Origin of the sequence: Amycolatopsis sp. NPDC051106, from assembly GCF_040682775.1 — a bacterium.
Taxonomy (GTDB): Bacteria; Actinomycetota; Actinomycetes; order Mycobacteriales; family Pseudonocardiaceae; genus Amycolatopsis.
Genome location: NZ_JBFBBQ010000043.1, coordinates 1 through 55754, shown reverse-complemented (window position 1 = coordinate 55754; position 55754 = coordinate 1). Strand labels below are relative to the sequence as shown.

Sequence of the window (55754 nt, the reverse complement as noted above, 5' to 3'; positions counted from 1 at the left end):
CTGTCGCGGGTGCCGTCGACCGAGAGCCAGACCTCGCGGTTGGGGGGAATGGCGTATTCGGTCTTCACGTACAGGAACTGGTCGGGGCGCGGCGGCTTGGCCGGCTCCTTCAGGGCGGTGCTCGCCGCTTCGGTCAGCACCTTGACCGGGTCGGCGTGCGCGACGCCGACGCCGATGCCCACCTGCTCGGCCGGGGCGAGCGCCACGACCGCGGTGATCGCCGCGGCCAGGCCGATCGAGGCGCCGGCGGCCCAGAACCAGCGCCGGGACCGGTGCGGCCGGTCACCGCGCGCCGCGGCCAGCAGCCGCTCCCGGGCCGGGGTGAGGTGCTCCGCCGGCGCGAAGCCGACGGCTTCCGCGCGCTCGCGGATCAGGTCGAGTTCATCCATGACCGGAGGTCTCCTTCGCGAGGTCGAGGGCGCCGAGCTCGGCGCGGACGCGGGTGCGGGCGCGGCTGAGCCGCGATTTCACGGTGCCGACGGGGATGCCCAGCGCTTCGGCGACTTCCTGGTAGCCCAGTCCTTCCGCGGCGACGAGCAGCAGGACGTCCCGCTCGCGCGGGCGCAGCGTCGCCAGGGCCCGGTCGAGGTCGGGGCCCAGGGCTTGGGCGCTGACCTGCTCGGCGACCCGGTCGGCGTGGCCGCCGTCCACGGCCGGCGGCCCGACGGCCAGGCGGAGCTTCAGCTCCCGCACCTCCGTCCGCCACTGCCGCGAGACGAGGTTCGTGGCGATGCCGTAGAGCCACGGCCGCGCGTCCGGCCGGGCCGGGTCGAACTTCGCGCGCTTGGCGAACGCGATGAGGAAGGTGTCGGCCAGGACGTCGTCCGCCGCGGTCGGGCCCAGCCGCCGGACGAGGTAGCGGTGGATGTGCCGGGAATGGCGGTCGAAGATGACCGCGAACAGGCTCGGCTCCCGCCGCGACCGCGCGATCACGCTCGCGTCGTCGTCGGCTTCGGTGTCTTCCGGGGTCATCGCCCGCCTCTCGCTCCGCCCAGTGTCATTCCCTGTTTCTCGCCGGACCGGGAACGGGTTCCGGCGAGGGCGGTCGAAGTGACTCAGGTCACGGACGGGGTGCCTTGCCCCGTGGCGTTCACCATCTGGAACACGCGTGCGTCCGGGAATAGCTTCGCGAAGATCCGGTTGACCCCAGTCGGAGCCGGCGCGAGCCCGGACAGCACGGAGCCCACCCCATGAGATTCCAGGTTCTGGACATCCTGCCCCACCTGACCAACCCGGTGACCGGTCGCCGGGTCCGCACCGACGAGCGCTTCGCGCAGGCGCTGACCTCGGCGCGCTACGCGGAGGAGTTCGGGTTCGACGCCGTCGCGCTCGGGGAACGCCACGCCGGCCACTTCCTGAGCAGCGGCGTCACCGTGCTGCTGGGCGCGATCGCCGCGACCACGAGCCGGGTCCGGATCCAGACCGGCGTCTCGGTCCTGTCCGTCCACGACCCGCTGCGGGTGGCGGAGGACTACGCCACGGTCGACCAGCTCTCGCGCGGGCGGCTGGAGCTGGTGATCGGCAAGGGCAACGAGCTGCGCCAGCTGCCGATGTTCGGCATCGCGAACGGCGACCAGTGGGACGCGCTCGCCGAGAAGTACCGGCTGCTGCGCCGGCTCTGGCGCGAGGAGGACGTCACCTGGGAGGGACGCTTCCGCGGCCCGCTGGACGCAGTGACCAGCCTGCCGCGCCCGTTCGCCGGCGCGCCGCGGATCTGGCACGGGTCGGCGACCACGCTGACCTCGGCCGAGCTGGCGGCCGAATGGGGTGATCCGCTCTTCTCGGCCAACGCCATCCAGCCGCGCGACAACTACACCGTGCTGATCGAGCACTACCGCAAGCGGTACGCCGAGCACGGCCACGATCCGCGGTTCGCCTTCGTCGGCGCGGGGGCGGGCTTCCTGTACCTGGCGGACACGACGCAGGAAGCGCGGGAGGCGTTCGGCCCCACCTACGAGAAGATCGTCGAGTTCTTCAACCAGCCGGGGAACCACACGCCGGGCAACGCGATGGAGTTCCCGACCATCGACGACGCGATCGCGCGCGGGCCGGTGCTGGTCGGCAGCCCGCAGCAGATCGCCGAGAAGATCCTGTGGTGGCACGAGGCGTTCGGGCACGACCTGCAGTCCTTCAGCCTGCCCACCATGATTCCGCACGAGCAGCAGCTCGCGATGCTCGAACGGTTCGCCACCGAAGTCGTCCCCGTGGTGCGCGCGGCCGCGCCCACGGCACTCTGGACCGGCCAGGACCCGTACGGCGGCCGCCCCGCCGTCCACGGCCGCACCGCCGCCGACGCGGCGAGCACCATCGAAGGAGCCGCGCTGTGACCGCAGATTCCCTGCACTTCAACGCTTTCATCTGGCCGAACGGCTACCACGAGTCCGCGTGGCGGGTCGTCGAGGACGACGTCCGCGGCGTGCTCGGGCTGCCGTACTACGCGAACATCGCGCGGACCGCCGAGCGCGGCCTGATGGACTCGATCTTCCTCGCCGACAACATCGCCATCGCCGAATACCGCGTCACCCACCTGCCGCAGACGCAGTTCGACCCGATCTCGGTGCTGTCGGCCCTGGCCGCGGTCACCGAGAAGATCGGCCTGATCGGGACGGGGTCGACGACCTACAACAAGCCGTGGGAGCTGGCCCGCCGGTTCGCCACGCTCGATCACCTCAGCGGCGGCCGGGCCGGCTGGAACATCGTCACGACCATCACCCCGCTCGCCGCGGCGAACTTCGGCGAGAAGGCCCATCCCGACCACGCCGACCGGTACGAGCGCGCGCACGAGTTCGTCGACGTCGTCACCCGGGCGTGGGACAGCTGGGACGAGGACGCGATCGTCGGCGACCGCGAGAACGGCGTCTGGGCCGACCGCGCCAAGCTGCACGCGCCGCGGTTCCACGGCCGCTTCTACGACGTCGAAGGCGTGCTGCCGTTCCCGCGGTCGCCGCAGGGACGGCCGGTGCTCGTCCAGGCGGGACAGTCGGCCGCCGGGATCGGGCTCGCGGCCCGGTACGCGGAGCTGGTGTTCTCCGGCCCGCCGTCGCTGGAAGCCGCGGTGAAGTTCCGCGCCGAGCTGGACGCCCAGGTCGTCGCGGCCGGCCGGGATCCCTCGCGGGTGCGCGTCCTGCCGGCGCTGATGGTGACCCTGGGCGGCACCGAGGCCGAGGCGAAGGCCCGGGCGAAGCGGCTCGAAGACCTGGCCAGCCCGGAGTTCCGCTGGCAGAACGCGCTGTACACGGCCGGGCTCGACCCGGACGCGTTCGACCCGGACGCCCCGCTGCCCGCCGAGCTGCGGGCCGAGGGCGGATCGAGCCGCCTGCAGCAGCTGGCCGCGGCCGCGCGAGAGCGTCCCGACGCTCCGCTGCGCGAGATCGCGGCGGCGATCACCGGGGGAGCGGGGCAGGTCCACTTCGTCGGCACGCCCGAGCAGCTCGCCGACCACGTGCTCACCTGGCAGGACGCCGGCGCCGTCGACGGGTTCACCATCATGGGATCGACGCTGCCGTACGAACTGACCGCCTTCGTCGACCACGTCGTGCCGATCCTGCAGCGCAAGGGCCGGTACCGGACCGAATACACCGGCTCGACACTGCGTGAACACCTCGCGCCGTGATCCCAGTATGTGGTTTCTGTCGGTGGGGCTGGCTAGGGTCCTGACCGTCCGATTTTGACTGAGGAGTGTGGGACGTGGGCTGGACCCGGAACATCCGAGTGGCCGCGCTGGTGGCGGTGGCCGCTCTGGGCCTGACGGCGTGCGGCGGCGGGGACGACAAGCCCGCCGCGGCGGGCAAGGGCGGGGCGCCGATCGTCGTCGCGTCCTTCAACTTCACCGACAGCCAGATCCTCGCGGAGATCTACGCGCAGGCGCTGGAGGCCAAGGGCTACCCGGTGACGCGGAAGCTGAACCTGGGCTCGCGGGAGCTGATCTACCCGTCGCTGAAGTCCGGTGAGCTGCAGTTCATCCCGGAGTACCAGGGCTCGGCGATCGCCGCCGGGTTCGGTGCGGACCCGGTGAAGGACGCCAAGGGCGAGCACGAGCAGCTGGCCAAGCTGCTCGAGCCCAGCGGCGTCTCGCTGCTGGACTACGCGGCGGCGGAGGACAAGAACACCTACATCGTCAAGGCCGACCTCGCGCAGTCGAAGGGCCTCGCGTCCATCAGCGACCTGAAGAAGCTCGACAAGGTCGTCCTGGCCGGTGGCCCGGAGTGCGAGAAGCGGTTGACGTGCTTCAAGGGCCTCACGGACGTCTACAAGCTGACGAACGCGACGTTCCAGACCGTCCAGGAGCTCGGGCCGCGGGTGCAGCAGCTCGACTCCGGGGCCGTCACGGTCATCCCGGTCGACTCGGTGAGCCCGCAGGCCGGCGACCCGAAGTACGTCGCGCTGAAGGACGACCTGGCCATGGTGCCGACCGAGAACGTGGTCCCGGCGGTGACCAAGAAGGTCCTCGACGAGCGCGGAGCGGACTTCGCGGCCGCCGTCAACGCGGTCAGCGCGAAGCTCACGACGGAAGGGATGCGCGACCTGAACAAGCGCGTCGACTCCGACGGCGAGAAGGCCGCGGACGTGGCGAAGGACTGGCTGGCGCAGCAGGGCCTGGTCTGAGCCGCGGAAGACCTCAGCCGGGTGCCTGCCGGCTGAGGTCTTCCCACTTCGCGTACTGCTCCGCACGCAGCCGGGCCAGCTCCTGGACCATTTCGAACGACGCGCCGCCGACGACGAGCCGGCGCGGCGGGTCGTCCAGTGCCGCGACGCGCAGCACGACCGGTGCGGCCGTCTCCGGTGCCGGACCGGCGTCATCACCCCACATCTCCTCGAGCTCCTTCCGTAGCTCCTGGTAGGCGGGATCGGGGGCGGTGGTCGTCGTGCCGCTCGTGAAGAGCTCGGTGGCGTAGCCGCCCATCTGAAGGTTCGTCACGCGCACGCCGAAGCGTTCCACTTCCATGGCCAGCGCCTCGGTCAGCGCGTCCAGCGCCGCCTTGCCGGCGCCGTAGAACCCGACTGACGCCATTCCGCCGCCGCTGCCCATCGACGTCACCTGCAGCAGCCGTCCGCCGCCCTTGAGGTGGGGGAGCACGGCTTGGGCAACCCAGACCGCGCCGAAGAAGTTGACGTCGAAGTGCGCCCGGACCTGCTCTTCGGTGGCCTCCTCGACCATCCCGTAGAGCATCACCCCGGCGTTGTTGACGACGACGTCGAGCCCGCCGAAGACGGCGGCCGCGTGCTTCACCGCGTCGAACACGGCCGCGCGGTCGGTGACGTCCAGCGGGATGTGCACGAGCCGACCGGGATGGCTGTCGCCGAGCATGCCCTTTGTCCGGGACGCCGCGACCACGCGGTGCCCGGCCGCCAGCGCGGCTTCGGCGATCGCCCGGCCCAGACCGCGCGAAGCCCCGGTGACGAACCAGACCTGACCATCGGTGGCCGACATGGCGCAACCCCCTTGATGTCCACGAGACGAACCGTCTCGTCTTGCGAGGACAAGTGTGGACTTCTCCTGACCGCGTGTCAAGACGAAACGGTTCGTCTCGCGGCGCGCTAGGCTGTCGCCATGGTCACCAAGAAGCCCGACGCCGCCCGGCGCAGCGAGCGGTCCCGCCGGGCGATCCTCGCGGCGACCCGCGAGCTGATCGTCGAGCTCGGCTACGCCAAGGTGTCGATCGACGCCATCGCCGCCCGCGCCGGCGTCGGCAAGCAGACGATCTACCGGTGGTGGCCGGCCAAGGGCGCGGTCGTGTTCGACTCGGTCCTGGAACTGAGCGCGGACCCGTCGGGCGAGGTCGCCGCACTGCCCGACACCGGTGACCTGGAAGCCGACCTGCGCCTGATCATGCGCGCGACGGTCGCCGAGTTCGCCGATCCGGCGTTCGAGGCGCCGATCCGTGCGCTCAACACGGAGATCGCGAACGACCCGGAGCTGGCCGCGCTCTACCGCGAGCGGTTGGCCGCCCCGGTCGACGAAGCGAAGAAGGACCGGTTGCGCAGCGCTCAGCGGGCGGGCCAGCTGGCCCCCGACGCCGACCTGGACCTGATGCTCGAAGTGCTCTACGCGCCGCTGTACCAACGGTGGCTGCTGCGCACCGGCCCGCTGACCGAGAGCTACGCGGACGCTTTGGTGGCGGCGGCGCTGAAGGCCTTCCGCCCGTAGCTCGGCGGCGCTCGCGCCGGTTTGCGCCGCGCCGGGAGCGTTCCGCTCGTGGCCGGGCGATGCCCGTGCGGGCTCCTGGGTTGCCGGCTCTATCCCCGCGGCGCGGCGCTCGAGCCGCGGCGGCGCCGGAGTGTCTTCGTCCTCAGTGGAAGCCGACCCGGCCCAGCAGCTCGTCGACGAGGTCGGGCAGGGAGCGTTCCGCCGAGTCTTCCAGCCACAGCACGCTCGCCGTGCGCGCCGCCGCCAGGAACGTCGCCGTCATGAGGCGGGCCAGGGCTTCCTCGAGGCCGTGGCCCCGGGCGACCAGCACCGCGGCCAGGTCGCGCTCCAGGGTGATCTGGTCGCCGGCCTGCTGGGCGAGCAGCGTCGGGTGCCGCCGCAGCAGGCGCAGCTGCGCCACCCATTCGCGGTCGGGGACCGCCCGTCCGTGGTACAGCTCGCGGCTCGCCGTGCGCAGTGCCTGCCACGGCTCCTCGTCGGCCGGCCGGTTTTCGACCAGGGACACGAGCACGCGGGTCCGCTCGCGGTCGGCGTGCAGGATCGCGTCTTCCTTGTTCGTGAAGTAGTTGGAGAACGTTCGGCGGGAGACGCCCACCGCGTCGGCGATGTCCTCGACCGTCACCCCGTCCAGCCCGCGCTCGACCGCCAGGTGCAGCGCGGCCTCGTGCAACGACTGCCGCGTCGCCGCCTTCTTGCGGGTGCGCAGCGTGTCGAGGGCGTCCATGCGCTCAGCGTAGCCGCCGGAACAAATTGCCCATTGTGCAAGTTTGCTCAGTGAGCAATGATGGTCCGGAACGTGCGAAAGGATGCCATGAAGTCCGAAAGAACCGGCTCGTCCGGGTCGATGCGGCACCGCGAGGTGCTCGAGTCCCTGTCCGGGCTGCTGCTCGCGCTGTTCGTGGCCATGATCAGCTCGACCGTCGTCTCGACGTCGCTGCCGCTGATCATCGGCTCGCTGAACGGCACCCAGACGCAGTACACCTGGGTCGTCACGGCCACGCTGCTGGCCGCCACGGCCACCACCCCGATCTGGGGCAAGCTCGCCGACCTGTTCAACAAGAAGACGCTGGTCCAGGTCGCGATCGTGATCTTCGTCGCCGGCTCCATGATCAGCGGCTTCAGCCAGGACACCGGGCAGCTGATCGCCGCGCGGGCGTTCCAGGGCATCGGCGTCGGCGGCCTGCAGGCGCTGGTCCAGGTCGTGATCGCGGCGATCATCCCGCCGCGGGAACGCGGCCGGTACAACGGCTACCTCGGCGCCGTCATGGCGGTCGCGACCGTCGGCGGCCCGCTGCTGGGCGGCCTGATCGTGGACGTGCCGTGGCTGGGCTGGCGCTGGTGCTTCTTCGTCGGCGTGCCGATCGCGGTGCTCGCGTTCGTCGTGCTGCAGCGCACGCTGAAGCTGGAGACCGTGCGCCGGGAGAACGTCCGCGTCGACTACCTCGGTGCCGGCCTGATCGCCGCCGGCGTGAGCGTGCTGCTGATCTGGGTTTCGTTCGTCGGCAACACCTTCGACTGGCTGTCGTGGCAGACCGCCGTCATGGTGGCGGCCGGGCTCGTGCTGCTCGCGGTCGCCGTGGTGGTCGAGAAGAAGGTCCGCGAACCCGTGGTGCCGCTGCAGATCGTCGTCCAGCGGACGCCCGCGCTGGCGATCATCGCGAGCCTCGCGGTCGGCATGGCGATGTTCGGCGGCGCGGTGTTCCTCGGCCAGTACTTCCAGATCGGCCGCGGGTACACGCCCACCGAAGCCGGCCTGCTGACGATGCCGATGATGGCGGGCGTGCTCGTGTCCTCGACGGTGTCCGGGCGGCTGATCAGCCGCACCGGCAAGATCAAGCCGTACATCGTTTCCGGCGCGGTGATCCTGGTGCTCGGCTTCCTCGGGCTGGGCATGGTCGACCACGCCACGCCGCTGTGGATCGTCGGCGTCGCGATGGCCGTCGTCGGCATCGGGGTCGGCATGACGATGCAGAACCTCGTGCTCGCGGTCCAGAACGACGTGCCCCTGCGGGACCTCGGCTCGGCGAGCGCGTCGGTGACGTTCTTCCGTTCGCTCGGCGGTACCATCGGCGTCTCGGTGCTCGGGGCGGTCCTGGCGAACCGCGTCTCCGCCGACCTGGCCGCGGCGCTGCACGTGCCGGCGGGGCAGGCGTCGACGGGCGGGGTCAGCGCGCTGAACCTCAAGGCGCTCCCGCCCGAGGTGCAGGCGGTCGTGCACACCGTCTACGGCGACGCGACCGCGCACATCTTCCTGATCTCCGCGGCGGTGGCCGTGGTCGGGGTGATCGCGGCGCTGCTGCTCAAGCCGATCACCTTGCGCACCACCATCGACGTGCCGCAGAAGGCGGACGAGCCGGCGGCGTCCGACGCGGTGGTGGGGTAGGAGAGCCGGCGATGGGCGGACCCGGGACCTTCGAGTCCACTGTGGAGAGGTTCGGCCCGCGCCGCGATGTCCCGGCGCGGGCCATCTTGGCCGGGGTCGACGGCACGGACACGGCCATGCGGGCGGCGGCGTTCGCGTTCGGCATGGCTCGCCGCGAGGGCAGCCGGCTCATCGTCGTCTTCGTGGCGTGCCCGCCACCGCTGGCCCCGCTGCGCCCGGCGGTGGCCACGGTGCTGGAACACGACACGGCGACGCACCTGTTCGCCGAGCTGCGCGACCAGATGCGCGACGCGGCCGAGGAACTGCGGGTGCCGGTGATGCTGGTCAAGACGTACGGCGACCCGTACACGGCACTGCGCGACACGGCCGACCGCTGCCAGGCCGACACGGTGGTGGTCGGCGCGTCCCAGCAGGCGGGCCACCGGTTCGCGGGCTCGGTGGCGACGAAGCTCATCAGGACGGGCCACTGGCCGGTGCTGGTGGTGCCCTGACCCGTCGGGGCCGGAGAAAGAACCGTTCGAGTGACAGGGAAAGACGCACCCCGGCGCTAGCCTCGAACCATGAAACGATCTTGGGCAGTCCTGGTCGTCGCCTTGCTCGCGCTCGTGTCGTCGTCGGTCCCGGCGGCCGCGTCCACGCGCGCGGACGTCTTCTGCCGCGGCAACGCGGTGGGCTTCCCCGCGAAGTGGGGCGCGGTGTCCAAGCCGTGCAGCTTCACCAGCCCACCGCAGTGGCGCGGGTACCTCGAGGTCACCTGGTTCGTGGAGCCGGGCACGCAGCAGCGCGCCTGCGTGGACGGCCGGATGGGCAGCGTGCGCGAGGAACGCCCGTGGCAGTCCCTGGGCTGTGGCAAGGGCGCCACGGGGCGGGTGAGCTGGCCCGCGAACACGTTGTCGCTCCTGGAGATCCGGGTCAAGAGCCTCAACGTCGGGCTCGCGCTGGTCACCTACGAAATCTGACGGTACCGGCCGGCGAGCTCCGTGCCCTGGCCCCCGAAAGCGGCCAGCTCGGCCCGGAACACGGCGTCGAGGAGGCCGGTGTCCTCGACGCCGGGGGCGCAGACGACCTCGCCGAGTTCCAGGCCGCGCAACGACGCGGAGACGACGTCGGCCGCGCTCATCCGGGGGATCGCGCTCAGATCCATGCCCTGGCGCTCGTGGAACTCCGTCGCGACCACGCCCGGGCACACGACCTGGACCCGGACACCGGTTCCTTCGAGTTCGGCGCTCAGGGTCTGGGAAAGCGTGACCAGGTGGGCGAGGGAGCCCGCGTAGACCGCGCGGCGGGGCATCTGTGCGTGCGGTGCCGGTCCGCTGAACGCGATCATGCCGGCCACGTTGACGATGGTGCCGGTGCCGCGTTCCCGCATGCCCGCGACGGCCGCGCGGGCGAGCATCGTCGGGGCCAGCACCTTGACCTTGACCAGTTCCCGGGCCTTGGCGGCGGGCAGGTCGGCCAGCGGCATGTAGTGCGCGACACCGGCGTTGTTCACCAGCAGGTCGAGCGGCTCGGTGGCGGCGATCTCCGCGACGGCGTCGATGCCTTCGTCGGTGGAGAGGTCGGCCGCGACGACGCGGACCTTCACGTCGGTGTGGGCGGCGGCGAACTCGTCGAGGCGCTCCTGCCGCCGGCCGACGATCACCAGGTCGTGGCCGTCGGCGGCGAGGCGTTCGGCGAACGCCTGCCCGATGCCGGAGGTGGCGCCGGTGACGAGGGCGAGCTTGCTCATGCGTTGTTGTCCTGTTCGGTGGTCGTACGGGCAGTGGTCGTATGGGCGGTGGCCGGCGGCAGGGCCGCGGAGCCCAGGAGGGCGAGCTTGTCCGCGGCGTCCGTGCCGGGGTCGGGGTGGTAGACGGCGAGCACGAGCCCCGGCGCCTCGCTGACGAGGAGCTTCTCCCGGTTCAGCACCAGTTCGCCGACCACCGGGTGGTCGAACCGCACGGTCGCGCCCCGCCGGTTCGCGACGTCGTGGCGGGCCCACAGCTCCCGGAACCGGGGACTGGCCAGCGAAAGCTCACCGACCAGCTCGATGAACCGTGGGTCGTCGGTCTCGGTGCCGACGGCCTGCCGGAAGCCGGCGACCAGCGCGCGCGTGGCGAGTTCCCAGTCGGCGAAGAGCTCGCGCTCGGCCGGGTCGAGAAAGACGTCGCGCAGCCGGTTGGCCCCCGCGACGAGCCGGGGCGAGATCGCGGCGGCGAGCGGGTTGGCCGCCAGCACGTCGAGATAGCGGCCCTCGACGAACGCGGGGAGCGACAGCGCCGCCAGGAACTTGACCGTGCTCGCCGGAACGGTCTCCTTCCGCGCCCGCCGCCGCGAGCGGCGTGGCTTCGCCGTCGCCTCGGTGAGGCCGATGAGGTACGCGGTGGTGTCGTCGTCCAGCTGCAGAACACGCGCCAGCGACTCGAGGACCGACCTCGACGGGTTGCGGTCGCGACCCTGCTCCAGGCGAAGGTAGTAATCGGCACTGATGCCGGCCAGCATCGCGACCTCTTCCCGGCGCAGCCCCGGGACTCGTCGGACGCCGGTGACGGGAAGGCCCGCCTGCGCGGGGGTGAGCAGCTCACGACGGGCGCGCAGGTGATCGCCCAGGAGGTTCGGCTCATCGGTCATGCTTCGACTGTAGGTCGGGGCGGGTGTCCGTGCCTGGTCCTGTCACTCCCAGGAGTGCTGGGGCCTGCACTCGGAACTGCCGCTTCTGCGTTCCTTTGGTGCGCTGGGCTTCGGTCCACTGTGTACTGGCGGGGGAGGCGAGGAGGTGGGCCGGTGCTCGCGCCGGACCTGCTCCCGCGCTAGCTGGACGCCTTGCCCGCCGCGGTGGCGCTCTGCTTGGAATGTCATGAAGGAACTCGCTTTTTAGGGATGCGGCTTCGCCGGGGCGTGGGAAATCGGCGCTTCTTGTACTTGCTTACCGCTCGGTGCCGGAGCGCCGATTCCCCACGCAACGGTGTCCCTGCCGAGGTCTTGTTCGCACCCTTTCGAGTGATGACATACGTTCGATCTTCGGTAATCTTGTTGTATGGACAGGGAAACGGTGTGGCAAGCGGATGCGGTGGCTCTGGCCGACCGTGTCTCCGCGCTGCTCACTGTTGTGCGGTCTGCCGAGGCTGAGATCGGTTCTCTGCTGGCGGAGATCGAGTCGCGCGGTGTGATGGAACTCTTCGGATACCGTTCTGTGGCGCGGCTCTTCGAGCACCTCGCCGACGTTCCCAAGTCCGCTGCCGAGATTGTGGTCAAGCGAGCCCGCGCCCTCACCCCGGGCCGCACCCTCGACGGCACGCCCATTGCCGCTGTTGCTCCCGCCACCGGCGCTGCCGCTGCGGAGGGTCGGTTGAGCAGCCCGATGATCGACACGATCGTCAGGGTGATGACCCAGGTCCCACCCGAGCACCGCGACGGCGCCGAGCAGCACCTGCTCACGTTCGCCTCCGAGGCCGGGCACAAACAAGTCGCGGCTCTGGGTGCACGCATTCTGGCCCACCTCGATCCTGATGGCGCTGCACCCGACGAGACCGAACCGGCCAAGCCCAGTCGTGAGTTGTCGTTGCGTCGCAAGAGAACCGGGTTTTGGGAGTTGAACGGCCGGTTCGACGATGAGACCGGCGCCCGAGCCAGCGCCCTGTTCGACTCCCTCGCCGAGCGCCACAGCACCGACGAGGGCCCGGACTTACGCTCGCCGTTGGAACGCTACGGCGACGCCTTCTCCGACGCGATCGACCTGGCTTACAACTCCCCAGACCTGCCGATGCAGGCCGGCGAACGAGCCCACGTGATGGTCGCGGTGTCGTTGGCAGACCTGAAGTCGAGCATCGGCCAGACCATGTTCGACGACACCCGAACCACCTCCGCTGCCGCTCCGGCCGCCTTCGGCAACACCGGCACCGCAGCCACCTCCGCTGCCGGTCCGGCAACCTACGGTGTTACCGGCACCATGCCGAAGTCCGGCGGTGCGTACACCCTCCGCAACACCGGCACCACACCTAAGATCGCCGCCCGTCAAGCCGCCCTCGACGCTGAGCCCAAGGTCGGAGTCGGCCGGGCCCTCCTCGGCGACCTCGGCACCATCTCCGCCGCCGAAGCCCGCATCCACGCCTGCGACTGCATGCTCATTCCCGCCGTCCTCGGCACCAAGAGCGAACCCCTCGACCTGGGCCGCCGCCACCGCCTAAACTCCACCCCACTCCGCCACGCGCTCTACCTGCGCGACCGCGGCTGCGCCTTCCCCGGCTGCCACCGCCCACCCCGCCACTGGGCTGATGGCGGCCCGACCGAGCTGGGCAACCTGGTCCTGCTGTGCGCCCACCACCACCGGCTCCTGCATCGTTCCGGCTGGCAAGTCCGCATCGCCGCCGACGGCCTACCGGAGTTCCTGCCCCCGGTGTTCCTGGACAAACGCCGAAAACCCAGGCGCAACAACCTCCACCAACCACTCCCATTCGCGGCGTGAACATATGGGGAAGGCCCGCAGCCAACCGGCTACGGGCTTACACCCATGCCCAGGTCACAGCACGACGGCTATTGACTTCCCTTACAGAGCGCGCAGCATCCCGCCCGAGGGGACGGCTGTGCCCAACCCGGTCACGCCCGGCACCTGCGAGCCGAGCCAAGTAATCGTGACAATGACGGAATTCCGCCTTCACCGTTGCTGCAGGAGTTGCCCCGCCCCAGTCGCTACGCATCCGTGGCCACCGCCACCGTCGCCGCAAGTCTTCCCATCGCGGTCAGCGCTTTGCGGTCGAGGCCGCTGCGCAAGGCCTGGCTACCGCGGCCTTCCCAGCTCGATGCGCCCGCCACAGTCGCGTCGGCCCGCCCGCCGCCGCATCCACCGCCACCGGCGCCAAGTCCCATGCTCGTGAAGCCGGCACAAGCACGCTGACCGGCCACCACGATCCATCCGTCTTCAGCAGGCGCAAATTCGCCCGCACCCGGCAAGCCCCAAAGCCAGCCGTCACAAAGCTGCGGAAACCCGGCAACTACGAATCACCCGAGCGACTCACCGAAGTCCCCGGAATCCTGCATCCGACGGTTCACCTCACCAAGCCCCTCAGCCACCGCCCGCAGCTGCTCCGGAGTCAACACACCCACCAGCAACTCCCGCACCAACCCGACATACCCCGGCTCCGCCCGCGCCAGCCGGTCCGCGCCCTCGTCGGTCAACACCGCGTACACCGCCCGCACATCACCCGGACACGTCCGCCGACAAACCAACCCCGCCTCCAAGAGCCGGTCGATCTGGTACGTCAATCCGCTCTTGGAATTGGCCACCGCGCACGACAGCTCGGCCATCCGCAGCTCACGCTCCGGGGCCGACGCCAACCTGGCCAAGATCTCGTACTGCAGGTGGGACAAGCCCGAGTCGCGCTTGAGCTGCTGGTCCATGCGCTGGTGCAGCAGGGCGTACGTCGTCCGGAGGGCCGTCCATGCTCGCTGCTCCTCGGTGCTCAAGCCGCCCATGCCAGCGACCCTAGTTCAAATTCGAACGTCCCGAAGAAACAGGCTGTTAGTGTCGACACGTCGGTATTCGGCCGGAGCCCACCGTGGAGACGTGTGTCCGAGGCGTTGACCTTCGATCCCGGGGCCGCTGCCCGCGTACGGCTGTGCAGCCGCCGCGACAACGGCTGGTCCGCCGTGCTCGTGCGGATGCTGGACAACGCCGAAGAAGCCGAACTCGATCTGCCGCCCGTCAGCCACCAGACGATCGTGGTCGTGAGCCAGGGGACCACGACGATCGAATCCTTGCACGGCGCGCATTGGCGGCGGGCGGACTACCGGCCCGGCTCGATCGGCATGACCGCGCCCGGGCATCCCACGCGGATCCGCTGGTGCGGAACGGATCGGCTTCAGACGACGCATGTGCACCTCCCGGGGAGCCTGATCGACCGCACCGCCCTCGACCTCTGGGGCCGGGACGCCACCCGGCTCGGCCGGCCGGACGCGCTCGCCGTCGAAGATCCCGTGCTCGCGTCCGTCGTGGAAGCGCTCAAAGCCGCCGCCCTCGCCGGTGCCGACGAGCTCTACGCCGAGTCGGCCGCCACCTTCCTCGCCGTCCACCTGCTGACCCGCCACGCCGAGGCGCCGCCGCCCCGCGCGCTCGGGCGCGACGAACTGCGGACGCGCCGGGCGGTGCAGTTCATCCGGGAAAACCACCACCTCCCGCTGACGCTGGCGGACATGGCCGCCGTCGCGGAGCTGAGCCCGTTCCACTTCTTGCGCGTCTTCAAGGCGGCGACCGGCCAGACGCCGTACCGGTTCCTGACCCGCGTCCGGGTCGAACGGGCCTGCCGGCACCTGGAGCGCGGCGAGCTTTCCGTCACGGAAATCGCGCAGACGTGCGGATTCGCGACGCCGTCCCGGTTCGCTTCGGCGTTCCGGGCCCAAATCGGACTTTCGCCCTCCGGATACCGGACCACGGTGCGGCACCAGCAATAAACGACGTCCCCGGCAGCAACCACGGGAAAGCGCCCCGGTCCCGCGCGGGGCTAGCGTCGCCGCGTGTCCACTCCAGAAACCACCGTCGAAGCGACCGTGAACGGCGAGGCCGTCAGTCTCGAGCTGGATCCCCGCGAATCGCTGCTCGACGTGCTGCGGGAACGGCTCGGCCTGACCGGCACCAAGAAGGGCTGCGACCAGGGCCACTGCGGCGCCTGCACCGTGCACCTCGGCGGGCGGCGCGTGGTCTCCTGCCTGACCCCCGCCGTGCAGGCCGCCGGGCAGGACGTCACCACCATCGAAGGCGTGGCCGGCCCCGGCGGCACGCTGCACCCGCTGCAGCAGGCCTTCGTCGACCACGACGCCCTGCAGTGCGGCTACTGCACGCCCGGCCAGATCATGTCCGGCCTCGCGTGCATCGCCGAAGGCCACGCGGGAGACGACGACCAGGTCCGCGAGTACCTCAGCGGCAACCTCTGCCGCTGCGGGGCCTACGTCGGCATCGTCGCCGCCGTCCGGCAAGCGGCCGAAGCGAAGGAAGGCTGATGCGTCCCTTCGCCTACCTCGCGCCCACCAGCCTCGCCGACGCCGTCGACGCCCTTCGCGACGCCGCACCCGGCACCAAGGTGCTCGCCGGCGGCACCACGCTCTACGACCTCATGAAGCTCGGCATCGAAACCCCGCCCGCCGTCGTCGACGTGCACCGGCTGCCCGAGCTGAACACCATCGAGACCCGCGACGACGAACTGGTCTTCGGTGCCGGTGCCCGGATGGCCGACGTCGCCGACCACCCGGTCGTCCGCGACGCGTACCCCGCCCTGTCCGAGTCGCTCTGGCGGGCCGCGTCGCAGCAGCTGCGCAACATGGCCAGCGTCGGCGGGAACCTGCTGCAGCGCACCCGCTGCGGCTACTTCCGCGGCGGCGCGGAGTTCCCCTGCAACAAGCGCGAACCCGGCAGTGGCTGCGCCGCGCTCGGAGGCCACGATCGGACTCACGCGCTGCTCGGCGCCGGGGACGCGTGCATTGCCACCTACCCCGGCGACTGGGCCGTGGCGCTGCTCGCCTTCGACGCGGTCGTCGACGTCGTCGGCCCCCGCGGCGAGCGCACGGTTCCCCTGGCGGAGCTGCACGTCGAGCCGGGCGACGACCCGACGCGCGAGCACACCCTGGACCCCGGCGAGCTCATCCTGCGCATCCGGGTCCCCGCGACACCTGCCGGCCGCGGCTCCACCTACCTGAAGATCCGCGACCGCGAGTCCTACGCCTTCGCGCTCGCCTCGGCCGCGGTCGCAATGACCGTCGAGGACGGCGTGATCGGGGACTGCCGGATCGCGCTCGGCGGCGTCGCCACCCGTCCGTGGCGCGCCGAAGACGCCGAACGGACCCTGAGGGGAGCACCGCTGACGCCCGAGGCCGCCCGGCACGCCGGGGAAGTCGCCTTCGCCGGCGCGCGTCCCGGCACTTACAACGGATTCCGAGTCGAGCTGGGCATCCGCACCGTCGCCGACGCCGTGCGCATCGCCGCGGAGAGGGCCACCCGATGACCGACACCCGCCGTGTGGACGCCTACGAAAAGGTCACCGGCCAGGCCGCCTACGGGACCGACCGCGTTCCCGAGGGCGTCGCCTACGCGACGCTCGCCCTGGCCCGGATCGGCCGCGGCCGGGTGTCCCGGGTGGACACCGCAGCGGCCGAAGCCGTGCCCGGCGTCCTGCTCGCCGTGACTCGCTTCGACGCCGAAGAGCTGGGCGGCGCCGGGTTCATCATGGGCGGCGGGTTCGCGTTCCAGAGCCTGCAGCCGCTGGTGGACGACCACATCGCCTACCGCGGGCAGCCGATCGCCCTGATCGTCGCGGAGACCCTGGTCGCCGCCACCGAGGCGGCCGAGCTCGTCACCGCCGAGTACGAGACCGAGCCCTTCGCCGTCCACCTCGACGCCGAGGGCGCGACCACCCTGGTCCAGGAAGAAGCGATCCCGCTGCCGTTCCTCGCCGACATCAAGGTCGGCGACGCGGACGCGGCGGTCGACGCGAGCCCGGTCCGGATCGACAGCACCTACGAGTACGCGGCGCAGCACGCCGTGCCGATGGAGCTGAACGGCGCGGTCGTCGAATGGCACGGGGAAACCCTCGTCGTGCACGAGGGCACCCAGAACGCGGCCGCCGTCCGGTTCGGGCTCGCCCAGCAGCTGGGCATCGACGCCGCGAACATCGAGGTGCGCTCGCCGTACGTCGGCGGCGGCTTCGGCCAGAAGAACTCGCTGCAGCCGCACCTCGGCCCGCTCGCCCTGGTGGCGCGGCGCCTCGGGCGGCCGGTCAAGCTCGTGCTGGCCCGCACCCAGACGTTCCACAACGGGAGCTTTCGCCCGGCGACGCGCCACCGCGTGCGCCTCGGCGCGGACGAGACCGGCAAGATCTTCGCCGCCGTGCACGAGGTCGACCAGCAGACGTCCCGGCACGACCTGTTCCCGGCGATGCACACCGAGATCACCTCGCGGCTCTACGGCTTCCCGGCGTTCCGCGGCCGGCACCGTCTCGTCCAGACCGACGTGCAGACCCCGGGCTACATGCGGGCGCCATTCGAGAGCTCGGCGACGTTCGCCTTCGAGTCGGCCGTCGACGAACTGGCCTACGCCACCGGCCAGGACCCGGTCGCGCTGCGGCTGGCCAACGACACGATGACGGACCCGGTGACCGGGCGGCCGTTCTCCACCCGGTTCCTCGCCGAATGCCTCCGTCGCGGCGCCGAGGAGTTCGGCTGGGCGGCCCGGAACCCGGAGCCCCGCTCGATGCGGGCCGACGACGGGTCGTTCGTCGGCTGGGGTGTCGCCGCGGGCAACTACCCGGGCAGCATCGTGCCCGCCGTCGCGCACCTCACCGCCGGCGCGGACGGCTGCGTGACGGTCGGCGTCGACGGCCACGAAATGGGCCAGGGCATCCGGTCGGCGATCGCGCTGCTCGTGTCCGGGGACCTCGGCATCCCGACGAGCGACGTCGAAGTGCGGGTCGGCGACACGCGGTTCGCGGCGCAGCACCTCACCGCGGGTTCGTGGGGGACGGCGAGCGCCCTGCCGGCCGTCCACGCCGGGCTGCGGGAGCTGCGCAAGCACCTCAATGCCGCGGACACGGGCGAGGTCGATGTGGCCGCGGCCGTCCAGCGCGCCGGGCACCCGGTCGAGGCCGAGGTGAGCACGCTCGGCCCCGGCCAGCCGCCCGAGGCGCTCGACCAGGCGAAGGCCGGGCACCTGGCCATCTCCGGCCCGGTCTTCCCGGAGTTCAGCACGTTCAGCTGGGTCGCCCACTTCGTCGAGGTCCGCGTGGAGCCGACGACGTGCCGGATCCGGGTGCCGCGTGTGGTCAGCGTCGTCGACTGCGGCCGGGTCGCGAGCCCGGTGACCGCGGCGAGCCAGGTGCGCGGCGGCGTGGTCTGGGGCATCGGCGGGGCGCTGCGCGAGGAGAGCCTGGCCGACGACCGGTTCGGCGGCTTCCTCAACGCCACGCTCGAGGAGTACCCGATCATGGTCAACGCCGACGTCCACCGCATCGACGTCGCGTTCGTGGACGAGCCGGACCTGCTGTTCAACCCGGTCGGGGTGAAGGGGCTCGGCGAGGTCGCGATGGTCGGGGTCGCGGCGGCCGTGGCCAACGCCGTCCACCACGCCACCGGCAAGCGCCACCACCGGCTGCCGATCCGCCTCGATGACGTCCTCTAGACAGCTCGAGGACGATCGCCCGGCGATCTGCAAGCCGGACGCGCTGAGCCCGGAGGCGCTGGCCGACGCGCGGCGGAACCAGCCGCGGCGGGCGCTGATCGGGCTGGCGTTCGTCCTGCCGGTGACCGCGCTGCTCGCGGCGGGCGTGGGCGGCCCGGCGCGCACGCTCGAGGTGCTCGGGCCGCCGGTGACGTTCGCGCTGCCGATCGTCGCGATGATCGCGTTCTGGTGGGAGGACTGGCCGGGCAGCCTGCTGCGCGGCGGGTGGTCGGGCCTGTCCGACACGGCGCTCGTCGTGGCCGGGGGAGCGGCGCTGACGCTGCTCGGCCGGGCCGTCACCGGGACGGCGGCCGTGCCGCTCGCGGCGGGCATCTTCACGCTGATGCTGCAGCTCACCTTGGTCGGGGAAGGCCGGCCGCTGCGGGGCCGCGGCGCACGCTGGCCGGGCGTGGCGGCCTTGGCGGTGTGCTGGGTCGCGGGGCTGGCGGTGTACCTGGGCCTGGTGCGGACCGGCCTGGTGCCGGGCGAGGACTACGGTGCCTGGTTCGCCGTGCTGGGCGCCTGGCAGATGGTCTGGTACGTGGCGTTGCGCGGCTGGCCGTTCGCCCGGATCCGGCGGCGCGCGGTCCGCTTGGCGACGGCGCACGGCACGGTCCTCGGCTGCGGGTTCGCCACCTACGCGGTGGTGCGGCTCGCGTGGGAACCGGAGTGGATCGCGGTGGTCGCGGGCGCGGCGATCGCGTCGGTGCTCGTGGTGGCGATGCTGTTCGAGGCGTGGCCGGCGATCCGGCTGACCCCGCTGCCGGGCCGCAGCCTCGTTCTGGTGCTGGTGGTCTTGCTGACGACGGCGCTGTCCGCAGCACTGCCGCAGGTCGCGCGGTGGGCCGGGGTGCCGGAGCAGCTGGCCGCGGGGTGGGCGACGCACACGACGTTGAACGCGCTCAGCCTCGCGGTCATCCTGCACGTGGCGGTCTGGCGCCGCTGGCCCGCCGAGTCAGCGGCGTGACGCCACGGTCGCCAGTTCCTCGGTGATCTGCTGGAGCAGTTCGGAGGCCGCGTCGCCGAGGGCTTCGAGGTCGGCCAGCGTTGTCTCTTGGGTTTTCACAGTTCGTCCTCGAAGGCTTCGTGACGGGCGATGACGGCTTCGGCGAAAGCGGCGTGCACCCGCAGGTACTCGTCGAGATCCACCGCGGTTTCGGCCCACGCGTGCCACCGGACGTGCGCCTCGGCGACGTCGAGCTTCGCGGCGGCGGCCACCGTCGCGGGGCTGGTGCCGGCGAGGATCGCGTGGTGCATGAGCGAGGGCGACGAACTCCGGGCGAGCTCCGCCAGCGCGGCGAGGCGGGCGAGCTCGGCGAGCGCGTCGGGCGTGACCGGACGGCGGCGCGGCACCGGAACGGCGCGGGCGCTCTCGAGACCGCCGGTCAAAACGCTGGTCATCAAACGACTCCTGGGGCGGAAGAAGCTGAGCAACCTGAACGAAGGACGTTTACCCCGGCCCGGACCGGGTAAACGCACCCACTCGTGATCTCCATCTCACCGGTCCGAGTGGCAGAATCCGACCCCTGATGGCAAACGACGACCTCGCGGCCCACGCCCGCGCCCTGATCTCGGCCAACGCCTACCTGACCCTCGGCACGACCGACGCGGACGGCGCTCCTTGGACGTGTCCGGTCTACTTCGCCCCGGAAGATGACCACACGTTCGTGTGGGTCTCGGAGACCGGTGCCCGTCACTCGCGCAACCTCGCCGAACGCCCGCGGGTGAGCCTGGTCGTCTTCGACTCCACGGTCGCGCCCTACCACGGCCGGGCGTTCTACGCGGTGGGGGACGCGCGAGAGCTGTCGGGCGAGGCGCTCGACCGGGCCTTGGCGAGCTATCCCCGCGACGACGGCGACGGCGCTTCGGCGGTGACGTTCGAAGACGTGTCCGGGCCGTCGCCCTACCGGATGTACTCCGTGGTCGCGTCGGCGCGCTGGGTCCTGTGCCCGCGGGATCCCGGGCAGCCGTGCGCCCTCCACGGCGAAGCCCGGGACCACCGGGTTCAGCTGTAGCGTACCTTCCCCCGGCACTGCGGGACCCGCTCCGGGCGGACGCTCTCCAGCGTCGGTGTCACCGGGACGATCGTTCCGTCGCGGCGGAAGGTCAGCTTGTCGATCGTCGTTTCGCGGTGCGTGCCGTCGCCGCCCGGGATGCCGAAGCGGTGGTAGGCCAGGTACCAGTCGTCCGTGCCCGGAACCTGCAGCATCGAGCTGTGGCCGGTGCCGAGGATGCCCAGGTGGGCGTCCTTGGCCAGGATCAGGCCGTGGTTCGTGAACGGCCCGGTCGGCGACGGCGCCGTCGCGTAGCCGACGCGGTAGTCCTCGCTGCGGGTGTCGTCGATCGACCAGCTCAGGTAGTACGTGCCCTTCCGTTCCGCCATGAACAGGCCTTCGCGGAAGCCGTCCAGGCCCGTCAGGCGGGTGATCCTCGCCGGGTCGAAGGAGACCATGTCCTCGTTCAGCGGCACCACGTACGCGTTGCCGTTGCCCCAGTACAGGTACGGCTGCCCGGTGTGGTCGACGAACACAGCCGGGTCGATCGCCTGGCCGCCGTCCGGGTTGACCGCGATCAGCGGCTTGCCCGAATCGACGAACGGGCCGGTCGGCGAGTCGCTCACCGCCACGCCGATCTTGGCCTCCGCGCAGAAGTAGAAGTAGTACTTGCCGTTGCGCTGGGCGATCGTCGGCGCCCAGGCGTTCTTGTCCGCCCAGCTCACGTCCGGCCCCAGGTCGAGGATGACGCCGTCGTCCGTCCAGTTCACCAGGTCCTTCGACGACCACGCCGAGAACTTCGTGCCGCTCCAGCCGTCGAAGCCGTCCGTGGTCGGGTACAGGTAGTACGTGTCGCCGAACGCGACGATGTTCGGGTCGGCGTGGTACCCCGGCAGGACCGGGCTGCGCGTCTCGTGCGCCTCGACCGTCCACACGCGACGGTCGCCGCCGGCCCCGGTCACCGTGAACCGCCGCGGCCGGCTCAGGTCCACCGTCCGGGTGTCCGGCTCGATCGTGGCGCCGGGCGCCAGCCCGAACTTCGGCGAGAGCCGGCGCAGGTCGGTCCCCGGCCGCACCGGCAGCACGACGGTCGACGCGCCCGAGTCGATGACGGCCGGCGTCTTCAACGAAGCCAGCTCGACCGACCGGATCGTCGTGCTGTTCGACGGCAGCGTCGCCACCTGGAGCCCCGAGAGGGCCCGGTCGTAGAGCCGCACGTCCTTCATCCTGCCGCGGAAGTACTGGTCACCCGCGTACACCGAGCGGCCGAGGTAGTTCGCCGCCGTGACGCCGCCGCCGAGGTCCGACGGCTTGATCGTCGCGTTCGTGTTGCGTCCGACCTCGACGCCGTCGAGGTACAGCACCGCGACCCCGTCGCCGACGGTCAGCGTCAGGTTCTTCCAGACCCCGCGCGGCAGCCCGCCCTTCGAGGCCACCTGCTGCTCGGTCGTCCAGTTGCCGGTCGCGATCGCGCCGCGCAGGCCGCCGCTCGCGGTGCCGCCGGTGGTGAACAGGTAGCCGTCGCCCGCCCCGGACGGCGCCGTGTTGCCGAAGCCCCAGAGGAAGTACGGCGTCTGCTGGGCCGGGTCGACCAGGACGTCGGCGGACACGGTCGCCGCCGCGGCGCCGGTCAGCAGGTTGTTCGGCAGCTGGACGTGCCCGTTCGTGCCGCCGAAGCTCAGCGAGCCGCCGGCCCACGACACGTCCCCGGCGAGGGCGCCGTCGTAGCCGTGGCCGGTGGTGTCGGTCGCGACCTGCCCCGACTTCGCGTCGAGCGGCCAGTGCGCGACGAGGCCGTTCGCGTCGGCCCGCGCCGGCGCCGGGGGAGCGCTCAGCCGCGCCATCTCCGCCTGCGTGACCGGCAGGACGGTGCCGTGCCGCGGGGACGCGGGCAGGTGCGCGCCCGTGGACATCGTCCACTTGCCCGAGTTCAGGTCGGTGGACTCGAACGGGACATAGCCCCGGCCGCCGAACTCGTCGATGAACAGGTACCACTTGTTCTCGGTGTTGGACTTGAACCCGGTGGGTCCTTCGCCGGCGGAGAGCCCGGGGCCGGTCGCCGTCGCCTTGCCGATGCAGTCGGCGACGAAGCCGTAGTGCGGCTCGAGCAGGTCGGTGGACTTCTCCTCGGTGATGAACTTGCTGCACGGCGTCGAGGACGTGTTGTTGCGTTCGTCCTTGGTGAACCGGTAGTAGGTGTCCTGGTCCTTGATGACCGTCGAGTCGATCACCGAGTAGCCCGGGTCGTTCCACACCTGCGGCGCGCTGAAGGTGACGAAGTCGCGGGTGGTCGCGGACATCATCCGGTTGTAGCTGTCGCCGGTGTGGTTGGGATCGTTCTCGGCGTACAGCTTCGACGCCCAGTACACGACGTACGTCCCCCGCTTGGCGTCCCACGAGGCTTCGGGCGCCCACGTGTTGCCCGCGGTCGGCGGGGATACCTGCACACTGCGCTGGCGTGACCAGTGCGCCAGATCGGTGGATTCCCAGACCATGATCGACCGGCTGCCGGAGCGCTGGGCGGCGTCCCAGCCGCGGCCGGCGTAGATCCGCAGGTCGGTCGCGAGCAGGTAGAACTTGTCGCCGTCGGGCGAGCGCAGGATGAACGGGTCGCGCACGCCCAGCTCGCCCAGGCTCGACTTGAGCACCGGCCGCCCGTTGTTCAGCTCGGTCCAGTTCAGCGGGTCGTTGCCCTTGCTCAGCGCCGAATAGATCTGCTCGCCGTCGGACGTGCCTTCGCCGGTGAAGTAGAAGAAGCTGTAGCCCGCCAAGGGTTCCTGCGCCGGCTTCGGGACGACGGTGGCCGTGAACCGGCGTGTCGTGCTCTCGCGGCCGAGCCGGACCTCGGCGGTCAGCACGACCTTCGCGGGTCGGGCGCCGGTCGGCGGCCGGGTGACCTCGCCGGTCGGGGTGATCACGGCGGGCGCGGACGACGTCCAGGCGACGCTCGTGCCGCCCGCGCCCCCGGTCGGCAGCGTGAGGTTGCCGCGGACGTCGTCGATGCCGGGCACGGACAGCGCGCTCGCGGCGGCACGGGTGGCGCCGGGCGGGGGAGCGGCACCGGCACCGGTGGTGCCCAGGGGGACGAGCGTGGCCACGACGGCCAGCACGACGCCGAAACGGCGCGGGGAGAACAACTTCATCGTTGTCGATCCTTCGGGGGCGCGTCGGGACTACCCGATGTTAACGTTAACATCAGGCGAAGCACGCTGACCATAGAGTCCGGCGCGTCCGCTGGTCAAGAGGCCGGCCGAGGGCCGGCGCCCGTCACCCGAGATCCTCGAACGCCGGTGCGAGCCGTTCCAGCACCGTGACGTCGGCGGTGAAGTCGTCCGTCGCCGGGGGCATGAGCAGGACGTGGTCCGCGCCCGCCGCGAGGTGCTCGCGGACCTTGGCCGCGATCGCGTCCGGTCCGCCGCAGGCCACGACGGCGTCCGCGATCCCGGCGACGTCGTCCACCGCGAAACCCAAGCGGCGCAGGGCGTTCGAGAACGTCGGGAGGGTCAGCGTGCCCGACATCTTCTCGATCGCCGCCGCCTTCGCCCGGCCGGTGTCGAGATCGGGGACGACGGCCAGGCCGACGACGAGCAGCTTGTCCGGGCCGAGCACCGAGCGGGCCTCGGCGGTGAACGCCGGCGGGAGGTTGGCCGGAAAAGCGCCGTCCGCGATCTTCCCCGCCAGGGCGAGCATCTTCGGCCCGTTCGCGCCGAGGATCCGCGGATACCTCGCTTCCGGCGCCGCCGGCCAGGTTTCCGCGTCCATCCGCTGCACGTAGTCGCGGATCGTCGAGAGAGGACTGCCGAAGTCCCGGCCGGTACCCTCGGCCTGCTGCGGGTAGCCGACGCCCACACCGAGGACGAGCCGGTCCGGGTACGCCTCGGCGAGCAAAGCCGCCCCCGCGTGCAGGGTCTGCGGTTCGCGGGCCCAGATGTTCGCGATGCCGGTGCCGAACGTCAGCCGCTCGGTGGCGGCCAGCAGCACGGCCAGCTGGACGAGGGCGTCCTTGCCGCCGACGACCTCGTTCGTCCAGACGGTCCGGTATCCGGCGCTCTCCAGCCGTCGCACGGCCTCCCGCTGGCTCTCGGCCGGCGGGACGCGGGTGAACGAAATCGGCAGGTAGACGCCGACGGGCCCCAAGGTCGCCATGGAACTCCCTCTCAGACGGTGTGGTCCTGCCACCGTGGCGCCACCGAGCGGGCCGGGTCCAATGATTGTTTCGCGAGACGCGATGCGATGTGTGCATCACCGCAGCTCGACGGAGTACGTTGGGAGACATGGCCGACCTCGATCTGAGCCTGGTGCGCGGCTTCGCCGTCGTCGCGGAGCACTGCCACTTCGGCCGGGCCGCCGCCGAACTGCACCTCACGCAGTCGTCGCTGAGCCGGCAGATCGTGCGGCTGGAGCAGCAGGTCGGCGCTCGCCTGCTGGACCGCACCCCGCAGGGCACGCGGCTCACCGAGGCCGGCGAGGCGTTCCTCCCCCTCGCCGCGGACCTGCTGCGGGCGGCCGCGCACGCGGCGGCCCACGCGCGGGCGGTCGCGCGGCCCAGCCGGATCACCGTCGGCTACACCGGGAACCTGATCGTCACGCCGGCAGTGCGCGACCTGCGCCGCCGCCACCCGGACGCGGAGGTGCGCACCCAGCACCTCGCCTGGGACGATGCCCGCGCGGCACTGCTGGAGCACCGCGTCGACGTCGCCGTCGTCCGGCTGCCGCTCCGGGCGGCGGGACTGCACGTGACGATCCTCTACGACGAACCGCGCGTACTCCTGCTGCCGAGCGACCACCGGTTGGCGGGCAAGGAATCCGTGACGCTCGACGACATCGCCGACGAGCCGTTGCCGCGCGCCCTCGACCCGGAGTGGGACGCGTTCTGGCGCGTCGACCCGCGGCCGGACGGCCGGCCGGCGCCCGGCGGGCCGCTCATCGACGCGATCGAGGACAAGATCGAGCTCGTGGCGAGCGGGCAGGCGGTGGCGATCATCCCGGCGGCGCCGGGGAACATCACCGGCCTCCGCACGGATCTGACGACCGTCCCGCTGGTGGGCGTCGAGCCGAGCCAGGTGGCGGTGGCGACGCGGGCGGGTGAGCGCAACCGGCTCGTGGCGGCGTTCCGCAAGGGCGCGGAGGCATTGCTGACCCGGCCGGAATGAAGGAAGCCGCGGCGTCCGGCCGGGGCGCCGCGGCATCCTTTGTGGACGGTCGGGTCAGCGGGGCGTGGCGGACGTCCCGGCCGGCGTTCGCGAGGCCTGTTGCGCTCGCTTGCGCTGGATCGCTTCCTGTTCGCGCTGCAGTTTGGCGTGCCATGCTCCTGAGTCGTTGGTCATGGTGTTCTCCGGTGGACGAGAAAATGTGCGTGGCGGTGCCGTGCCGGGGGCGGACCCGGTCACGGGCGGAAGGTGCGGCCCGGTGCGAAAGACCTGGGATCCGGGCACCGGTGCCGTGATCCGGAAGTACCCAGGCTTCCTGGCGGCCAATCACGTTTTTGTGGCTCTACCTGCGGATTTCTCGGTCCGGCAGGCGGGTTCACACGTTCGGAGCAAGCGCTGCTCCACCCGGGCTAGCCGGGTTGGTCCCGCGCGGCGAGGCCGTCGAGGAACACCCGCACCAGCCGCTGCGCCGGTTCCGCCGGTTCCCGGGGCGCCAGTCCCGACACGAGCGCCGCTTCGTGCATCTCGAAGAGCAGCGCCAGATCCGCGGGTTCCAGGTCCGCGCGTACGCTGCCTTCGCGCTGCGCCGCCTCGAAAGCCGGGCGCAGCAAGGAAACCAGGGCGTGGGTGTACTGGCGCTGGCTGCGCTCCGGCAGTTCGCGGAACAGCCGGACGAGTGGGCGCCGCCGGGCCTGCATCGTCAGCACCGCCCGCAGCAGCTCGCGGAAGGACTCCTGCCCCCGCACCTGGGTCTTGAACGCCGCCAGGTGGTGGGCCGCGACGGCGAGCGCGAGCGCGGTGCGGTCGGGGAAGTGCCGGTAGACCGTCGCCCGGCCGAGGCCGGCGCGGCGGGCCACCTCGTCCAGCGCGACATCGGCGTCTTCGCTGAAGGCTTCGTCGGCCGCGCGCAGGATCGCCTCGCGGTTGCGGCGGGCGTCGACGCGCCGGGGCACGGCCGCGGACGGTCGCACAGCGCGCATGGCCGGGAATGCTACTCGCGAGTAGTGAGACCGGCAATCCGTTCCATCTCTCGGTTCGGGTTCCTACAGTCACCCTCGGTCACCGCAGACACCGAGGGAGCCGCCATGCCGAGCCTGAACCGCCGTACCGTCCTGCGGGGCGCGGCCGCCGTCGCGGGGGTCGCGGCGCTCGGCGCGGGCCGCGTGCCGGTCACGCGGGAGGAGCACCGGGTCGTCGTCATCGGCTCCGGGTTCGGCGGCGGCGTCACGGCGCTGCGGCTCGCTCAGGCCGGCGTGCCCGTGCTGGTGCTCGAACGCGGCCGCCGCTGGCCGACCGGCCCGGACGCCGAGACGTTCCCGCACCCGACGTCGTCGCCCGACAAGCGGATCTTCTGGCTCGGCTCGGCACCTTCGCTGCCCGGCCTCCCGTCGCTGCCGCCGTTCGAGCGCTACACCGGGCTGCTCGAACAGGTCGGCGGCCGGGGCATGAGCATGATGTGCGCGGCCGGCGTCGGCGGCGGTTCGCTGGTCTACCAGGGCATGACGCTGCAGCCGACGGCCGAGCTGTTCCACGCCTGCTTCCCCGAGCAGCTCGACTACGCGCGCCTGGACGCCGAGTACTACCCGCGCGTCGCCGCCATGCTCGGCATCGCCACCGCGCCGGACGCCCTCGTCGAGAGCAAGCCGTACCAGGCCTCGCGGATCTTCGCCCGCAACGCGCGTAACGCGGGCTACGCCGTCGAGAAGATCCCGATGCCGATCGACTGGGACTACGCCCTGCGCGAGCTCGACGGCGAGGTGAAACCGTCCTACACCAACGGCGACTGCGCGCTCGGGGTGAACAACGGCGGCAAGCACTCGGTCGACGTCACCTACCTCGCGGCCGCCGAGGCCACCGGCCGCTGCACCGTCGCGACCCTGCACCACGTCACCGACGTCGCCATGGCGCCGGACGGGCGCTGGGAAATCCGCGTCGACCGCATCGACACGTCCGGAACCGTGCTGGAGAAGAAGGTCCTCACCGCGAAGGCGCTGGTCATGGCGGCCGGCACGGCGAACACCACCCGGCTGCTGATGCGCGCGGGCGCGAAGGGCGACATCCCTGACCTGCCCGACGCGCTCGGCGCCGGCTGGGGCACCAACGGCGACCGCATCTACACCTGGACGAACCTCGCCGACGACTTCGGCGCGCCGCAGGGCGGCCCGGTCGTCTACGGCAGCAAGGAGTGGGACGACCCGGCGACGGCCAACACCGTCATCCAGGCGTCGCTGCCGCCGCTGCCGGACCTGCGGACGACGATGCTCGTCGGGTACGGCATCAGCGCCGGCCGCGGCCGGTTCGTCTACGACGCGGCGAAGGACGACGCCGTCCTGCACTGGCCCGCGAACGCCGACGCGAAGCTCAGCGCCCGCATCCACGAACGCGTCTCCCGGATCGCCGGCCCGCTCGGCGTGCTGCTCGACACGACCGCCGTCGTGCCCAGCACCTGGCACCCACTCGGCGGCGCCGCGATGGGGACGGTCTGCGACCTCGAAGGCCGCGTGCTCGGCCACCGCGGCCTCTACGTGCTCGACGGTGCCCTGATGCCCGGGACGACCGCCGCCTGCAACCCGTCGATGACCATCGCCGCGGTCGCCGAGCGCGCGCTGGACCACCTGATCGCCGAAGACGTCGGCTCCGTCTTCTGAAGTCGGGCTCTGTCTTCTGAAGTTGGCACTGTCTTCTGAAAGTTCCGGACTCGACGAGGAGTTCTGATGCGTCGCTTGTGGACGGTCTTGCTGGCCGTGCTCTTGGTCTCCACCCCGGCAAGCCCGGCGAGCGCCGCGGAGCCGCCTCGCGGCCCGGACGGCGACGCCTTCTACACGCCACCGAGCCCGCTGCCGGCCGGCGCCGACGGCGACGTCGTCTGGTGGCGGCCGTTGCCGGATTCGGCCGGCGCCAAGGGGTACCTGGTGCTGTACCGGTCGCGGTCCGCGACGGACACGCCGATCGCGGTGTCGGGCCGCGTCCTGGTGCCCACAGCGCCGTGGACCGGTGCCGGCCCGCGCCCGATCGTCTCGGTGGCCAGCGGCACCCGCGGCGTCGGCGATCGCTGCGCGCCGTCGAAGTTCCAGCCCGACTACGAAAAGCCGCTGTTCGTCGACGCGATGCTGAGCCGCGGCTGGGCCGTCGCGATCACCGACTACGAAGGTCTCGGGACACCGGGCCTGCACACCTACGTCGTCGGCCGGTCCGAGGGCCACACGGTGATCGACGCCGCCCGCGCGGCCACCCGGCTGCCGGCCGCGGGCCTGGCCGCCGGCGGGCCGGTCGCGTTCTCCGGCTACTCCCAAGGTGGCGGGGGAGCGGCGTGGGCGGGCGAGCTGGCGCCGTCGTACGCGCCGGAGCTGCAGGTCGCGGGCATCACGGCGGGCGGGACGCCCGCGGACCTGGACGTCGTGGCGAAGAGCCTCGACGGCGGGGTCGGGTTCGGCTTCCTGCTGCTGTCGGCGCTGGGCCTGGACGCGGCGTACCCGGAGCTGGACCTGCCCGCCTACCTCAACGAGCGCGGCCGCACGTTGTACGCGACGCAGCGGGACGCCTGCGTCGACGCCGTGTTCGGTTACGCCTTCGGGCACATCGCCGACTACACGACGGCGAACCCCCTGACGACCCCGAAGTGGCAGGCCCGGCTGGCGGAGAACGAGCTGGGCGCCCGCCCGCCGAAGGCGCCGGTCTTCCTGTTCCACGGCAGCCTCGACGAGATCATCCCGCTGTCGCAGGCGCGGACCCTGCGGCGCGAGTACTGCGCGGCCGGGGTGCCCGTCACGTGGGGCACCTACGTCGGCGAACACGTGACGACGCTGGCCTTCTCCGCCGGCGACGTGGTGCGCTACCTGGGCGACCGGTTCGCGGGCAAGCCGGCGCGCTCCAACTGCTGAGCGATCTCGTCCTTGGGGTATGGCGTCCGCCGGTCTACAGCGTGGAGCGCGAAGTAGAAGTCGTTGACGACGGTGGCCAACGCGGCGTAGCGCCCGAGCTGGCCACCGTCGTCGATGTGGTGCCGGACGGTCCAGTTCACCAGGCGGGTCAGCACGTACGCCTGGTCGTGCGCGGAGTGCTCGGCGAGGAATTCCGCTTCGGCCGCCGATAGTGCGAAGTCCGGCATCGCCGCGAGCCCGAAGTCGCTGAGGTAAAGCCGGTCCCCGTCGGTGAGGATGTTCGCGAAGTGCGCGTCGAAGTGCTGAACGCCCTGGCCGGCGAGGAACTCGGTGATCCCGCGTAGGTCGCGGTGTGCCAGGGCAACGCCACCGGGGTCGTCGGTGAGCCATTGGGAGAGGTTCTGCGGCAGGTACTCGAGGAACAGGACGAGGTCCGTGGTCGCGTCGTCGAGAGCGGCCAAACGGCGCCGCACGCCCGGATCGCCGTGCCAAAACGCGACGTCCCGTTCCAAGTCGGTGCGGGGGCGCGGCAGCCCGGGCAGGACGCGCCAGTGGTGCAGGAGCGGGAAGTTCTCGCATTGCCCGGTGCGCACCCATCCGGTCGCCGCGAGGTGTGCGCCCAGTTCACGCCAGGCGCTGATGCCCGCGGAGCCCACCCCGTAGTGGTACCAAGGCGGCAGCCCGTACAGGTCCGCGGTCGAGCCTTCGTGCCGCCGCTCGACCTCGGTCAACGCGACCCGCTTCACGAAGACGGGTTCGCCGGCCACGGTCAGCAGCCAGGTCGAGCCGCCGATCCCGGTGCCGAGCGGGCGTGCGGAAGCCAGGAGGTCGTCGGGTGCCTCCTCGAGGGCCGCGGCGATCTTGTCGTGTCGGGCGAGTCGGGTCACGCTTCGACGGTACTCACGGGTGCGGCCACCAGCGGCAAGTAGACCTCGTCGACGATCTCCACGAGCACGTCGTCGTCCAGCGTGGTCAGTCCGCGCGTGAGGAATTCGTTGCGCAGCAGCACGAGTGCGACGGTGGCGACGCGCGGGTGCCGGGCTCCGGGACGCGCTTCGCCGCGTGCGACGGCCCTCTCGACGATCTCGAGCCACGGCTTCACGCCCCCTTCGGCGGCCTGTGCGTGCAGCTGTTCCCGCAGCTCCGGCTCGTCGCCGACGCCGGTCAGGAGACCGCGCAGGATCCGGGCGGCGGGGGAGGTCTGACCGCAGTTGATCGCGCGCAGCAATGCCAGGGCGTCCTCGCGGAGGTTGCCCGTGTCGGGTGGCTTGAGGGTGTCCGCGGCGACGTGCCGGTAGGCGGCGACCCCGAGCGCGGCACGGTTCGGCCAGCGGCGGTAGATCGCGTTCTTGTTGGTGCCGGCCCGCCGCGCGACCCGTTCCATGGTCAGGCCGGGGTAGCCGGCCTCGGCGAGCTCGTCCGCGGCGGCGCGCAGGATCGCGGTTTCCAGTTCGGTGCCGCGGCGGCGGGTCTCGGCCATGTGCCGCAGTGTACCGCTTTAGGGTACGGTACGGACCGTACCCTACTTCCCTGGAGGAACCGTGCGAGCCAAAGGGCATCGGCTACGACACCGGCCTGGAGCGCGACGGGCGGTTCAACCGCCCGTTCGACCCGGACCTGGTCCGCCGCGAGCTGACGATCATCCGCGACGACCTGCACTGCACGGCCGTCCGGCTGATCGGCACCGACCTGGACCGGATCGACCACGCGGCCCGCGAGGCCGCCGCCCTCGGGCTGGAGGTGTGGTTCTCGCCGTTCCCGTGGGATCGCACGCAGGAGGAGATCCTCGAGCTCCTCGCCGACGGTGCTTCGCGAGCCGAACGCCTCCGGCGGGCGGGAGCCGAGATCGTGTTCGTCACCGGGGCCGAGCTGAGCCTGTTCAACCACGGTTTCCTGCCCGGGGAGGGGATCGAAGAACGGCTGGCCGGACTGCTGGCGTCACGGGACCTCGTCGCCGGGCTCCCGGACCGGGTCAACGCGTTCCTGGCCCGGGCGGTCGCGACGGTCCGCGCCCGGTTCGGCGGCCGCGTGACGTACGCGGCGGTACCGCTGGAGCGGGTGAACTGGGAGCCGTTCGACATCATCTCGGTGGATGCGCACCGCTCGAAGGAGGTCGCGCACGTCTACCGCGAGGGCGTCCGCACGCTGGTGGCGTCGGGCAAACCGGTGGCGATCACGGAGTTCGGCGTGACGCCGTACCGGGGAGCGGCCGACCTCGGCGCCCGCTGCGGCGAAATCGTGGAGTACGAGGGCGACGTTCCGGTGCGGTTGAAGGGCGAGTACGTCCGCGACGAGGAGGAGCAGGCGCGGTACTTCCGCGAGCTGCTGGAGATCTTCGCGACGGAGGGCGTCGACGCGGCCTTCGCCTGCACGTTCGTGTGTTACGGGCTGGTCCACCGGGCCGATCCGCGGGCGGACCTGGACATGGCGAGCTGGGGCGTGGTGAAGGTACTGGAGGAGGGCTCCGGCCGGACGTATGGCGATGTGCCCTGGGAGCCGAAAGCGGCATTCGGCGCCTTGGCGGACTGCTACGCCTGAGCCGGAGCACCTCGGCGGGTTTTGCCTGGTCGAGGCCGCCGATCTCGCCGCCGCGCTCGGCTGGGCCGGCCGGTTCACCGCCCCGATCGAGGTGCGCCCGCTCGCCGGGTTCGCCTGATTCGTGGCGGCGACCCCGGTGCCGGGGTGACACTGGCGCCATGAAGGTCGTCGACGGGTACCACGGCACGCGCCACCCGTCGACGACCGCGCGCTACGCCACCCCGCCGCCGCTGCGACGCGGTCCGGTGCTGGTCACGGCCGCTTTCGCCGCGCTCGGCGGCGCCCTGATCCCGGCCGCCTCGCTCGCCGCCCTCTGGCGGGTCTGGCAGTTCTACGCGATGTTGTTCGGCCTGTTCGCCGCCGTCGAGTTCGTCGCTTTCGTCGTCGTGCTCGGGTGGCCGACCCGCAAGACCGCCCGGGCCGGCGCGTGGGTCGCGGCCGCGAGCCTCGCGTTGTGGGTGGCGAGCCGGCCGCTCGGGTTGCTGACGCGGTTCGACCCGTGGCAGCCGGCGGACACCGTCGCCGGCTTCGCGGATTACGCCGCCGCCGCGCTGCAGCTCATCGCCGTCTTGGGCTTTCTGATCGTGGCTCGGCGACGAGCACACCCGAGGCCGTCGACGCTGCGGCGCGTGTCGGCGTGGATCGTGCTGTTCCCGGTGCTGCTGCTGGTGCTCGCGACCGGCGCGGTGGGCACGGTCGCGGCCGGCGACAACGTCACCGGCACGTCGACCTCGACGCTGCTCGACGGCAGCACGGTCGAATACTGCCGCCCGGACGGGATCCCCCTGCTCATGGACATCGCGCGCCCGCGCCCGGACGCCCGGGCCGCCCCGGTGGTGCTCTTCCTGCACGGCGGGGGTCTCGTCCTCGGCAACCGCAAGCCGGCCGGCCTGGGCGCGCTGCTCGCCGGGTCGCGGCTGGTGCCCCGGCGCGACGCCCTGACGGCGCGGGGGTTCGCGGTCGCCTCGATCGACTACCGCCTCGCGCCCGCGGCGCGCTGGCCGGCGCCGCTGACGGACGCGAGGTGCGCGGTCCGGTTCCTGGCGGCCAACGCGGCGGCGTTGAACGTCGACCCGGCGCGGATCACGGCCGTGGGCACGGGAACGGGCGGCACGCTGGCGTCGCTGCTCGGTGTGGCGAGGGTCCCGGAGAGCCCGGTCCGCGCGGTGGCGGCGCTGGACGCTCCGGCCGATTTCGACCTGACGGGCCTGGACCCGCTCACCCGCGCGTCGATCCTGGTGGCGCTGGGCCGTTCCCCGGCGACGTGGCGCGAGGCGAGCCCGCTGGCGTACCCGGCCGCGGGCGCGCCGCCGTTCCTGCTCGGCCAGGGCGGCCGCAAGTCGGCCGAGTTCGCGGACCCCCTGCGCGCGGCGGGCGTCCCGGTGACGACCGGCGACCCGGCGGACGTGGCGGACTTCCTGGCCTCGGTCGTGCGGTAGCTTGACGGTATGAGCGGTCAGGCACTCGTGGCGCCGATCTTCGGCGACCACTCCTACCGCTGCGACTTCTACGGTTGACGGACCCCGCCTCCAGGTCCTCTCTCCCCCAACCGTAAGGCACAGTCATGTCTGCATCCCCGCACGCCGGGACCACCTGGGCGCTCAAGCACATGCCGCTGACCGCGGCCGCCGTCGAGGAAGCCGCGCCGGTGCTCGCCGGCCGGCGCCTCGCGATGTGCCTGCACGTCGAGCCCAAGACCGCGGCCCTGGTCACCCTGCTGGCCCGCGCCGGCGTCGACGTCACGCTGACCGGCTCGCCCGGCACCACCCACGACGACGTCGCCGACGCCCTCCGCACGCTCGGGGTGCGGGTGCACACGCGCCGCGCCGACGATGACGCCGGCCACGCCCGGAACGTCGCGAAGGTCCTCGAGTGCGAGCCGGACCTCACCCTCGACAACGGCGCCGACCTGACCCTGTCGCTGCTGGCGTCCGGGCCGCCCGCGGGGTACCTCGGCGGCACCGAGGAGACGACCACCGGCGGCGTGCGGCTGCGGGAGGCGCGCGTGCGCCACCCGGTCGTCGTGATCAACGACTCGCGGCTGAAGCTGCTGGTGGAGAACGAGTTCGGGGTCGGCCAGAGCGTCGTGCAGGGATTTCTCAACGCCACCAACCTGATGGTGCCGGGGATGCGCGCTGCGGTGCTCGGCTACGGGCCGTGCGGCAAGGGCGTCGCGGACACCCTCTCCCGCCTCGGCGCGCGGGTCGCGGTGTGCGACACCGACCCGATGCGCGCGCTCCAGGCCATTTTGGACGGTCACCGGGCCGGCTCCTCGGTCGAGGTCCTGTCCGACGCGCAGGCGGTCTTCACCGCGACCGGCGCCCCGGGCGTCGTCGGCTCCGCGGAGCTGGCGGCCCTGCCCGACGGCGCCCTGCTCGCCGGGGTCGGGCACTTCGCGTGGGAGATCGACGCGGCCGCGCTGCGGTCGGCGACGATCCACACGGTCGAGTACGGCGAACCCGGCCGCCGGGTCGGGCACGTGCTCGCCGACGGCCGCGAGATCGTCGTCCTCGACCAGGGCCGGATGCTCAACCTGACCGCCGCGAACGGCAACTCCGTCCAGGCCATGGACCTGGGCCTCACCCTGCAGGTCCGCAGCCTGGCGGAGGTGGCCGCGGGCGGGCTGGCCGCCGAGGTCCAGCCGGTCCCGGCGCCGGTGGAGCGCCGGATCGCCACCGACCTGGTGGCGCGGCTGAGCTAGCTTGACCTGGAGCGCGCTCCAGGCTCTAGCGTGAGGGTCACGCCGACCGCACGTCAGGAGAACGTTTCATGGAGCTCGGTTTCCACCTCCCCATCTTCGACATCGACGGCGGGACCACCGCCATCGCCGGTGAGCTCGCCCGGGTGGGCAGCGCGGCGGAGGAGGCCGGGGCGACCTGGCTGTCCTTCATGGACCACTACTTCCAGATCGAGCCGACGGGCCTGCCCGCCGAGTCGAACATGCTGGAGGGCTACACCGCCCTCGGTTTCCTCGCCGCGCACACGTCCCGGGTCGAGCTCGGCCTGCTCGTCACCGGCGTGACCTACCGGCACCCCGGCCTGCTCGCGAAGATCGTCACCACCCTCGACGTCCTCTCGGGCGGCCGGGCCGTGCTAGGTGTCGGCGCGGCCTGGTACGAGCGCGAGCACCGGGGGATGGGCGTGCCGTTCCCGCCGGTCGCCGAGCGGTTCGAGCGGCTGGAGGAGACGCTGCGCATCTGCGGGCAGATGTGGGACCCGGAGAACAACGGCCCGTTCGAGGGCAAGCACTACCAGCTCGCCGAGACGCTGTGCTCGCCCCAGCCGATCAGCCGCCCGAAGGTGCTCATCGGCGGCGGGGGAGAGCGCAAGACGTTGCGGCTCGTCGCGCAGTACGGCGACGCGTGCAACCTCTTCGCGTCCTCGCCCGAGGACGTCGCGCACAAGCTGGACGTGCTGCGCGGCCACTGCGACGACGTCGGCCGCGACTACGACGAGATCCGCAAGACGGTCCTGGCCAACAACCCGCGTCCGACGCCGGAGACCCGCGACGACTTCGTCCGGGCCATGGCCGACTACGCGAAGCTCGGCGTGCAGACGGCGATCATCACGCCGACCTCGGGCTCGCCGGCCGCGTGGATCGAGGGCATGGCCCCGGCCGTGCCGCAGCTGGCCGAGCTGGGCTAGTCCCGGCGTCCGGCCCGCGGGTTTACCTCCGGATTACTCCGGCTCTGGTAGTCAGGGGGCGAACCGGCGGGCCGCCGGTTCGCCGGTGCCGCGCGCCCTCTTCGTCTACAGTGGACTCTCTGGTTGTTTTTCCTTTGCGGTGAACCGTTCACGGCGTCGCGCCGTGTGCCGTGGTGAGGTGGCGACCAGAGAGGAGGGGCTGATGCCCCACGGACGCAGTACCGGACGACACCGCAAACAGGCCACGATCGGGCTGGCGGCGCTGCTGGGAGTCGCGGGGGCGACGGCGACGGCGATCGCCCTCAGCAGCCCGGCGAGCAACGCGGCGACGGAGAGCTGCGGCGGCCTGGACACGGCGCTGCAGAACAACCTCACGTTCATCGCGGGCCAGCAGGCGGCGCCGGACGCCCAGTCGGCGGCCCGGATAGCCAACCGCCAGGCGGTGGTCGACCAGATCCAGCAGCGCCGCGCGGCGGCCGGCTGCGGCGGAGCGGTGGCGGCGAACGCGGTCGCGACCCAGTGCGCGGCGGTCGTCGACGCGGCCGCGCAGGACGCGGTCGCCGAAGAGGACGCCCAGGCCGGCGGCAACGGCATGGCCCACGGCAAGGCCAAGAACGGCAAGGCCGCCCAGCAGGACGAGAACGGTATGGCCGCCGGCGAGAACGGTATGGCCGACCAGCAGGAAGCTGCCGGCCAGGGCGAGGCCGCCAACGGCAAGGCGAAGCAGAAGGGCAAGGCCGCGAAGAACGGCGCGGCCGAGGAGAACGCCATGGCCGGCCAGCAGGACGCGGCCGCCGAAGACGACGCCGCTCAGGCCGACGCGGCGGTCCAGGCCTGCGACGTGGTCGAGAAGTGCGTGGCCCAGGCCGCCGGAGTGGCCGACGCCAACGGCATGGCTGCGGAGAACGGCGCGGCTGCCGAGAACGGCATGGCCGACGGCAACGGTATGGCCAAGCAGAACGGCGCGGCCAAGCAGAACGGTATGGCTGACCAGAACGGCGCGGCCAAGGAGAACGGTATGGCTGCCGAGAACGGCGCTGCCGCCGAGAACGGCATGGCCGACGGCAACGGCGCGGCCAAGCAGAACGGCATGGCCGAGCAGAATGGTGCGGCTGACCAGAACGGTATGGCCAACGAAAACGGCATGGCCGACCAGCAGGGCATGGCAGCCCAGGACGAAGCCGCGGCGAAGGATGAAGCCGCGGCTCAGAACGAAGTCTCCGCGCAGGACTGCACCGCCATCCTGGCCTGTGTCACCGAAGCCACCGCCGACTCCGGCGCGGCCGCGGACCAGCAGGGCATGGCCGCCGAGCAGAACGGCCAGCAGAAGGCCAAGGGCAAGAACAAGAAGGCCGGCGACGCGGCGGAGCAGGCAGCGGCCGCCGCGGTAGCGGAGAAGTGCGTCGCGGCCTCGGCCGGGAGCGCGACCGCAACCGGCACCGAGACCGCGACCGACAGCACGACCGAAACCACCACCGAAGGCAAGTGAGACCAGGAGGGTGTGCACCGGCGGCGGGCCGGTGCACACCCTCCGCCAGCGCGAACCACCTGCACCAAGTGCCCCACTGATCCCGTGGCCCCGCCTGCCCCGATCCGGTGCGTGCAGGTCAGCGTGCACCGACAACCCTCTGCCCCTCGGCCCGCCGCCTGCACGGCTTCGGTGACCCGATCCGGTGACGTGCGGGAACTCCGGCCCGCCGCTGCTCGTTGACCCGAGGGAGCCCAGTAACCTGGTGCTCGGAAAACGACCGACGACAGCACGAGGCTTCAGTGACCACCGATCCGGCGGCCGAGGACCTGCGGGAGGCGGCCGACGAGCTCGCCGTCGCCGGGCAACTCCCGCGATTCCTGCTGATGTACAAGTTCGCCATCGAAGAGCTGATGACGAAACTGCGGATCCTCAGCGAGGAGTTCGACTTCGTCCACCGCCACGACCCGATCGAGCACATCACGAGCCGGGTGAAGCGGCCGGAGGCGATCAAGGAAAAGGTCCGCCGCCGCGGCCTCGGCGACGACTGGATCGCCGCCGCGCACGTCCTCGACGACATCGCCGGCATCCGCGTGGTCTGCCCGTTCGTCTCCGACGTGCACCAGGTCGCCCGCATGCTCACCGCCCAGGACGAAGTCGAGCTGCTGCGCACCAAGGACTACATCGCGCGCCCGAAGGCCAACGGCTACCGCAGCCTGCACCTGATCGTGCGGATCCCGGTGTTCCTGTCCGACCGGGTCGAGAAGGTCAAGGTCGAGGTGCAGCTGCGCACCATCGCGATGGACTTCTGGGCCGCGGTCGAGCACAAGCTGTCCTACAAGTACGCCGACGACGTCCCGGACGACTTCGCCGGCGAGCTCGCGGCCGCGGCCCGGACGGCGGCGGACCTCGACGCCCGCATGGCGGCGCTGCACGAACGCCTCCGCTGACGCCGCGTCACGGCGCCAGCGCGTCGAGCAGGATGCCCAGCCCGAACTCGAACTCCGCTTCGTGGTCGCACACCGCGAGGTACGGCGCCGCCGCGGCGACGGCAGGCAGCCCGGACGCCGAGAGGTCCGCGAGCCGGCCCTCGTCGCCGGTGCCGCTGAACGTCGGCGCCGCGTCGACCTCCCGCATCAGCGTCCCGATCAGGAACGCCAGGACCGCGCGCAGCCCGTGCACCGCGCGGTCCGGCGGGTAGCCCGCCGCGAGCAGCGGGCCGAGCACGGCCTCGACCGGCGAGAGCGCCGTCATCGACGCGAGCTGGCGGGTCAGCACCAGTGGCGCCGCGCGCGGGTGATCGAGCATCGCGGCCCGGAACCCGTGCGCCAGCGCGGACATCGTCTCCCGCAGGTCCCCGCCGGGAACCGGCGCCGGGATCGCCGCCAGCAGCACCTCGGCGACGCCGTCCAGCAGCGCGTCCTTGCCGTCGACGTGGTTGTACAGGCTCATCGGGTCGACGCCGAGCCGGCGCGCGAGCTTTCGCATGCTCACCGCGGCCAAGCCCTCTTCGTCGACGAGCGCCAGCGCCTCCTTCAGGATCCGCGCGCGCGACAAGACGTCCGCGTCCCTGGGGGGACGGCCTCGCCGGGTCGTCACGGGGCGAGCACCGCCGGCAGGCTTTCGTAGCCGCGCAGGATCCGCGTCTCCCGGCGGCGGCCCCCGGGCAGCACGCGCAGGTCCGGGAACCGGCCGAAGATCGTGCGCAGGCCGATTTCGCCCTCCATGCGCGCCAGCGAGGCGCCCAGGCAGTGGTGGCGGCCGGCGCCGAACGCCACGTGGTCGCGCGCGCCGTCTCGCGTGACGTCGAACGTGCCCGGATCGGTGAACACCCCGGGGTCGCGGTTCGCGCCGGCCAGCACCGTGGTGACCAGCGCGCCGCGGGGCAGGGGAACCCCGGCGACCTCGGTCGCGCGTGTCGCGAGCCGGCCGGTCAGCAGGACCGGCGGGTCGTACCGCAGGACCTCCTCGACGGCGTTGCCCCACAGCTCCGGCCGCTCGCGCAGGACGGCGAGCTGCCCGGGGTCGCCCGCGAGCAGCGCGATCCCGCTGCCGAGCAGGTTGACGGTCGTCTCGAAGCCGGCCGCGAGCACCAGGCCCGCGGTGGACTTCAGCTCCGTCTCGGTGAGGCCGACGCCGCCGTCGCGGGCCGCGACGAGCTTGCTGAACAGGTCCTTGCCGGGGTGCCGGCGCAGGTGGTCGAGGTGCTCGCCGAGCCAGGTGTCGAACTCGCCCAGCGCGGTCTCGACGTGGCGGAACGTGCGCCAGCCCAGGCCGAGGTCGAGGCTGGGCGCGGCCGCCGCGCCCAGCGACAGCACCTTGCCCAGATCGGCCGTCGGCACGCCGAGGATCTCGCTGATCACGGTCACCGGAAGCAGGCTGCAGTAGGACTCGACGAGGTCGAGCGGCCGGCCGGGGTCGAGCTCGTCGAGCAGGCCGTCGGCGATCTCCTGGACGCGCCCGCGCAGCTGCTCGACGGCGCGCACGGTGAAGACGCCGGTGACCAGCTTGCGGTAGCGCGTGTGCTCCGGCGGGTTGACGGCGAGCAGCGACGGCGGCCGCACCGGGTGCAGGTGCTCGCCGGCCGACCACTCGACCAGGCGGCCGAGCGGCGAGCCGTCCGAGCCGATGACGCCGACGCGGAAGTCGTCGCTGGACAGCACTTCCCGGACCGCGGCGTGCGTCGTGGTCATCCAGCCGAAGCGGGTGCGCGCGAGCGGGCCGGCGGCGCGGATCTCCTCGAACAGCCCGGTCAGGTCGCGTCCGTCGGCCGCGGCGACGACCATCCGGCCCTGGAGGTCGCCGCGCCGGGCTTCGCGGCGCAGCACGGTCCGGGGGAGCGCGTGGCCGAGCCCCCACCTGATCACCGGCTTGGCGCGGGCGAGGGTTCCTTCGAGCACGGCGTCCCCTTCCATCGGCGTGCCTACAGTGTAGGTTATCCTGAATTACCTACACCGTAGATTTAAGGAGCGCCGATGACCGAGTTCGACATCCCCGCGCCCGAAGTCCTCGCGGCCCGGCAGAAGCTGGTGCTCGACCACTTCCGCGACGAGGTCGCCCAGGACTGGGACGCCACGCTCGCGACGTTTCCGCACCCGCACTACGAGGTGATCGCGACGATGACGGTGCACGACGGCGCCGGCGCCGTCCGCGGCTACTACCACGACACCCGCACCGCGTTCCCCGACCAGCACCACGAGCTGATCGCGTTGCGGCACAGCGCCGACGCGGTCGTCGTCGAGTTCTGGCTGCTGGGCACGCACCTCGGCCCGCTCGGCGCGATCCCGGCGACCGGGTCCCGTTTCCGCGTCCGCATGACGGCCTACTTCGTGTTCGACGCGGAGGAAAAGCTCGTCTGCGAGCGCATCTACTTCGACACGCTCTCGATGCTCAAGCAGCTGATCGGCGGGGTGGACAAGAAGAAGCCGAAGAACTGGCCGCTGCTGCTCCGGGTGGCCCGGGGCTTCCTGGCGATGTCGGGGGAGCGGCCGGATCCGCGGTTGACGGAGACGACGGAGCCGGTGCTGCGGCAGGTCTGAGCACCGCCAGCACGTTGACCGCGACGATCACGGCGATCGCGGCCCACGACAGCGCGTCGAGACGCTGGCCGAGCACGACCCACCCGACGAGCGCGGCCAGGACCGGGTTCACGCTCATCACCGTGCCGAACACCGGAGCCGGGACCCGCCGCAGCGTCAGCAGGTCGGCCAGCATCGGCACGGCCGACGACAGGACACCGGCGGTCACCGCCGCGAGCACCGCGCCGAGGTCCGGCCGGTGCGCGATCATCGCCCAGACGCCGACCGGCACGTACGCGAGCCCGGACACGCCCGCGGCCGCCGCCGAGCCCGCGACGCCGGGGATGCGCGCGCCGACCGCGCGGTTGAGCAGGATGTAGGCCGCCCAGCAGGCGGCGGCGAGCAGCGCCAGGCCGATGCCGAGGTAGTCCGTGCTCGGCCGCGGCCGCACCAGCACTACCACCGCGGCCGCCGCGACCAGCGCGCCCAGCAGGTCACTCCGCCGCCGCGACCCGGCCAGGGCGACGCCGAGAGGACCGAGGAACTCCAGCGTGACGGCCAGGCCGAGGCCGACGCGGTCGACCGCGCTGTAGAGCGAGAGGTTCATCGTCCCGAAGACCACCGCCAGGGCCAGGACGAGCCGCCACTGGGCGGCGGTGAACCCGCGCAGCCGCGGCCGGGCGGTCGCGAGCAGCACCACGGCCGCGACCCACTGCCGGACGGCGACGACGCCGGTCGGCCCGAGGTGCGCGAAGGCCAGCGCCGCGACCGACGCCCCGACCTGGTTGGACAGCCCGCTGCCCGTCATCAGCGCGGCCCCGCGCCAGCGTCCTTCGCTTGTCATGCCCCGACTGTCACGGCCCGCGACGCATACGCAAAATGCATCCGACACGCCGGCTATACGCTGCACGTATGGATGCCGAGTCCGCGCTGGAGCTGCGCCACCTGCGGCACCTCGTCGCGGTCGTGGACACCGGGAGCTTCACCGACGCCGCAATCGAGCTCGGCGTGTCCCAGGCGACGGTGTCGCGGACGCTGCTCGCGCTGGAGCGGATCCTCGGCGTCCGGCTGCTGCACCGCACCAGCCGGACCGTCGAACCGACCACGGCCGGCGTCACGGTCCTGGCCCGCGCCCGGGGCCTGCTGGCCGACGCGGAAACCCTGGTCCACGAGGTCACGACCGGGCACACCCGGCTCCGGCTCGGGCACGCGTGGTCGGCGGTGGGCCGCCACACCGCCGAGTTCCAGCGGCGCTGGCAGGACCGGTACGCGGGCGTCGAGCTGCAGCTGGTGCGGACCAACACGGCGACCGGCGGCCTGGCCGAGGGGCGCTGCGACCTGGCCGTCGTCCGCACCGCCGTCGACACGCGCCGGTACTCCCACGTGCTCGTCGGCCGCGAACGCCGGGTCGTCGCGCTCGCGTCCGACGACCCGTGGGCGCGGCGCCGCGTGATCCGGCTGACCGAGCTGAGCGGCCGCACGCTCGTCGTCGACCGGCGCACCGGCACCACGACCCCGGACCTGTGGCCCGAGGACGCCCGGCCGGCGGTGGAGTACACCCACGACATCGACGACTGGCTGGCGGCGATCGCGACCGGCCGCTGCGTCGGCGTCACGCCCGAGGCGACCGCGGCGCAGTACCGGCGTGACGGCATCCGCTACCGGCCACTGCGCGACGCGGACCCCGTGCCGGTCCGCCTGATCTGGCGCCACCGCGACGCTCACCCGGCAACGCACCTGGCCGCTGCCCTGCTGACGGAGCTCTACCGCTCCTGACTCCGCGCCGGAGCCAGCAGGACGCCGAGCGCGACCAGCTCCGTCAGCGCCATCCCGCGTTCGACGAGGCCGAGCGGGATGAGCGTCCACCAGCGGCCGTCCTCCACCGCGGCCACCACCACGGCCCCGAGGATCACCGCGAACCAGCCCAGCGACGCGATCGCCAGCACGCGGGCGAGCCACCGGCGCCCGGGAGAGCCCGGGAACGCCGCCCGTGCCGCGACCAGCACGGCCAGCGGGAGCGCGACGAACGCCACCACGCTCGCGATCCGGTGCAGCGTGCCGCCGAAGTCCGCGCGGGAGACGGTGGCCCAGTCCGGCTTGGGGAAGGCCACGATGACCAGCAACCCGACCGTCCACAGTGTCCCCAGGATGGCCGCGGGCACGGGCAGCCGCCGCTGGCTGTGCAGGACGGCGAGCCCGGCCGCCGAGCCCAGCGCCACCAGGATCACCGCCAGGTCGAACACCCACTTGTGGTCCGACAACCCGTATTCGCTGATCGTGCGGCGGGTCGCGCTGATCTGGTCCGTGGGCGGGATGACCTGGAGCAGCAGCACCAGCGCGGCGCCGATCACGAGGGCGGCGAGACCGCTCAGCGAGACCGCGAGCGACGTCCGTCGCGCAGGGATCGTGACCATGAACCGACAGTAGCCGACGGGCGGTTGAACTCCCGGTGAAATGTCCTTTTGGGCGAACCTTCGTGTGAAAACCGGGTCAAGGCTGTACGACTTACGGCGGTTACCGTAGCCGGTTTTCGTCCATTACGGTCACTCGCTACCGGTACGTCCGTGCTGTGCCGGTCTCGTCGAGGAGGTCCTTTGCCTGTGGGGAATTCACCAAGAAGACTGGTGCTGGCGGCTTCGGTCGTGGCGCTGGCGGCGGCGTTCGTCACGTTACCGGCCGGTACCGCCGGCGCGGCCCAGAACATCGTGCGTGCCGACAAGTCGGTACCGCGCTCGTGCTTCGCGAAAGTGCTGCCCAAAGGCACCGCGGGCACCGATCGACGCGAGCTGACGTCCACTGTGGACGGACTGGTCCAGGCTCGGCTGAAGCCGGCCTCGGGCGCCGAAGGCGACTGGGACGTCGCCGTGTTCGACAAGGCGACGGGCGCGGTGGTCGCCGCCTCCACGGCGTTGCGCACCCACGAACTCGCCGAAAGCTTCGTGAAGAAGGGCCAGCAGCTCGTCGTCCAGGGCTGCCGCTACGGCGGCTCGGCCGACCGGGCCCAGCTCGGCGTCGACTTCCTGGCGCTGACCCCGCAGGGCACGCCGACGACCGCGCAGAAGGCGCAGCTGGTCCGGGTCGAGACGCCGACGCGCGCCGACAAGAACAAGCTGACGGCTTCCGGCCTCGACGTCACGGAGAAGGGTGACGCGACCGGGATCGAGGTCGTCCTCGCCGACGACGCCGACCGCCAGCTGCTCAAGAACAGCGGCTTCAAGTCGAAGGTGATCGAAGCCGACCTCTCGGCCAAGTCGGTCCAGGACGCGAAGACCGACCGCCAGTACGCCGCGAAGACCGCCGCTTCGGTGCTGCCGTCCGGGCGCACGAGCTACCGGCACCTCTACGACTACAACTACGAGCTCAAGGAACTGGCCCGCAAGAACCCCGGCCTCGTCTCGGCGTTCACCATGCCCGAGTCGACCTGGGAAGGCCGTGACGTCGTCGGCGTCGAGATCGCCACCGACGTCAAGAACGTCACCGACGGCAAGCCGGTGAACTTCACCATGGGCGTGCACCACGCCCGGGAGTGGCCGGCCGCCGAGCACGTCATCGAATGGGCGTACGAGCTGGTCAACGGGTACTCTCGCGACGCCGGGATCCGCAGCCTGGTCGGCAAGACCCGCAACATCGTCGTGCCGATCATCAACCCGGACGGCTTCGAGATTTCCCGCGAGGCCGAGCCGAAGGGCGACTTCACGCGGTTCGACTATGAAATGAAGCGCAAGAACTGCAACGTCAACGACTCGCCGCCGCAGTACGCCACCGGCGTCTGCAAGGCCAACCCCGGCGGCCGCGTCCGCGGCACCGACCCGAACCGCAACTACGGCGGCTTCTGGGGCGGCGCCGGCGCCGAGCTCGCCTGGAGCGGCGACACCTTCCGCGGGTCCGCGCCGTTCAGCGAGCCCGAGGTGCGCAACGTGCGCTCGATCGTGTCCTCGCGCCAGGTGACCAACCTGATGACGATGCACACGGTGGCCGCGCTGGTGCTGCGCCCGCCGGGCGTGGCCGACGTCCGGCCGCCGCTGGAGGAGCCGGCCTACAAGGCCCTCGGCGACAAGATGGCGTCGCGCAACGGCTACACCAGCCAGCCGAGCTGGGCGCTGTACGACACCACCGGCAGCACCGAGGACTGGTCGTACTGGGCCACCGGCGGCTGGGGCTTCACCATCGAGGTCGGCGGCAACGGCTTCCACGGTCCCTACGCCGACAGCGTCGTCGCGGAGTACGCGGGCCTCGCACCGTCGACCGGGGCCGGCAAGGGCGGCAACCGGCAGGCTTTCCTGGACCAGCTGGGCAGCGCGGCCGACCCGCAGCAGCACTCGACGCTGATCGGTTCGGCGCCGAAGGGCTACCAGCTCAAGCTGCACAAGACGTTCCAGACGCCGACGTCGCCGGTGATCCAGCCCGACGGCTCCACCAAGCCGCCGATCTACATCACCGACGACCTGAACTCGAAGTTCACCACGACCGGCGGCCGGTTCGCCTGGTCGGTCAACCCGTCGACCCGGCCGTACGTGGCCGGCCGCTACGGGCGCGACCCGCAGGGCCCGGCGCAGCAGGGTATCGCGGTGACCAACCCGGCCGGGGTGCCGCCGATCAACGAGAACTACCCGGCCGACCCGGCGGGTGACTCGTTCACCTTCCACGTCAACGGCCTGCCGCAGGTCGACAACGGGAAGTTCAGCGTCAACATCAACTGGGCCAACACCGCGACCGACTGGGACCTGTTCATCTACGACGCGGCGGGCAACCTGGTCAGCTCGTCGGCGAACGGCGGCACGACGTCCGAGCACGCCGTGCTGTTCGACCCGCCGGCCGGCGACTACCGCGCCGTGGTGGTCAACTACGACCAGGCCGACCCGGCCACGGTCGACGACTGGAGCGGTGACGTGTCGTTCGCGTCGCCGATCCCGCCGACGTACGGGCCCAAGGAGGCTTACCAGCTGACGTGCACGTCGCCCAAGGGCCAGCTGGTGGGCGTGGCGGACGTGTACGCCGACCGCGGCCAGACGGTCGACGTCGGCGAGGTCTGCACCCGCTCCGCGCACGCGCAGAAGCAGCGCGCTTCGGGTGGGGCTCGGTAGGTTCGTTTCGGTTCGTGAAGGCCTCCTCGCTCTCGGGCGGGGAGGCCTTCACGGCGTTGCGGCGAGTAAAAGGCCGAGGACCACGAGGATCGAGCCGACGACGCGGTCGAGGGCGGGTTTCGCGTGGGCGTACCAGCGCCGGGTGGCGGGGGCGGAGAACAGCAGGGCCACGGACAGGTGCCAGGCGGCCGAGGTGGCCAGGATGAGCGCGACGGCGGCGGCTTTGACGGCGGCGGGTTCGGTCGGCGGGAGCGCGGCGGTGAGCACACTGCCGAAGAACGCGGCGGCTTTCGGGTTGGTCACGTTGCTGACCACGCCTCGGCGGAAGTGGTTCCCCTTCCCGCGACCGGCGCCGGTTCGCGGTGACTCATTCGGGACTTCCGGCGCCGCGAATGAGTCATTCGCGACGCCGGAGTCGCGCGGCGGGGCTTCGGCGGGGCGGTTTCCGGGTGGCCGGGCTTTCTCGGTCCTGCGTTCCAGCGGTGCGGTCTCGTTCCTGCGGTTCGCGGTCTTCTGCGGTTCGCGGGCCCGCAGCCACAGCCGCACGCCGAGCCAGGCCAGATAGCCACCGCAGACGACGCGCAGGCCGGCGGCCAGCCACGGCGCGCGGGCGAGCACACCGCCCAACCCGAAGACGGCAACGGCGGCCAGCACCCCACCCGCGGCGACCACCCCGAGCGCGACGGCCACCGCGGCCCGCCGGGTCCCGGCCGCGGCGGTGTGCGCGATGAGCACGAAGTTCGGACCGGGGGAGACGGCCGCCGGCAGGTAGGCCAACAGCACGGTGCCCAGCGTGGCGGCGGAATTCACACGCCCCAGCCTCGCACGACCGCCGCAAGCCGGGCCGCCCGCGTACGAGCCGACTCTCCCGATACGCTAGCCGACTCTTCGGCTACGCGAGCCGACTCTCCAGGTACGTGAGCCGACCCCTCAGGTACGCGAGCCAACGTTCCGACACAAGCCGGCTGCGGCTAGCTCGTCGCCGCAGCGAGGTACACCCGATGCCCGCGAAGTGACCCACCAGCATCCCGCCGGAGCTCAGGCCGCCCGGCCGCCGCCCACTACCTGGTCGCGCATTGTCCTCAGTGCCTGGTGATCCACAGTGGACGGATCCGCCGCGAGCCACTCACCGATCTCGTGCAGGAACTCCTCGGGTGTCATCGGGGCGGCGGGCAGATCTCCCGGGTCGGCCGTCGTCAGATCGCCGCTGCGGCTCGGGTACACGATCATCGCGCCGCGCAGTGCCACGCCGGGCAGCAGGTCGCGGTACGCGGCGAGACTCTCGGCCAGCCGGCTGCCGCCGCCGCGGAAGGGGCGGCCGTTGCGCAGCAGCCTGCCGTCCTCGGCCGTCTCGTAATGGCCCGGCAGCCACAGCTTCGACTCGATCAGCACCAGCCGCTTGCCGCACAGCACCGCGTGGTCGACGTCGGCGAACACCGACCCGGGCCACGCGAGCCCGTGGAAGATCCGCGCTCCGGGCAGCCGGGTCAGGTAGGTCTCGAGCAGGTCGGCGGTGAGGCGCTCGGCGAGCTCTTCGCGTTCGGTGCCGGGCGCGCCGAACACGGTGCGGCCGCCGAACTCCTCGGCGTACGCCTCGCGGGCCTTGTTCGCCCGCAGGTAGCCGCGGGCCAGGCGCTGGACGAGCAGCGCGGTGCCGGCGGTGAGCAGCAGCCAGACGATCAGCACCGGCGTGCTGAACCCGACCCCGGTGACCAGCGGCAGCAGCACCAGCACCATCCCGCCCACCGCGGCGACCACCGGCGTGTGCCCGGGCCCGCGGCGGCGGCCGTGGCGCATCCGCGTGTCCTGCCCGGCGAAGTGCCACCAGCTCAGGTCTTCGGCGTCCAGTTCGGGCAGGTCGGGGACGAACCCGGGCTCGTCCCCGAAACGCCTGCGGGGCCGCGGCCGGACCGGGACGGGCACCACGGTCGCGCCGCCCGAGTCGTACCGCGCGCGGGCGACCGGGTCGCTCAGGACGTCGTAGGCCTCGCGGAGCAGCCGGAACGTGCCGACGGTGCCGCCGCCGTCCGGGTGCATCGTCTTCGCCAGCCGGCGGTAGGCCGTCTTGACGTCGGCCGCCGTGGCGTCCCGGCGGACGCCGAGCACCTCGTAGTAGTCGACGTCGGGCACGCGGGCGTTCACCTCCGGTTGGCTGCGCGAAGACTTTATGGGACCGGGTTTCCGGCCCCGTCACCGCCTCGGCGGCGCGTCGGGGTGATGGTCCTCCGGCGCAGGTCAGTGCGTGTCAGGAGTTTTATCGCCGACGGCGCCCGGATCGCACGGCCGGTTCGGCGGCGCGGGCGGTCCGCGTGACGGGTCCGCGGACGGGACGTTCGACGCGTTTGCCGTGCTCCGCCAGTGTCCATTGAGGACTTCACGTCACCCGGAAGTGTTGTCGAGGCGCGAAATATCGGCGACTTGGTGACGTTTCGTAGTCGTATTTCACCCGAAGAGAAGCGAACAGATGTTCGATTCCCCGGCTAGGATGGAGGCATGTCCCCGGCACTCCCCAGACGTGACGGGCCCACCGCCACCCCACCTCGGCAGCGGGCCCGTCACCCCCGTCACCGCTCGCGCAGCAGGAAGCGCTGGAGCTTCCCGCTCGCGTTGCGCGGCAAGGCGTCGAGGAACCGCACCCGGCGCGGGTACTTGTACGGCGCCGCAACGGCTTTGGCGTGCTCCTGCAGGGCGTGCACGAGGTCCGGGCCCGGGGTGGCGCCGGGGCGCGGCACGACGAAGGCGGTCACGACCGCGCCCCGATCCGGGTCGGGCGTGCCGACGACCGCGCACTCGTCGACGTCCGGGTGGCTCAGCAGCACCTCTTCGACCTCGGGAGCGGCGATGTTGTAACCGGAGGAGACGATCATGTCGTCGCTGCGCGCCACGAACCGGAAGTAGCCGCCGGGTTCGCGGACGTAGGTGTCGCCGGTGATGTTCCAGCCGTCACGGACGTAGTCGGCCTGCCGTGGGTCCTCGAGGTAGCGGCAGCCGGTGGGGCCCTGCACGGCGAGCAGCCCGGGCGTGCCGTCGGGCGCGGGTGTGCCGTCGATGTCCAGTACGGCGGCGCGGAACCCGGGCACGACGGTGCCGGTGGTGCCGGGGCGGGCGGCGTCGTCGGCCGCGGAGATGAAGACGTGCAGCATCTCCGTGCTGCCGATGCCGTCGATGAGCGGGCGGCCGACGAGGTCGCGGTACTGCTCGGCCACGGCGGCGGGCAGGGCTTCGCCGGCGGAGACGGCGCGCCGCACGCCCTTGAGGAGCGGGCCGTCGCCGGCGCCGAGGATTGCGCGGTAGGCGGTCGGCGCCGTGAACAGCACGGTCACCGACCGCTCGGCGACGATCGAGGCCAGCTCCCGGGGCGTGGCGCGTTCCAGGAGGAGCACGGACGCGCCGGCGTGCAGCGGGAAGACGAGGAGGCCGCCGAGGCCGAAGGTGAACGCGAGGGGAGGGGTGCCGCAGAAGACGTCGTCCGCGGTGGGGCGGAGGACGTGCCGGGAGAAGGTGTCGGCGATCGCCAGCAGGTCGCGGTGGAAGTGCATCGTCGCCTTGGGCGTCCCGGTGGTGCCGGAGGTGAAGGCGAGCAGCGCGACGTCGTCGGCGGCGGTCGGCACGTCGTCGAAGGTCGCCGGGTGCCGCGCGCAGCGTCCGGCGAGGTCGGTGCCGTAGGAGACGACGGGCAGCCCGGGCGGCAGCTCGTCGAGCAGGCGCTCGTCACACAGGGCGACGGCCGGCCGCGCGCGGTCGACGATCTTGCCGAGCTCGTGGCGGCGCAGCATCGGCATCGTGGTGACGGCGACGGCGCCGGCCTTGAGGACGCCCAGCCAGCAGGCCGCCAGCCACGGCGTGTTGGTGCCGCGCAGCAGGACGCGGTTCCCGGGGGCGATCCCGAGTTCGGTGGTCAGGACGTGCGCGATGCGGTTGGCGCGCGCGAGCACCTCGCCGTAGGTCCAGGTCTCGTCGAGGGAGCGCAGGCACGGCCGGTCGGCACCGAAGCGCTCGACGGCGCCGTCGAGCAGCGCGGTGGCGGCGTTGAGCCGGTCGGGGTAGGTGAGCTCGGGGAGGTCGAAGACGAGCCGCGGCCACTGGTCCCCGGGCGGCAGCCGGTCCCGGCAGAACGAGTCGGTGTGAGCGCTGGGAGTAAGCCTCATCGCAGCTCCTCGGATCGGCCTGGACCACAGGAAACGTAGCACTCGTTGCGACCGTCGAGAAGACGCTATGTTGCACCGATGACGGCGGCGACGAGAAAGCGATATCTGTCCGTGGACCGGGGACCGCGCAGAGTGACGGCCACGGCAGCGGTACGGGCCGCCCGAAATCGCGAGGCCGTCCACCACGTTTCGCCCGGCGCCACCGTGGTAGCCATCGATCATGGTGAGCGTCGGGTACTTCCTTTCCTCCGAAGAGTTCTCTCCCCGCGAGCTGGTCCGCCAGGCCCGGCTCGCGGAGGACGCCGGGTTCGAGCGGCTGTGGATCTCCGATCACTTCCACCCCTGGCTCGACGAACAAGGCAACAGCCCCTTCGTCTGGTCGGTGATCGGCGCGCTCAGCGAGGTCACCTCACTGCCGATCTCCACCGCCGTGACCTGCCCGATCATCCGGATGCACCCCGCCGTCGTCGCGCAGGCCGCCGCCACCGCCGCCGTGCAGTGCGAAGGCCGGTTCGTGCTCGGGGTGGGCACCGGGGAGGCGCTCAACGAGCACGTCACCGGCGCGCAGTGGCCGCCGCCCGCGGTGCGGCTCGAGATGCTCGAAGAAGCCATCGACGTCATCCGGCAGCTGCACACCGGGAAAGAGGTCAACCACCGCGGCCGCCACTACACCGTCGACCACGCGCGGCTCTACACCGTGCCCGACGAGCCGGTGCCCATCTACGTGTCCGCCTTCGGCCCGGCGGCCGCGGACCTCGCCGCCCGCGCCGGCGACGGCTTCTGCACCGTCATGCCCGATGCCGAGCTCGTCCGGAAGTACCGGGACGCCGGCGGTGGCGGCAAGCCGGTGCAGGGCGGCCTGAAGGTCTGCTGGGCAGAGTCCGAAGAGGACGGTGTCCGCACCGCGCACCAGCGCTGGCGCAACGAACTGCTGCCCGGCAAGCTGCCCTCGATCCTGCCGACCCCGGCCGACTACGCCGCCGCGGCGAGCCTGGTCACCGAGGACATGGTCCGCGGGCAGTTCCCGTGCGGGCCGGACGCCGACCGGCACGTCGAAGCCGTCCGCGAGTTCGCCGACGCCGGGTTCGACGAGGTCTACGTCCAGCAGATCGGTCCGGACCAGGAGAAGTTCTTCGAAGCCTGGCGCACGCAGGTGCTTCCCCGGCTCTGACCGTCCTCACCCGTCCGTGGACAGGGCGGGCGGCGCGACCGTGGCGTCCGGCTGGTTCGCGCGGCGCAGTGCGTCGGCGACGAACCCGTTCGCCTTCAGCTCTTCGACCAGTTCGCGCAGGAACGCGACCGTCGCGGGCCGGCGCGCCGGCGTGGTGCCGACCGCCTGCTGGATCTGCATGAACCGCTCCGGAAGCACGCGCGTGCCGGGATGGCCGGCCACATAAGCGGTCATCGGCTGCCGGATCCCGGCGGCCACCTCGAGCCCCTGCTCCTCGAACGCGACGACCCCGTCCGGGCCGCGCACGACCGTCGCGTGCGCGAGGGTCCGCGTCAGGAACAGGTCGTAGGCCGAGCCCTGCTTCACACCGACCCGGACGCCCGGCCGGTCGACGTCCGCGGGCGAGCCGAACGGCGAATCCTCGGGAACCACGTACACGCCTTCGATGACGACGTAAGGCGCGGTGAAGGCCACCGAAGCCGCGCGCGCCGGCTCGATCGCCAGGAAGCAGAGGTCGGCCGCGTCCGAGGTCAGCGCCTCGAACGACTTCCGGGCCGCGTCGAAGCAGACGAACTCCACCGGCACGTCCAGCCGTGCGGCCACTTCGCGCGCGAGGTCGACCGTGACCCCGCCGGGCGCGTCGGGCGTCCCGTGGGCCAGCACGGGGTTGCCGAGGTTGACGGCGGCACGCAGCACACCGGTGGGCGCGAGGTCGTCAGCAAGATCTCCCATGACCCGCGAGGGTAACGGCGTGAGCGGCGCCCGGCGCCCGGATGTCGCTCACGCCACCGGCGGTTCCTCCGCCGTCGTCAGCTCGAAGACCGTCTCCTGCTGGTAGACCTCGCCCGGCCGGAGCACCGTGCTCGGGAAGTCCGGCCGGTTCGGCGAGTCCGGGAAGTGCTGGGCCTCCAGCGCGAAGCCCGCGCCGGGGCTCGCGAGGTAGTTGCCCGAATAGAACTGCAGACCCGGCTCGGTCGTCCACATCGTCAGCAGCCGGCCGGACGTCGGCTCCCACGCGCGGGCGGCGAACGGCGCGCCGTCGTCGAGGACCCAGTTGTGGTCGTAGCCGCGGCCGATCGCCAGCTGGGGGTGGGGGTCGCCGAGGCGGGCGCCGATCTTCGCCGCGTCGCGGAAGTCGAACGGCGTGCCCTCGACCGGCGCCGGGTCGCCCACCGGGATCAGGTCCTCGTCGGTCGGGCAGTAGGCGCTGCCGGCGATCGACAACGCGTGGTCGTACACGGTTCCGCCGCCGGCCAGGTTCCAGTACGTGTGGTTGGTCAGGTTGACGACCGTCGGCGCGTCCGTGGTCGCGCGGTAGGTGATGTGCAGCCGCTCATCGAGGCGGTACGTCACCTCCACCGCGAGCCGGCCGGGGTAACCCTGGTCGCCGTCCGGGCTGACCAGCGTGAGCCGGACACCGTCGGGGACCGGGGTCGCCGACCACACCCGCGTGTCGAACCCGGCCGGACCGCCGTGCAGGCTGTTCTTCCCGTCGTTCACCGGCACGCGGTGCAGGACGCCGTCGAGGCTGAACGCGCCGCCGGCGATGCGGTTGGCGAACCGGCCGATCACGGCGCCGAGGAAGACCCGCGAGGCGCCGGGCCGGTTGTTCGCGACGTAACCGTCGAGGTCGGGGTAACCGAGGACGACGTCGGCGTGCCGCCCGGAAAGGTCCGGGGCGTCCACCGACTGGAGGACGCCGCCGTAGTCGAGCACGCGGACGGTGAGCCCGCCGGGCCGCGCGAGCGTGTACCGGTGGACGTCGGTACCGCCGAGGCGCCCGAACAGCTCCCGGGTGAGTTCGGTGTGCGTCATCGACCAGCCCCTCCGCCCATGCTGTTAGCGCTAACAGGATGGGGGAGACGGCGCCGCGGGGTCAAGGGTCAGTGCTCGCCCGGCGGCGACGTGTCCAGCAGCTGGTGCGCCCGCAGGGCCATCTGGATCTCCAGCCGCCGCGCCGGATCCGCCAGCCGGTCGCCGAAGAGGTCGCTCAGCTGGCTCACGCGGTAGCGGACCGTCTGCGGGTGCACGCCCAGCGCCTGCGCGATGTCCGGCGTGTTCCCGTTGTGCTCCAGCCAGCTCAGCAACGTCTCCGCGAGCCGGACCTGCTGCTTCACCGTCAGGCTCGCGAACGGCGCCAGCGCCTTCGCCGAGAGCTGGTCGAGCAGGAACCGGTCCAGCAGCAGCCAGTGCGTCGCCAGGTGGTCGTCCGTGTGCGTCACCGCGTGGTCGCCCACCAGCCCGCGGCGGACCAGTCCGAGCGTGCGGCGCGCCCACAGTGCCGACGTCGCGGCGTCGGCCGGCCGGACCCGGGGACCGACGGCCGCGCGCCAGCCCGGCAGCCGGCCTTCGAGACCGCGCAGGTCGCGGTCCGGGTTCGGGGTCAGCAGGCAGGGCTCGGCGCCTTCGAGGTCGAGCAGGACGTCGCCGGGAACCTGCGGAGCCGGCGTCAGGTGCTGTTCGCTGCGCGGGTCGAGCGCGACGACCGTGACCCACTCCGGCATGGTCCACTTCGCGGCCTCGGCCATCGTCGCGATCGTCGCGGGCGACGACGGCGGGCCGGCCAGGAGGAGCTCGAGCAGCCGGCGGCGACGGCGTTCGAGTGTGCCGGTCGCCATCGCCTGCGCCAGCGTGTACCCCTCGACCGAATACGCCGAAATCTCTTCCACGTAGGCGAAGATCGCCTCCGCGCCGACGCACAGCACGGCCGCCGGGAAGCGGTGGGCCTGGCCCAGCTCGGCGAAGTACCGCCACGCCGCGCGCCCGCCCGCGCGGTAGGCGGCCTGCAGCGAGTTCAGGCTGTCCCCGTCGTGGTGGACCCGCTTTCCGACCTCGCGGAACAACTTCGGCCAATTGTCCACACTGGACGGGAGTGCGTCGATGCTGTCGATGCAGCTGACCACGGCCCGCTCGATCGCCAGCACGATCATCTTCCCGAACTCGCCTTCGAGGGGCTTGGCGTATTCGGGCACGGCCCGCTGGATCTCTTCGAGGATCCGCCGGGCCAAGGGATCGGCGTGCGGCCGGAACCGCCGCGCGAGCTCGGCCGGCAGCGAACACCACAGCTGGTGCGCCCGGCCGGTGCCACGGGGGCGCGGGACGGTGATCGTCCGGGTCATGGCCACCCCTCTTCCGCATCGTCGCGAAGGGCCATGTACGCACACGGAAACGAGATTGGCAACCGCCCGGACCGGGTTCTGTCACACGGGGACCAACGGCCGCGCGCGATTTTGTCACGCGGCCGACAAGCGGCGGAACACTCACGGCCGCAAGGGTTTTCGGACCGCGATTTGTGCGCCCGGACCGTATCTTCGCGGTCCTTTCCGTGGTTAGCGTGAGCACCATGACGGGCGTCGTTGCGTGGTGCTTCCGCTACTCCGGCGTGGTCGTCGCGGTGTGGCTGACGCTCCTGGTCGGGCTTGTCGCCGCCGTGCTGCACGCCGGCGCGGACTTCCGCGACACGGTCGACCTGCCGGCCGCGGACAGCACCGCCGCGGCCCGGCTGCTGCACAGCACCGGCAGCGAAGAACGCGTCGTCGTCCGTGCGCCGGACGGCCCGGTCGACACCGGCACCGGCCGGGCCCAGCTCGACGCGTTCGCCGCCCGGCTGGCGGCGCTCCCGCACGTCGTGGCCGCCGGGCCGCCCGGCCAGGTGTCGGACGACCACCGGACGGCGATCCTGCCGGTCCGGTTCGACGCGCCGGCCGCCGACCTCGGCCAGGACACGGCGGACGCCTTCGCGGCCGTCGTCCGGGCCGCCGGCGACCTCACTGCCGGGGCTTCGGGGGAGCTCGCCGCGATGACGGCCACCGCGCCGGACCTGGGCAACGCCGGGATCGGCCTGCTCGCCGCGGCCCTCGTGCTGCTGGTGACGTTCCGCTCGGTGGCGTGCGTCGTGCTGCCGGTGCTCACCGCGTCGGTCTCGGTGGGCTGTGCGCTCGCCGTCGTCTCGCTGCTGTCGCACGTCATGACCGTCCCGAAGATCAGCACCGAGATTGCCGCGTTGCTGGGCCTCGGCGTCGGCGTCGACTACGCGTTGTTCGTGCTCACGCGGTACCGGCAGGGCCGCCGGGAAGGTGCGGAACCCGCGGCGGCGCTGGCCGTCGCGGCGGCGACGTCGGGCCGCAGCGTGGTGTTCGCCGGGATCACCGTGTGCGTCTCGCTGGCCGGCATGCTGACCGTCGGACTGCCGTTCCTCGACGGGATCGCCGCCGCCGCCGCGGTTTCCGTGCTGCTCACCGCGTCTGCGGCGCTGACCCTGCTGCCCGCGCTGCTGCGGCCGGTGGCCCGGCGGATGCGGATCCCGGCGGAGGGGAGCGGCGGCGGCTGGGCCCGTCCGGCGCGGTGGGTGACCGGGCGGCCGGGCCCGTGCACGCTCGCCGCGCTGCTGGTCGTGGCCGTGCTCGCGCTGCCGATGACCGGGCTGCGGCTCGGCGTCCCGGACGCCGC

Annotated in this window: 49 protein-coding genes and 2 pseudogenes (1 of these 51 running past the window's edge); 28 read left to right on the top strand and 23 right to left on the bottom strand. The window is 72.1% G+C overall.

Translation table 11 applies throughout. The annotated features are described in order from the left end of the window. A protein-coding gene (locus tag AB0M83_RS28495) for a CU044_5270 family protein (protein WP_364521462.1) crosses the window boundary here: on the bottom strand, positions 1-389 show its 5' end (the start). It extends 490 nt beyond the left edge of the window; only the first 389 of its 879 coding nucleotides appear in the window; it begins with the start codon at positions 387-389; its stop codon lies beyond the left edge, outside the window. Continuing rightward, positions 382-972, bottom strand: a complete 591-nt coding sequence (locus AB0M83_RS28490) for an RNA polymerase sigma factor (protein WP_364521461.1) — start codon at positions 970-972, stop codon at positions 382-384. The genes AB0M83_RS28495 and AB0M83_RS28490 overlap by 8 nt, the downstream gene beginning before the upstream one ends. Before the next feature lie 218 nt (positions 973-1190). Between AB0M83_RS28490 and AB0M83_RS28485 the strand changes: the two genes are divergently transcribed. From AB0M83_RS28485 to AB0M83_RS28475, 3 genes are all read left to right on the top strand, one after another. Continuing rightward, a complete protein-coding gene (locus AB0M83_RS28485) occupies positions 1191-2327 on the top strand; it encodes an LLM class flavin-dependent oxidoreductase (RefSeq protein WP_364521460.1) in 1137 nt (378 codons plus the stop codon). Beyond that, positions 2324-3613, top strand: coding sequence for an LLM class flavin-dependent oxidoreductase (locus tag AB0M83_RS28480; protein WP_364521459.1), 1290 nt, complete (start codon positions 2324-2326; stop codon positions 3611-3613). Before AB0M83_RS28485 ends, AB0M83_RS28480 begins: the two co-directional genes overlap by 4 nt. A 74-nt stretch (positions 3614-3687) precedes the next feature. Beyond that, the gene (locus AB0M83_RS28475; protein ID WP_364521458.1) at positions 3688-4605 is read left to right on the top strand and encodes an ABC transporter substrate-binding protein; all 918 of its coding nucleotides are present in this window, start codon (positions 3688-3690) and stop codon (positions 4603-4605) included. Positions 4606-4618: 13 nt separating this feature from the next. On the opposite strand, the gene AB0M83_RS28470 is transcribed toward AB0M83_RS28475, so the two are convergent. Further along, positions 4619-5431: an SDR family NAD(P)-dependent oxidoreductase gene (locus tag AB0M83_RS28470; protein WP_364521457.1), complete on the bottom strand. Its 813-nt coding sequence runs from the start codon at positions 5429-5431 to the stop codon at positions 4619-4621. 120 nt (positions 5432-5551) lie between these two features. Between AB0M83_RS28470 and AB0M83_RS28465 the strand changes: the two genes are divergently transcribed. After that, the gene (locus AB0M83_RS28465; protein WP_364521456.1) at positions 5552-6148 is read left to right on the top strand and encodes a TetR/AcrR family transcriptional regulator; all 597 of its coding nucleotides are present in this window, start codon (positions 5552-5554) and stop codon (positions 6146-6148) included. A gap of 142 nt (positions 6149-6290) precedes the next feature. Here AB0M83_RS28465 and AB0M83_RS28460 read toward each other — a convergent pair whose 3' ends face one another. Next, the gene (locus AB0M83_RS28460) at positions 6291-6872 is read right to left on the bottom strand and encodes a TetR/AcrR family transcriptional regulator (protein WP_364521455.1); all 582 of its coding nucleotides are present in this window, start codon (positions 6870-6872) and stop codon (positions 6291-6293) included. A gap of 87 nt (positions 6873-6959) precedes the next feature. Between AB0M83_RS28460 and AB0M83_RS28455 the strand changes: the two genes are divergently transcribed. The 3 genes from AB0M83_RS28455 (at position 6960) to AB0M83_RS28445 (ending at position 9490) form a co-directional block, all read left to right on the top strand. Then, entirely contained in the window at positions 6960-8531 is a 1572-nt protein-coding gene (locus AB0M83_RS28455; protein WP_364521454.1) for an MDR family MFS transporter, read from the top strand. Positions 8532-8542: 11 nt separating this feature from the next. Then, positions 8543-9022 carry a universal stress protein gene (locus AB0M83_RS28450; protein ID WP_364521453.1) on the top strand — a complete coding sequence of 160 codons (480 nt, stop codon included), beginning with the start codon at positions 8543-8545 and terminating at the stop codon, positions 9020-9022. Between the two features lie 69 nt (positions 9023-9091). Continuing rightward, on the top strand, positions 9092-9490 hold the full coding sequence (locus AB0M83_RS28445) for a hypothetical protein (protein WP_364521452.1): 399 nt from the start codon (positions 9092-9094) through the stop codon (positions 9488-9490). On the opposite strand, the gene AB0M83_RS28440 is transcribed toward AB0M83_RS28445, so the two are convergent. Both AB0M83_RS28440 and AB0M83_RS28435 read right to left on the bottom strand, forming a co-directional pair. After that, the gene (locus tag AB0M83_RS28440) at positions 9478-10260 is read right to left on the bottom strand and encodes an SDR family NAD(P)-dependent oxidoreductase (protein WP_364521451.1); all 783 of its coding nucleotides are present in this window, start codon (positions 10258-10260) and stop codon (positions 9478-9480) included. The genes AB0M83_RS28445 and AB0M83_RS28440 overlap by 13 nt on opposite strands. Continuing rightward, complete coding sequence (locus AB0M83_RS28435) at positions 10257-11141, bottom strand: helix-turn-helix transcriptional regulator (protein WP_364521450.1); 885 nt, start codon at positions 11139-11141, stop codon at positions 10257-10259. The genes AB0M83_RS28440 and AB0M83_RS28435 overlap by 4 nt, the downstream gene beginning before the upstream one ends. Positions 11142-11547: 406 nt before the next feature. On the opposite strand from AB0M83_RS28435, the gene AB0M83_RS28430 reads away from it, so the two are divergent. Further along, entirely contained in the window at positions 11548-12975 is a 1428-nt protein-coding gene (locus AB0M83_RS28430; protein ID WP_364521449.1) for a DUF222 domain-containing protein, read from the top strand. Positions 12976-13508: 533 nt separating this feature from the next. Here the strand turns inward: AB0M83_RS28430 and AB0M83_RS28425 are convergent. Next, positions 13509-13982: a MarR family transcriptional regulator gene (locus tag AB0M83_RS28425; protein WP_364521448.1), complete on the bottom strand. Its 474-nt coding sequence runs from the start codon at positions 13980-13982 to the stop codon at positions 13509-13511. 93 nt (positions 13983-14075) lie between these two features. On the opposite strand from AB0M83_RS28425, the gene AB0M83_RS28420 reads away from it, so the two are divergent. The 5 genes from AB0M83_RS28420 (at position 14076) to AB0M83_RS28400 (ending at position 19675) form a co-directional block, all read left to right on the top strand. Beyond that, positions 14076-14957, top strand: coding sequence for an AraC family transcriptional regulator (locus AB0M83_RS28420; RefSeq protein WP_364521447.1), 882 nt, complete (start codon positions 14076-14078; stop codon positions 14955-14957). Between the two features lie 63 nt (positions 14958-15020). Next, positions 15021-15503, top strand: a complete 483-nt coding sequence (locus AB0M83_RS28415) for a (2Fe-2S)-binding protein (RefSeq protein WP_364521446.1) — start codon at positions 15021-15023, stop codon at positions 15501-15503. Further along, the gene (locus AB0M83_RS28410) at positions 15503-16501 is read left to right on the top strand and encodes a xanthine dehydrogenase family protein subunit M (RefSeq protein ID WP_364521445.1); all 999 of its coding nucleotides are present in this window, start codon (positions 15503-15505) and stop codon (positions 16499-16501) included. Before AB0M83_RS28415 ends, AB0M83_RS28410 begins: the two co-directional genes overlap by 1 nt. Then, positions 16498-18669, top strand: a complete 2172-nt coding sequence (locus tag AB0M83_RS28405) for a xanthine dehydrogenase family protein molybdopterin-binding subunit (RefSeq protein ID WP_364521444.1) — start codon at positions 16498-16500, stop codon at positions 18667-18669. The genes AB0M83_RS28410 and AB0M83_RS28405 overlap by 4 nt, the downstream gene beginning before the upstream one ends. After that, a complete protein-coding gene (locus tag AB0M83_RS28400) occupies positions 18656-19675 on the top strand; it encodes a hypothetical protein (RefSeq protein WP_364521443.1) in 1020 nt (339 codons plus the stop codon). The genes AB0M83_RS28405 and AB0M83_RS28400 overlap by 14 nt, the downstream gene beginning before the upstream one ends. A 95-nt stretch (positions 19676-19770) precedes the next feature. Here the strand turns inward: AB0M83_RS28400 and AB0M83_RS28395 are convergent, their stop codons facing one another. Continuing rightward, positions 19771-20109: a hypothetical protein gene (locus AB0M83_RS28395; RefSeq protein WP_364521442.1), complete on the bottom strand. Its 339-nt coding sequence runs from the start codon at positions 20107-20109 to the stop codon at positions 19771-19773. A 128-nt stretch (positions 20110-20237) separates the two neighbouring features. Between AB0M83_RS28395 and AB0M83_RS28390 the strand changes: the two genes are divergently transcribed. Then, positions 20238-20723, top strand: coding sequence for a pyridoxamine 5'-phosphate oxidase family protein (locus AB0M83_RS28390; protein WP_364521441.1), 486 nt, complete (start codon positions 20238-20240; stop codon positions 20721-20723). Here the strand turns inward: AB0M83_RS28390 and AB0M83_RS28385 are convergent. Both AB0M83_RS28385 and AB0M83_RS28380 read right to left on the bottom strand, forming a co-directional pair. After that, positions 20714-23845, bottom strand: a complete 3132-nt coding sequence (locus AB0M83_RS28385; RefSeq protein WP_364521440.1) for a family 43 glycosylhydrolase — start codon at positions 23843-23845, stop codon at positions 20714-20716. The two genes, AB0M83_RS28390 and AB0M83_RS28385, sit on opposite strands and share 10 nt — an antisense overlap. Before the next feature lie 124 nt (positions 23846-23969). Then, complete coding sequence (locus AB0M83_RS28380; protein ID WP_364521439.1) at positions 23970-24848, bottom strand: TIGR03620 family F420-dependent LLM class oxidoreductase; 879 nt, start codon at positions 24846-24848, stop codon at positions 23970-23972. A gap of 128 nt (positions 24849-24976) precedes the next feature. Here AB0M83_RS28380 and AB0M83_RS28375 point away from each other — a divergent pair, with 128 nt between their 5' ends. Continuing rightward, a complete protein-coding gene (locus AB0M83_RS28375; protein WP_364521438.1) occupies positions 24977-25855 on the top strand; it encodes a LysR family transcriptional regulator in 879 nt (292 codons plus the stop codon). Between the two features lie 407 nt (positions 25856-26262). Here AB0M83_RS28375 and AB0M83_RS28370 read toward each other — a convergent pair whose 3' ends face one another. Beyond that, entirely contained in the window at positions 26263-26832 is a 570-nt protein-coding gene (locus tag AB0M83_RS28370; protein ID WP_364521437.1) for a helix-turn-helix domain-containing protein, read from the bottom strand. Positions 26833-26937: 105 nt separating this feature from the next. On the opposite strand from AB0M83_RS28370, the gene AB0M83_RS28365 reads away from it, so the two are divergent. Both AB0M83_RS28365 and AB0M83_RS28360 read left to right on the top strand, forming a co-directional pair. After that, entirely contained in the window at positions 26938-28500 is a 1563-nt protein-coding gene (locus tag AB0M83_RS28365; RefSeq protein ID WP_364521436.1) for a GMC oxidoreductase, read from the top strand. 66 nt (positions 28501-28566) lie between these two features. Next, on the top strand, positions 28567-29733 hold the full coding sequence (locus AB0M83_RS28360) for a lipase family protein (protein ID WP_364521435.1): 1167 nt from the start codon (positions 28567-28569) through the stop codon (positions 29731-29733). Here the strand turns inward: AB0M83_RS28360 and AB0M83_RS28355 are convergent. Next, a complete protein-coding gene (locus AB0M83_RS28355) occupies positions 29685-30620 on the bottom strand; it encodes a hypothetical protein (RefSeq protein WP_364521434.1) in 936 nt (311 codons plus the stop codon). The two genes, AB0M83_RS28360 and AB0M83_RS28355, sit on opposite strands and share 49 nt — an antisense overlap. Beyond that, a complete protein-coding gene (locus tag AB0M83_RS28350) occupies positions 30617-31213 on the bottom strand; it encodes a TetR/AcrR family transcriptional regulator (protein ID WP_364521433.1) in 597 nt (198 codons plus the stop codon). Before AB0M83_RS28350 ends, AB0M83_RS28355 begins: the two co-directional genes overlap by 4 nt. 77 nt (positions 31214-31290) lie before the next feature. Here AB0M83_RS28350 and AB0M83_RS28345 point away from each other — a divergent pair, with 77 nt between their 5' ends. The 6 genes and pseudogenes from AB0M83_RS28345 (at position 31291) to AB0M83_RS28320 (ending at position 38334) form a co-directional block, all read left to right on the top strand. Then, entirely contained in the window at positions 31291-32271 is a 981-nt protein-coding gene (locus tag AB0M83_RS28345) for a hypothetical protein (protein WP_364521481.1), read from the top strand. Positions 32272-32429: 158 nt separating this feature from the next. After that, the gene (locus AB0M83_RS28340; protein WP_364521432.1) at positions 32430-33710 is read left to right on the top strand and encodes an alpha/beta hydrolase; all 1281 of its coding nucleotides are present in this window, start codon (positions 32430-32432) and stop codon (positions 33708-33710) included. A 125-nt stretch (positions 33711-33835) separates the two neighbouring features. Next, positions 33836-34972 (top strand): adenosylhomocysteinase, encoded by a 1137-nt coding sequence (locus AB0M83_RS28335; RefSeq protein WP_364521431.1) that lies wholly within the window; start codon positions 33836-33838, stop codon positions 34970-34972. A 68-nt stretch (positions 34973-35040) separates the two neighbouring features. Continuing rightward, positions 35041-35916: an LLM class F420-dependent oxidoreductase gene (locus AB0M83_RS28330; RefSeq protein WP_364521430.1), complete on the top strand. Its 876-nt coding sequence runs from the start codon at positions 35041-35043 to the stop codon at positions 35914-35916. 202 nt (positions 35917-36118) lie between these two features. Then, positions 36119-36421, top strand: a pseudogene (locus AB0M83_RS28325) (hypothetical protein); the annotation flags it as partial. A 1265-nt stretch (positions 36422-37686) separates the two neighbouring features. Further along, on the top strand, positions 37687-38334 hold the full coding sequence (locus AB0M83_RS28320) for a GTP pyrophosphokinase family protein (RefSeq protein ID WP_364521429.1): 648 nt from the start codon (positions 37687-37689) through the stop codon (positions 38332-38334). A gap of 7 nt (positions 38335-38341) precedes the next feature. Here AB0M83_RS28320 and AB0M83_RS28315 read toward each other — a convergent pair whose 3' ends face one another. Both AB0M83_RS28315 and AB0M83_RS28310 read right to left on the bottom strand, forming a co-directional pair. Next, positions 38342-38983, bottom strand: coding sequence for a TetR/AcrR family transcriptional regulator C-terminal domain-containing protein (locus AB0M83_RS28315; protein ID WP_364521428.1), 642 nt, complete (start codon positions 38981-38983; stop codon positions 38342-38344). Beyond that, a complete protein-coding gene (locus tag AB0M83_RS28310) occupies positions 38980-40284 on the bottom strand; it encodes a cytochrome P450 (RefSeq protein ID WP_364521427.1) in 1305 nt (434 codons plus the stop codon). The genes AB0M83_RS28315 and AB0M83_RS28310 overlap by 4 nt, the downstream gene beginning before the upstream one ends. 75 nt (positions 40285-40359) lie before the next feature. On the opposite strand from AB0M83_RS28310, the pseudogene AB0M83_RS28305 reads away from it, so the two are divergent. Next, a pseudogene (locus AB0M83_RS28305) lies at positions 40360-40728 on the top strand (ester cyclase); the annotation flags it as partial. Between the two features lie 46 nt (positions 40729-40774). Here AB0M83_RS28305 and AB0M83_RS28300 read toward each other — a convergent pair. Next, positions 40775-41746 (bottom strand): EamA family transporter, encoded by a 972-nt coding sequence (locus AB0M83_RS28300; protein ID WP_364521426.1) that lies wholly within the window; start codon positions 41744-41746, stop codon positions 40775-40777. 68 nt (positions 41747-41814) lie between these two features. On the opposite strand from AB0M83_RS28300, the gene AB0M83_RS28295 reads away from it, so the two are divergent. After that, complete coding sequence (locus tag AB0M83_RS28295; RefSeq protein WP_364521425.1) at positions 41815-42678, top strand: LysR family transcriptional regulator; 864 nt, start codon at positions 41815-41817, stop codon at positions 42676-42678. On the opposite strand, the gene AB0M83_RS28290 is transcribed toward AB0M83_RS28295, so the two are convergent. Beyond that, positions 42666-43316 (bottom strand): DUF998 domain-containing protein, encoded by a 651-nt coding sequence (locus AB0M83_RS28290; protein WP_364521424.1) that lies wholly within the window; start codon positions 43314-43316, stop codon positions 42666-42668. The two genes, AB0M83_RS28295 and AB0M83_RS28290, sit on opposite strands and share 13 nt — an antisense overlap. Positions 43317-43526: 210 nt before the next feature. Between AB0M83_RS28290 and AB0M83_RS28285 the strand changes: the two genes are divergently transcribed. Then, complete coding sequence (locus tag AB0M83_RS28285) at positions 43527-45986, top strand: M14 family zinc carboxypeptidase (RefSeq protein ID WP_364521423.1); 2460 nt, start codon at positions 43527-43529, stop codon at positions 45984-45986. Positions 45987-46034: 48 nt separating this feature from the next. Here AB0M83_RS28285 and AB0M83_RS28280 read toward each other — a convergent pair whose 3' ends face one another. From AB0M83_RS28280 to AB0M83_RS28270, 3 genes are all read right to left on the bottom strand, one after another. Further along, positions 46035-46796, bottom strand: coding sequence for a LysE family transporter (locus AB0M83_RS28280; protein WP_364521422.1), 762 nt, complete (start codon positions 46794-46796; stop codon positions 46035-46037). Positions 46797-47024: 228 nt separating this feature from the next. Then, positions 47025-48116 (bottom strand): DnaJ domain-containing protein, encoded by a 1092-nt coding sequence (locus AB0M83_RS28275; RefSeq protein ID WP_364521421.1) that lies wholly within the window; start codon positions 48114-48116, stop codon positions 47025-47027. A 434-nt stretch (positions 48117-48550) separates the two neighbouring features. Next, positions 48551-50134: an AMP-binding protein gene (locus AB0M83_RS28270; protein ID WP_364521420.1), complete on the bottom strand. Its 1584-nt coding sequence runs from the start codon at positions 50132-50134 to the stop codon at positions 48551-48553. 220 nt (positions 50135-50354) lie between these two features. On the opposite strand from AB0M83_RS28270, the gene AB0M83_RS28265 reads away from it, so the two are divergent. Then, entirely contained in the window at positions 50355-51305 is a 951-nt protein-coding gene (locus AB0M83_RS28265; protein ID WP_364521419.1) for a TIGR03557 family F420-dependent LLM class oxidoreductase, read from the top strand. A 6-nt stretch (positions 51306-51311) separates the two neighbouring features. Here the strand turns inward: AB0M83_RS28265 and AB0M83_RS28260 are convergent, their stop codons facing one another. The 3 genes from AB0M83_RS28260 to AB0M83_RS28250 all read right to left on the bottom strand — a co-directional run bounded on the left by AB0M83_RS28260 (position 51312) and on the right by AB0M83_RS28250 (position 54424). Then, a complete protein-coding gene (locus AB0M83_RS28260; protein WP_364521418.1) occupies positions 51312-52037 on the bottom strand; it encodes a transporter substrate-binding domain-containing protein in 726 nt (241 codons plus the stop codon). Between the two features lie 48 nt (positions 52038-52085). Beyond that, positions 52086-53120, bottom strand: a complete 1035-nt coding sequence (locus AB0M83_RS28255; protein ID WP_364521417.1) for an aldose epimerase family protein — start codon at positions 53118-53120, stop codon at positions 52086-52088. Between the two features lie 68 nt (positions 53121-53188). Further along, on the bottom strand, positions 53189-54424 hold the full coding sequence (locus AB0M83_RS28250) for a helix-turn-helix domain-containing protein (protein ID WP_364521416.1): 1236 nt from the start codon (positions 54422-54424) through the stop codon (positions 53189-53191). A gap of 224 nt (positions 54425-54648) precedes the next feature. Here AB0M83_RS28250 and AB0M83_RS28245 point away from each other — a divergent pair. Then, positions 54649-55754: MMPL family transporter (locus AB0M83_RS28245; protein ID WP_364521415.1), on the top strand; the 1106-nt coding region annotated here is incomplete at its 3' end.

Excerpts from the sequence above, each read along its gene's own strand:
- AB0M83_RS28490 (WP_364521461.1), bottom strand. The coding sequence starts at position 972 with ATGACCCCGGAAGACACCGAAGCCGACGACGACGCGAGCGTGATCGCG.
- AB0M83_RS28485 (WP_364521460.1), top strand. The coding sequence starts at position 1,191 with ATGAGATTCCAGGTTCTGGACATCCTGCCCCACCTGACCAACCCGGTG.
- AB0M83_RS28470 (WP_364521457.1), bottom strand. The coding sequence starts at position 5,431 with ATGTCGGCCACCGATGGTCAGGTCTGGTTCGTCACCGGGGCTTCGCGC.
- AB0M83_RS28465 (WP_364521456.1), top strand. The coding sequence starts at position 5,552 with ATGGTCACCAAGAAGCCCGACGCCGCCCGGCGCAGCGAGCGGTCCCGC.
- AB0M83_RS28460 (WP_364521455.1), bottom strand. The coding sequence starts at position 6,872 with ATGGACGCCCTCGACACGCTGCGCACCCGCAAGAAGGCGGCGACGCGG.
- AB0M83_RS28455 (WP_364521454.1), top strand. The coding sequence starts at position 6,960 with ATGAAGTCCGAAAGAACCGGCTCGTCCGGGTCGATGCGGCACCGCGAG.
- AB0M83_RS28450 (WP_364521453.1), top strand. The coding sequence starts at position 8,543 with ATGGGCGGACCCGGGACCTTCGAGTCCACTGTGGAGAGGTTCGGCCCG.
- AB0M83_RS28445 (WP_364521452.1), top strand. The coding sequence starts at position 9,092 with ATGAAACGATCTTGGGCAGTCCTGGTCGTCGCCTTGCTCGCGCTCGTG.
- AB0M83_RS28440 (WP_364521451.1), bottom strand. The coding sequence starts at position 10,260 with ATGAGCAAGCTCGCCCTCGTCACCGGCGCCACCTCCGGCATCGGGCAG.
- AB0M83_RS28435 (WP_364521450.1), bottom strand. The coding sequence starts at position 11,141 with ATGACCGATGAGCCGAACCTCCTGGGCGATCACCTGCGCGCCCGTCGT.
- AB0M83_RS28430 (WP_364521449.1), top strand. The coding sequence starts at position 11,548 with ATGGACAGGGAAACGGTGTGGCAAGCGGATGCGGTGGCTCTGGCCGAC.
- AB0M83_RS28425 (WP_364521448.1), bottom strand. The coding sequence starts at position 13,982 with ATGGGCGGCTTGAGCACCGAGGAGCAGCGAGCATGGACGGCCCTCCGG.
- AB0M83_RS28410 (WP_364521445.1), top strand. The coding sequence starts at position 15,503 with ATGCGTCCCTTCGCCTACCTCGCGCCCACCAGCCTCGCCGACGCCGTC.
- AB0M83_RS28405 (WP_364521444.1), top strand. The coding sequence starts at position 16,498 with ATGACCGACACCCGCCGTGTGGACGCCTACGAAAAGGTCACCGGCCAG.
- AB0M83_RS28400 (WP_364521443.1), top strand. The coding sequence starts at position 18,656 with ATGACGTCCTCTAGACAGCTCGAGGACGATCGCCCGGCGATCTGCAAG.
- AB0M83_RS28395 (WP_364521442.1), bottom strand. The coding sequence starts at position 20,109 with ATGACCAGCGTTTTGACCGGCGGTCTCGAGAGCGCCCGCGCCGTTCCG.
- AB0M83_RS28390 (WP_364521441.1), top strand. The coding sequence starts at position 20,238 with ATGGCAAACGACGACCTCGCGGCCCACGCCCGCGCCCTGATCTCGGCC.
- AB0M83_RS28385 (WP_364521440.1), bottom strand. The coding sequence starts at position 23,845 with ATGAAGTTGTTCTCCCCGCGCCGTTTCGGCGTCGTGCTGGCCGTCGTG.
- AB0M83_RS28380 (WP_364521439.1), bottom strand. The coding sequence starts at position 24,848 with ATGGCGACCTTGGGGCCCGTCGGCGTCTACCTGCCGATTTCGTTCACC.
- AB0M83_RS28375 (WP_364521438.1), top strand. The coding sequence starts at position 24,977 with ATGGCCGACCTCGATCTGAGCCTGGTGCGCGGCTTCGCCGTCGTCGCG.
- AB0M83_RS28370 (WP_364521437.1), bottom strand. The coding sequence starts at position 26,832 with ATGCGCGCTGTGCGACCGTCCGCGGCCGTGCCCCGGCGCGTCGACGCC.
- AB0M83_RS28365 (WP_364521436.1), top strand. The coding sequence starts at position 26,938 with ATGCCGAGCCTGAACCGCCGTACCGTCCTGCGGGGCGCGGCCGCCGTC.
- AB0M83_RS28360 (WP_364521435.1), top strand. The coding sequence starts at position 28,567 with ATGCGTCGCTTGTGGACGGTCTTGCTGGCCGTGCTCTTGGTCTCCACC.
- AB0M83_RS28350 (WP_364521433.1), bottom strand. The coding sequence starts at position 31,213 with ATGGCCGAGACCCGCCGCCGCGGCACCGAACTGGAAACCGCGATCCTG.
- AB0M83_RS28340 (WP_364521432.1), top strand. The coding sequence starts at position 32,430 with ATGAAGGTCGTCGACGGGTACCACGGCACGCGCCACCCGTCGACGACC.
- AB0M83_RS28335 (WP_364521431.1), top strand. The coding sequence starts at position 33,836 with ATGTCTGCATCCCCGCACGCCGGGACCACCTGGGCGCTCAAGCACATG.
- AB0M83_RS28330 (WP_364521430.1), top strand. The coding sequence starts at position 35,041 with ATGGAGCTCGGTTTCCACCTCCCCATCTTCGACATCGACGGCGGGACC.
- AB0M83_RS28300 (WP_364521426.1), bottom strand. The coding sequence starts at position 41,746 with ATGACAAGCGAAGGACGCTGGCGCGGGGCCGCGCTGATGACGGGCAGC.
- AB0M83_RS28295 (WP_364521425.1), top strand. The coding sequence starts at position 41,815 with ATGGATGCCGAGTCCGCGCTGGAGCTGCGCCACCTGCGGCACCTCGTC.
- AB0M83_RS28290 (WP_364521424.1), bottom strand. The coding sequence starts at position 43,316 with ATGGTCACGATCCCTGCGCGACGGACGTCGCTCGCGGTCTCGCTGAGC.
- AB0M83_RS28270 (WP_364521420.1), bottom strand. The coding sequence starts at position 50,134 with ATGAGGCTTACTCCCAGCGCTCACACCGACTCGTTCTGCCGGGACCGG.
- AB0M83_RS28265 (WP_364521419.1), top strand. The coding sequence starts at position 50,355 with ATGGTGAGCGTCGGGTACTTCCTTTCCTCCGAAGAGTTCTCTCCCCGC.
- AB0M83_RS28260 (WP_364521418.1), bottom strand. The coding sequence starts at position 52,037 with ATGGGAGATCTTGCTGACGACCTCGCGCCCACCGGTGTGCTGCGTGCC.
- AB0M83_RS28255 (WP_364521417.1), bottom strand. The coding sequence starts at position 53,120 with ATGACGCACACCGAACTCACCCGGGAGCTGTTCGGGCGCCTCGGCGGT.
- AB0M83_RS28250 (WP_364521416.1), bottom strand. The coding sequence starts at position 54,424 with ATGACCCGGACGATCACCGTCCCGCGCCCCCGTGGCACCGGCCGGGCG.